The following is a 54678-nucleotide window of genomic DNA, read 5'->3' as shown; positions in this document are numbered from 1 at the left end:
CGCCATGGGCGGCAACCAGATCTACGAGCGGGCCGAGTTCAACACCGACGGCACCAAGCTGACGTTCCGCGCCGCGGACGGCAGCCGCGACCTGTTCCTCGACCACTACGACCTGCCGGAGTCGCAGCTGCTCGGCGTCAACTTCGAGTACGAGGGCTGGATGACGTTCGCGCCGTACGAGGTGCTGCACGACCACCCGTTGCTGGCCGGCACGGGCCTGTCGGTGGGCGACGAGTTCGGCGCGGACGGCCGCAACGGCGCGGCGAGCGCGTGGGAGTTCGACACCCTGCAGGGCTTCGACGGCGAGGTGCCGCCGTCCGCGGTCATCGCGCAGGGCACGAACCCGACCGACCGGGCGGGCGCGGCCATGGTCTGCAAGGAACTCCCGGGCGGCGGCTTCGTGTTCAGCACGTCGTCGCTGACGTTCAACGGCGCGATCCGGGTGGACCCGGCGGTGCAGCAGCTGCTGCGGAACGTCTTCGCCCGGGCGGTGGCCCGGCCGGCACCGGGCGCGTGACCGGTGCGGGGCGGTCCGGCTCGCCGGACCACCCCGGCCGCCCGCTAGGTCGGCGGCGGGCCGACGGTGGCGGCGCGGCGGTAGTCGCGAAGGATCTTGAAGTTCTTCATCCGGGCAGGACGTGCTCGACGCGGGCACGGACCTTGCGGTGAGTCTCGGCGATGCCGGAGGGGCTGCGACGCTGTGATCACCTGCACCACACCGACAGGATCAACCACTGGACCAGACAGCCCGACACCGTGTTACGAGACATCCCTTAGGTCGGCGGCGGGACGACGGCGGCGGTGCGGGTCTTGAGCAGGCTCGCGACCACCGCCGTCGCGAGGATCAGGCCGACCACGCCCAGCGAAAGCGCCGTCGGGATCTTCCAGATCTCCAGCAGCAGCATCTTCGCGCCGACCCAGACCAGGACCAGCGCCAGGCCGAGCTTGAGGTAGACGAAGCGGTGCATGAGGTCGGCGAGCAGGAAGTACAGGGCGCGCAGGCCGAGGATGGCGAACGCGTTCGAGGTGAACACCAGGAACGGTTCCTGCGTCACGGCGAAGATCGCCGGGATCGAGTCGACCGCGAAGACGACGTCGGTCACCTCGATCAGCACCAGCACCGCCAGCAGCGGCGTCGCCACCCAGCGGCCCGCCTCGCGGACGAGGAACTTCTTGCCGTGGTGGACATCCGTCGACGGGACGAGCCGGCGGAACGCGCGCAGGACGACGTTCTGCTCGTAGTCCACCGTCTCCGAGCGGTGCAGCGCCATCCGGATGCCCGTCAGGACGAGGAAAGCGCCGAACACGTACAGGATCCAGGCGAAGCTCGCCAGCAGGGCCGAGCCGGCCGCGATGAACACCGCCCGGAAGACCAGTGCGCCGATGACGCCGTAGAACAGGATGCGGTGCTGGTGTTCGCGGGGCACGGCGAAGTAGCCGAAGATGATCGCGAACACGAAGACGTTGTCGACGGCCAGGGACTTCTCGATCACGTAGCCGGCGAAGTACTGGCCTGCGAGCTCCGCGCCCCAGACCCACCACACGACGGCGCCGAACGCGACGCCCAGCGCGACCCACACACCCGACCAGGTCAGGGCTTCGCGGACGCCGACGACGTGTGCCTTGCGGTGGGCGAAGAGGTCGACGGCCAGCATCAGCAGGATGACGCCCAGCACGGCGGCCCAGGCCCAGAAGGGGACAGTCACAGCACACTCCTCCGGTTCGGTCGCGAACCGGAGGTCTCCCCGACCACCCGAAGGTGGTGCCGGCACCGGGTCTGCGCAGTGGCAGCCGGATTGACGATGCCGGACCGGGCGGGTACTCCCCTCCGTCTCCTCCAGAATGACGAACTGTGCTTCGTCTGTCAAGTGTGGACGGCTATGCTGCCCCCATGGCCGGCTGGACGTTCCTGAGCAACCACGCGCACGTCCTGCTGTGCCTGGCGGAGGACCCGGACCACAAGCTGCACGACATCGCCGAGCGCGTCGGCATCACCGAGCGTGGCGTCCAGCTGATCCTCGCGGACCTGATCGCGGACGGCTACGTCGAGCGCGAGCGCGTCGGCCGGCGCAACCACTACACGATCCACCCGGAAAGCCGCCTGCGTCACCCGCTGGAGGCCCACCACCGGGTGGCGGAGCTGGTCGAGGCCCTGGGCCCGGAACGTCACCGGACGAACGGCCGGCCGCCGGTTGACCACTGATCACCCGCGGGTACACCCTGGTCGGGGAAGGTGATGACGATGGCCGGAACGGAAGAACCGCTCGAGCCCCAGGGACACGCGGCCGGCGTCCCGTACGACTGGCGGCCGCCCACCGCGAGCCGGTTGCGGGCCCGCGTCTGGAACCCCGGCGACCGGCGGCTCTGGACCCCGAAGGCCTTCGGCTGGGGGTACGACCTGAACTTCTACTGGGTCGTCCATCCGCGACGCTACCTGCGTGCGAAGCGGCGCTAAGATTCCGTAAATTCGCGTGAACTCCTCCGCGCCCCGGCGCGAAAACCGGCGTCCGGCCGGAGCGGGCCAGTAGGGTCCGGCGTGCCCGGCGCCGAGGAGGAGCACGTGAACGGGAAGACCACCACGGCGGACACCGTCCGCCTGGGCCTGGTGATCGGCGCGCTCGGCGTCGTGTTCGGGGACATCGGCACCAGCCCGATCTACACGCTGCAGACCGTGTTCAGCCCCAGCGACCCGCACCCGGTCCCGGTGAGCGCGGACAACGTGTTCGGCGTGGTGTCGCTGATCTTCTGGTCGGTGATGATCATCGTGACCGTCACCTACGTGCTGCTGGCCATGCGCGCCGACAACGACGGCGAGGGCGGCATCATGGCCCTCATCACCCAGCTGCGGCGCGTGCGCGAGCCGAGCGGGCGCCGGACCGCGCTGGTGCTGGCCGGGCTCGGCATCTTCGGCGCCGCCCTGTTCTTCGGCGACAGCATGATCACCCCGGCGATCTCGGTGCTGTCGGCGGTCGAGGGCCTCAAGCTCGTCTCGGACGACCTCGACGCCTGGATCGTGCCGATCACCGCCGTGATCATCATCGGCCTGTTCCTGGTGCAGCGGCGCGGCACCGCGGCGGTCGGGCGGGCGTTCGGGCCCGTCATGATCGCCTGGTTCGGGGTGGTCGGCGCGTGCGGGATCGCCGGGATCGCCGGGCACCCGGAAATCCTGAAGGCGCTCTCGCCGACGTACGCGATCGGGTTCATGGCCGGGCACTTCGGCATCGCGTTCTTCGCGCTGGCGGCGATCGTGCTGTCGGTGACCGGCGCCGAAGCGCTGTACGCCGACATGGGTCACTTCGGCCGGCGCGCGATCACCCGGGGCTGGTTGTTCCTGGTCCTGCCCGCCTGCGTGCTCAGCTACCTCGGGCAGGGGGCCCTGATCCTCGAGGACCCGGCGAACGTCAGCAGCCCGTTCTTCCTGCTCGTGCCGAGCTGGGGCCGGCTGCCGATGGTGGTGCTGGCGACGGCGGCGACGGTGATCGCGTCGCAGGCGGTCATCACCGGCGCGTACTCGGTCGCCGCGCAGGCCGCCCAGCTCGGCTACCTGCCCCGGCTGCGGATCGCGCACACGTCGGAGACCGAGCGGGGCCAGATCTACGTCCCGTGGATCAACTGGCTGCTCCTGGTTTCGGTGCTGACGCTGGTCTTCGCGTTCCGCAGCTCGACGGCGCTGGCGTTCGCGTTCGGCATGGCGGTGACCGGCACGATCACCATCACGACGTTGCTGTTCTTCTACGTCGCCCGCACGCGGTGGGGAACGCCGGGCTGGCTGCTCGGCGCCGGCGCGGCCGTCCTGCTGACCGTGGACCTGCTGTTCGTCGCGGCCAACCTGACCAAGCTCGTGCACGGCGCGTGGCTGCCGCTGCTGATCGGCCTCACGGCGTTCACGATCATGACGACGTGGCAGCGCGGCCGCCGGATCGTCACGGCCGAACGCGAACGTCGCGAGGGCCCGCTGCCGGAGTTCATCGAGGAACTGCACGAAACCCCGGTGCAGCGGGTCCCGGGCACGGCGGTGTTCCTCAACCGCGGCGGCCGGACCGCCCCGCTGGCCCTGCGCGCGAACGCCGAGCACAACCACGTCCGGCACGAGCAGGTCGTGATCCTGTCGCTGGAGACCGAGCCGGTACCGCGGGTGCCGGCCGAGGAACGGGTGAGCGTCGCGGACCTCGGGCACGCCCACGACGGCATCGTGTTCGTCACGGCGCGGTACGGCTACATGGAGACCCCGGACGTCCCGGGCGCGCTGGCCCTGCTCGACCCGGCGCAGACCGAAGGCCGCCTGCGGCTGGACGAGGCGTCGTACTTCCTGTCCAAGATCGAGCTCCAGCGCGGCCCCGAGCCGACGATGGCGGCCTGGCGCAAACGCCTGTTCATCGCGACGTCGTACATCACGGCGGACGCGGCGGAGTACTTCGGCCTGCCCCGGGACCGCACGGTGATCATGGGCTCCCACGTCGACGTCTAGAGCAACGGCAACGCCAGCCGGAAGCAGGCGCCTTCGCCGAGGGCCGTCTCCAGTTCGACCTCGCCGCCGTGGGCGCGGGACAAGGACCGCGCGATCGACAGCCCCAGGCCCGCGTCCGCGCCGCCCGTTCGGGTGCGGGATCGGTCGGCCCGGTAGAAGCGGTTGAACACCTTCTCCGCCTGCTCGGCCGTCATACCCGGACCTTCGTCCACCACTTCGAGCACCGCGCGGCCCTCCGCCGTGCCCACGCCGATGCGGACCGGGGTGCCCGGTGGGGTGTGCGCCGCCGCGTTGCCGACCAGGTTGGTGACCACCTGGCGTAGCCGGGCTTCGTCCGCGTCGACCGGGGCCGGGCCCGGTGTTCCGACTCCGCCCGGTCCGGTCAGGGAAACCTCGCGAGAAGGATCGAGCGCCCGGAGGTCGTGGCGGGCGTCGCCGGCCAGGGTGCGCAGGTCCATCGGGGCGCGGTCGAGCTGTTCCTCGGGGGCCTCGTCGAGCTGGGCCAGCAGCAGGAGGTCCTCGGTGAGCGCCGTGAGCCGGGTGGCTTCGCGGTCGATGCGGTGCATCGCTTCGTCCACATCGGACGCTCCGGGCAGCGCCCCCATCCGGTAGAGCTCCGTCGACCCCTTGATGCCGAACAGCGGCGTGCGCAGCTCGTGGCTGACGTCCGCGACGAACGTGCGCATCCGCGCCTCGGACGCCGCCCGGTCGGCGAAGGCCTCCTCCAGCTGCCCGAGCATCGTGTTGAGCGACGCCGCGAGGTGCCCGATCTCCGTGCCGGGCGGTGCGAGGACCGGCACGCGCCGGGTGAGGTCGCCGCCGGCGATCGCGGCCGCCGTGTGCTCGATCCGGCGCAGCGGCCGCAGACCGCGGCCGAGGGCGAACCAGCCGGCCGCGGTCAGCACGACGAGCAACCCCGCGCCGGTGACCAGGCTGCTCACCCGCAGCTGGGCGATCGTGGCGTCGGCGCCGGCGAGCGGGGCGGCCGAAACGACCGTCCCGCCCCAGCGGACGGCCGGCCGCGCGACGGCCCGCCAGCGTTCCGACCCGTCGGCGGCGTCCAGGTCGACGGCCGTCCCGTCGTGGGGGACCGTGCGCAGCGCGTCGAGCGGCGGCAGCGTCGCGCCGGCCACCCGCGAGGAGTGCAGGCCGCCCGCCACTCCGCCACCCGCGTCGAGGTAGACGACGTACGGGGTGCCGAACAGGTCGAGCGCGGGGTCGATCAGGTCCGGCCGCACGACGGGGCTCGCGGCCGGCGGCGGCCCCGCCGCGAGCGAGATGAGCTCGGTCATCGAGCGCAGCTGGCCGTCGAGCCGGTCGAGCTGGAAGCGTTCGAGCTGGTCGGAGACCAGCGCGCTGACGAGGGTCAGGCCGGCCAGCAGGAGGCCCGCGGTGAGCAGCAGCAGCCGGGCCCGCAGCGACAGCCGCCTCACCGCCGGCGCTCCCGCAGCACGTAGCCGACGCCGTGCACGGTGTGGATGAGCTTGGGCTCCTCGGTGTCCACTTTCCGGCGCAGGTAGGAGATGTAGGTGTCGACGATGCTGGCGTCACCGCCGAAGTCGTCGCGCCACACGCGGTCGAGGATCTGCGCCTTGGACACCACCCGGCCGGCGTTCTCCATCAGGTAGCGCAGCAGCCGGAACTCGGTGGCGGACACGCGGACCGGCCGCCCCGCGCGCGTCACCTGATGGCCTTCGGCGTTGAGGGTGAGCGTGCCCACCGCCAGCACGTCGGCCGGGTGCCCCGCGGTCCGGCGGAGGATCGCGCGGATCCGCGCGATCAGCTCCGCCAGGTCGAACGGCTTCGTGACGTAGTCGTCGGCGCCCAGCGAGAGGCCGGTGACCTTGTCGGCCTGCCCGTCCCGCGCGGTGAGGAACAGGACGGGCACCGGCTGGTGCCGCTCGCGCAGCCGCCGGACCACCTCGAAGCCGTCCATGTCCGGCAGCATGACGTCCAGCAGCACCAGGTCCGGCGGCTCCGCGGTGGCCGCGGCGACGGCTTCGCCCGCCGTCGCCGCGGACGTCACCCGGAACCCGGCGAACCGGAGCGCGGCGGAGAGCAGCTCGCGGACGGTGGCTTCGTCGTCGACCACCAGCAGCCGTTCGGCGCTCATCGGTTCCGTGCCCGCGAGGTTTTCCATGCCCGCGAGGATACGGAGATCGCGCTGGCGAGCAGGCTGCCGGCGAACCCGGCGAGTGCGCCGGCGGCGAGCGCGAGCAGCGGGTTCGCGGTGAGCCGCACGTCCAAGACCGGCACCGAGAAGCCGAACGCCGACACCGAGACGTCGGCCGAAACGCGCGAAAGCAGTGTCATGACGACCGCCACGCCACCCGCGACCGCGCTGACGGCCGCCGCCCGGCGCAGCGGGCGACCGCGGCGGAGGACCAGGACGAGGACGGAGGCCAGCAGGAGCGGGCCGGACACCCAGAGCCCGGGCGTGAAGTGCCCGGGCGCCGGCACGCAGGGGAGCGTGGGGTCCACCGTCCACGGCACGCCGAGCCCCAGCAGCGCGGCGCCGGTCACCAGCTGGGGGAGGGCGAGCAGCACCCCGCCGGCGGCCGCGGCACCACCGAACGTCCAGGCGGCGGCCAGGCTCACCACCACGAGCCCGGCCGCCGGCCACCGAACCGCGTGAAAACCCTTCGCGACAGCGGGAAACCGCGTGACGAGCCGGCAAACGCCGACCACCACGAGCGCCCAGACCGCGGCACCCAGCACCGCCGGGCCGACGGCGACAGAGAACCCGGCCTCCAGGTGGCCGGACAACGGAACCCGGGGTCCGGCAGCAACACAGCCTTGCAGTCCGCCGGTGGTTTCCGGCAGCTTTCCCGTTGCCAGAGAAGCGATCGCGGCCACGCCGGCCACAAAGGACACCATCGCCGCGGCGCCGCGGACGAGCAGGCCCTCCTCGCCGCGGCGCAGCAGCAGCCACCCCAGGACCACCGCGCCCGCGAGGGAAACGCCGAGCGGAACCGCCCGCAGGCCGCCGTGCACGGCCACCGGGAGCCCGCCCGCCGGCACCGCCTCGACGTCCACCGTGCCGCCGACGGCCAGCGCGACGACCGCCGTGGTGAACCGGCCGGCACCGAGCAGGGCCAGGCCGGCCGCCGCCACGCCCGCCATGGTCAGCAGCGCGGCGACGGCGGCGACCAAGCCCCGGGACACCTCCCGCATCAGACGTCCCGGCGCCGGAAGACCACGAACGCGGCCGCCAGCACCGCGGCGACGCCGAGGCACATCCCGCCCAGGTTCAGCCAGGGGTGCGGGAAGTCCGGGTCGGGGACCGTCTTGAAGACCGCGGACGCGCCCAGCGTGGGCCAGTAGAAGAAGAGCTCGCGCAGCCACGCCGGGAAGAGGCCGGCGAGGGCGGGCACCAGGAAGACGATCCCGACGAGGGTGGCGAGCGCGCCCGCGGTGGCCCGCATGAGCGTGCCGAGCCCGACCGCGAGCAGTGCGATCGCCGCGAGGTAGAGCCCGCCGCCCGTCACCGCGGAGAGCACCCCGGGATCGCCGAACCCCGCGTGCGGCAGGGACTGCGCGGCCAGGACGGTCTGGCCGAGGAAGAACGCGCCGAACATCAGCACCTGGCCCGCCATCACGGCGACGGCGACGGCCACCACCACCTTGGCCGCCAGCAGCCGGTGCCGCCGCGGCGTGGCGATCAGGGACGTCTGCATCAGCCCGGTCGCGTGCTCGGACGTGACGACCAGGATGCCCAGTACCCCGATGATCAGCTGCGCGACGATGTACGACGTCAGGCTGCGGTTGGTGGGATCCCAGGCCTGCGGGTCCTCGGCGTAGGTCTTCCCGGCGGCGTTCATGGCCAGCGCCGTGATGCCGAGGCCGACCGCGAAGAGGCACGCCAGGGTGTACCAGGTCGAGCGCAGGCTGCGGAGCTTGATCCACTCCGCGCGGACCGAGTGGGCGAAAGTCACGCGCTCGCTCCTTCGTACTCGACGCTGTCCTTGGTCAGCTCCATGAAGGCGTCTTCGAGCGAGACGCGCAGCGGGGTGAGCTCGGCGAGCGGGATCCCGTGGTAGGCGGCGAGCTTGCCGATGTCCGTGCTCGTCATGCCGGAGACGACCAGCGCGGCTTCGGCGCCTTCGCGCACGGTGGCGCCGGCGGTGGTGAGCAGGCGTGTGAAGCCGGGATCGGGCGTCCGGACGAGGACGGTGCCTTCGCCGCGGACGAGCTCGCTCACCGCGGTGTCGGCGACGAGCCGCCCCCGGCCGATGACGACCAGGTGGTCGGCGGTCTGCGCCATCTCGCTCATGAGGTGGCTGGACACCAGCACGGCGCGGCCCTCGCGGGCCAGCGAGCGCATGAAGTCGCGGATCCACCGGATGCCTTCGGGGTCGAGCCCGTTGACCGGCTCGTCGAAGATCAGCACCCGCGGGTCGCCGAGCAGCGCCGCCGCGATGCCGAGGCGCTGGCGCATGCCGAGGGAGAACCCGCCGGCGCGCTTGCCCGCCACGCTGTCCAGCCCGGTCCGGGCGAGCACCTCGCCGACCCGGCGGCGGGGGAGCCCGTTGCTCACCGCGAGGGCCAGCAGGTGGTCCTGCGCCTTCCGGCCACCGTGGACGGCGCCCGCGTCGAGCAGGGCGCCGACCTCGGTCAGCGGCACGGGAAGGTCGCGGTAACGGCGGCCGCCGACGGTGACGGAACCCCGCGTGGGCGCGGCCAGGCCCAGGATCATCTTCATGGTCGTGGACTTGCCGGCCCCGTTCGGGCCGAGGAACCCGGTGACCTGCCCGGGTTCGACGGTGAACGTCAGGTCGTCCACGACGGTGTCGGGGCCGTACCGCTTGGTCAGGCCGCGGATCTCGATGGTCGTCATGGCGGCGAGCCTGGCCCGCCGTCCTGGCCGGTTCCTGGGAGGTTCTGGGAGAACCCTGGGAAATCCGCGGCCGGACGGGGTGCCGGCCGCGGCGTTCTCCGGAAATCGATCCCGCTCAGGCGTCCGCGGGGTGGATGACGATGTCGCCGAGGCGGGTGCGGGCGTGGACCTTGACCGGGTCCGCGGACTCGCCCGCGTGCTCCGGCAGGGAGTTGCGCACCGTTCCCTTCGTGCTGTCCGCGTCCACCGACGCGGTGGCGCCCGCGGCGATGCCGATCTCGATGCCGCCGGCGGCGTTCGTCAGGTCCGCCGGACCGCTCGTCAGGCGCCCGATGCGGATCGGGCAGCGCGCCGCCTCGGCGAAGACGCCGCCGTCGGCGCGGTCGATCGTGAAGCTCCCGCCGGAGCCGCTGAGGTCGACGTCGGAGCGGGCGTGGCCGACCCACACCTGCCCGCTCGAGCCCACGTACCGCAGCGGTCCGCCGACCTCGCCGAGCCGGACGCCCGCCGTGCCGCCGTCGAGTTCGGCGGTCCCGGCGACGTGCTCGACCGCGACGTGGCCGGCCGAGAGGCGGCCGCGCAGGGAGCCGACGTGGCCGAGCTCCAGCCGGCCCGACGCGACGTCCAGCTCGCAGGCGCCGAGCGGGCCGTCGGCGTGCACGTCGGTCCAGGCCGTCTCCAGGACCAGTGCCGACCCGGCCGGCAGCTCGATCGTGATGGCGACCGACCCGGTCCGGGCGCCCGGCTTGTTCGTCTTGACCGTGAGCTCGCCGCCGGCGAAGGCGACTTCGGTCTGCTCGGCCACCTTCACGTCCGACTCGCTCGCGCCGGTGACGGGTTCGACCCGCACCACGGTGTCCGGACGTTCGCTCGCGGTGATCCGGACGCGGGCGCCGGCGGTGGTGACCCGGGCGGTGATCGGCTCGGGCGTGGTGAAGACGGTCATCGTGGTTCCCCTTGCGGTGAGTGGCTTCCGGTGTTGAGACCACCTTCGCGGGGTGACCTGACACCGGGCTGACACCGGCCGGACACCCGCTCAGTCACGGGCGGCGCGGGCACGCAGGTGCGCCCGTTCGCCGTGCTGTCCGAAGAGGATGAGCAGCTCGACGGCCTTCCCGTCGGCACTGCCGAGCCAGTGGGGCAGCGTCGTGTCGAACTCCGCGGCCTCGCCGGTGGGCAGCACCAGATCGTGCTCGCCGAGGACCAGCCGCAGCCGGCCGTGCAGCACGTAGAGCCACTCGTGACCGTCGTGGGTCTGGTGGTCCGGTTCGAGCGGCTCGCCGCTCGGGATGATCATCTTGTACGCCTGCATGCCGCCCGGCCGCCGCGACAGCGGCACGAACGTCATGCCGTGGCGGTGCAACGGGGTGAGGTGGACACGCGGGTCGCCGGTGCGGGGCGCGCCGACGAGGTCGTCGAGCGGGACGCGGTAGGCGCGGGCCAGCGGCAGCAGCAGCTCCAGGCTGGCCCGCCGCTGCCCGCTTTCCAAGCGGGACAGCGTGCTTTCCGACACTCCGGTGGTGCCGGCGACCTCGGCCAGCGTCAGCCCGCGGGCACGGCGCAGGGCCCGCAGCCGCGGGCCGACGGCGTGCAGGACCTCTTCGAAGTCGTCGGTCACCCGGCCATCTTGCCGAAACCGCAAGAAACCGTGCCACCTCGGCACGGCCACGGCACGGTGGGCCCATGACCACCACCGAGTTCTGGGACGCCCACCACGCGACCCCGCGAGCCGATCCCGCCGCGAACGTCAGGCTCACCGAAGTCGTCGCCGACCTGGCGCCCGGCACGGCACTCGACCTGGGAAGCGGCGCCGGCGGCGACACGCTGTGGCTCGCCCGCCGCGGCTGGCGCGTGACCGCGGCCGACATCTCCGGCGTCGCGATCGCCCGCCTGGCCGCCCGGGCCCGCGACCTCGGGCTCGGCGACCGGGTCACCGCCGAGCGGCACGACCTGGCCGCGACGTTCCCCGCGGGCCGCTTCGACCTCGTCTCGGCGCACTACCTGCACACGCCCTTCGCCTTGCCACGCGCCGAGGTCCTGCGGCGAGCCGCGCGGGCCCTGACCCCGGGAGGACGGCTGCTGGTCGTCGACCACGGGTCGGTCGCGCCGTGGTCCTGGAGCCAGGACGCGCGGTTCCCGTCCGCGGGCGAGGTGGCCCGATCGCTGGACCTCGACGCCGGCGAATGGACCGTCGAGCGCGCCGAAGCCCTGTCCCGCCGCGCCACCGGACCCGGCGGGCAGGCCGCCGACGTCGTCGACCACCTGCTGCTGATCCGGCGCGCCCGATGACCCGCCGGGACACCCCGCCGCCGCGGACCGGCCCCGGCGAGAAGGAGGTGCTGCGCGGGTTCCTCGACCAGCTGCGCGCCGCGGTGGCCGCCAAGGCCGAGGGAGTATCGGAACCGCGGGTGCGGACACCCGGCGTGCCGTCGGGCACGTCGCTGCTGGGCTTGGTGCGGCACTTGACCCACGTGGAGCGCTTCACGTTCCTCGGCGAGCGCACGGCCGACTGGCCCGGCACGTTCCGGCCGCGTCCCGAGGAGACGGCCGCCTCGCTCCTGGCCGGCTACCGCGCCGCCGTCGCGGAGGCCAACGCGGTCATCGACGCGTGCACCGACCTGACCAAGCCGGTGGCCCGCCCGGCCGGTTCGCCGCCGTCGATGCGCTGGGCTCTGGTCCACATGATCGAGGAGACCGGCCGCCACGCCGGGCACGCCGACATCCTGCGCGAGCTGATCGACGGCAGCACGGGCCGGTGACCGCCGGCCGCGGGACCGGGCCCGCCCGCGGTGCGGCGGGCCCGGCTTCCGTTCTAGCGGACCGCTTTGCCCGCCGCGAAGTACGCGTTCGACGGCGTCATGAACGACAGCACCACGCCGGTGGCCGCGGCGAGCACGCCGACGTAGGCGACGATCGTGCTCTGGCCGACCAGCAGGGAAATCAGCTGCAGGGCGGTGAGCACCGTGAGGACGATGCGCGCCCAGTTGCGGCCCGCGCGCAGTTTGAACGCGAACAGCAGGTACAGCGCGGCGATGATCACCGCGATCACGACCGCCGTGATCATCGCGAAGTTCACGGCCTGGTCGATCTGCGACTCGGTGAGGCCGGTACCGCTTGTTCTGTTCGAATTGCGCAGCGCGTCGGCGATCGCGTCGTGGTTTCCGAAGATCAGCAGGCCGCCGACGAGCCCGATGACGGTCGAGGCGATGAACGCCCAGAAAGCGCCTTCGACCGTGCTGGGCCGAGCGGGCGCGGCGGCCGGCTGGCCGGTGGCGGACGACTCGGGATAGTTCGGGTAATTCGGTGATTCGGTCATAGAGATCGAATAGCACGCTTCCGGGTCGTCCGCCGATTGAAGCGCCATTTCCGGCGTTCAACCGTGATCTCACTTACCGCGGCCGAGGGCCTCTCGCTTGACGAAACCGATCACCGCGGTCGCGACGAACAGGACCGCGCCGACGATGATCAGCCAGAAGAGCCCCTTGATGACGATGCCGAGGACGGCGAGGACGGCCCAGATCACCAGCAGCCCGACGAGAATACCCATGACAGCTCCCTCCGAGGACGTGCGCGGAGTGATACCCGGTCCGCCCGGCGGCTACACCTGCCCGGCGCCGCGACGCCGTCGCCAGTACGCCCAAGTGACGGCGGCGAGCAGCGGTGCCCAGAGCAGCAGCGGCAGGTAGCAGGCGACGAGCAGGACGTGCCAGCCCGCGCCGGCGAACGTCACGGCCCCGAGGCCGGGGAAGTCGCGGAAGGCGTACGCCCAGATCACCGCCAGCGCCACCGCGCCGGTGGCCGCCGGGACGATCGCCGCGAACGGTGCGACCCGGCGGCCGCCGAGCAGCGGGATCCACCGGGGGACGCGTTCGCCCCACGGCCGGACGAGGCCGAATGTCAGCAGGGCCAGTGCTTCGGACACCACGCTCAGGCCGACGATGTAGGCGGCTTCGCCGAACCCGATCGGGTGGTACGGCCGCAGTCCGAGGTCGGCGCCGGCGGCGAGGAAGAGCCGCCAGATCCCGGACGGCAGCGTGACCAGCGGCACGGCGTGGGCGGCGAGGACGGCCCACCGCGGCGGGCGGCGGCCGTCCCGGACGGCGGAGGAGCCGGTGAGCGGAGCGATCATGGGCCCGAGTCTGGCTCGGCGGGAGCGCCGGAACCTCCCGCCGAGGTATCAGCCGTCCCCTTCCGAAGGGGGAGTGCGGGCGCGCAGGGTCGCTTCCAGCTTGGCGAGCAGGCCGGTGAGTGTCGTGCGCTCGGCCCGTGTCAGCCCGTCGGTCAGGCCCGCCTCGTGGTCGAGCAGCCGGGGGACGGTCGCCTCGATCAGCGTGTGGCCGGTGTCGGTGAGCTTGACCGCGAGCTGCGGCGGCCTCTTCGTGAGCCGCATCGTGCTGGTCACCGGCGGCGAGTCCGGGCTCGGCAAGGCGGTCGCCGGGCGGTTCCGCGCGGCGGGGGACACCGTGGTCGTCACCGGCCGGACGCCGCACGTCAACGGCGGTGCCCACACGACCCGGTGACCCTCCACTGTGGACGGTCGTCAGGTGAGCCGGGCGGTGGACGGCGGTTTCGGGCGCGCTTCCCAGCCGAGGTGGGAAGAAACCCGCGCGGCGGCTTCCGCGGTGACGCGGCCCGCGTCGTCGAGGCGGTCGCCGAGGCGTCCGGCGGGCGCGGAGACGTTCAACGCCGCGACGACCCGGCCGCGGAAGTCCCGGATCGGGGCCGACACCCCGACGAGGCCCTCCTCGAACTCCTCGCGGACGCGGGCGTAGCCGTCCCGGCGGGCTTGCTGGATCTTCGCCCACAGCTCGGGCAGGGTGTGCACTTCGGACAGTGGGTGGTGCGTGTCCGGTGCGGGGAAACGGATGTAGAGATCGTCCGGGGAGGCGTCGAACAGCAGGACGCGCCCCGCCGACGTGCACTGGGCCGGGACGCCGCGGCCCTCCCAGCCGTGCACGCGGAAGGAGTGTCCGGACACCGACAGCAGCGTCAGCACCTCCTGGTCGCGCAAGACGCACAGATGGTTGGTCTCTTCGAGCTCGGCGGACAGGTCCCGCATCACCGGCTCGGCGGCCCGGATGAGGCGGTCCTCGACGGTCCGGGCGACGAGGGAGAACAACCGCCAGCCGAGCCGGTAGCCGAGCGTGTCGGGATCGCGCTCGACGATGCCCTCTTCGGCGAGCGCCTTGAGCGCCCGCGAGACCTGGCTCTTCTCCCGCCCGGTGAGCTGCGAGAGCCGCACGACGCCCAGCTCGCCGGCGCGCTGCGCCTCGGGGGAGGCGAGCGCTTCCAGCAGGTCGAGGTCGCGGCGGAGGCCGTGCCCCCGGTGCCGGGTGTCGTCCGCGAGTGCCATGCCGGAAAGTTAACAGCGGCGGTCCGGGACGGCCGCGGTTGGCGCCAGCGCAACCCGCGTTGCGATCTCCCGCCGTCCCTTGCCCGCGGTTTCCGGGCGCTCCTACCGTCGAACCCGCCGCACCCCACCGACCGGGAGCACCCCATGACCTTCGCGCCCACCGCGCTCATCGGCGAAGCCTTCGTCGGCGAGGGCGCCAACGCCGCCCACACGAACGTCGTCCTGGGCCGCCGGGGCGGGCCGGTGGAAGCCGCCTGGGCCACCGCTCTCGCCACGCCGAGCGCCGGCCACGTGCCGTTCGTGACCGTGCTGCGCCCCTCCGTCCCCGTGCGGCCGCCGACGCTGTTCGTCCCCAAGGCCGCCGCCGGCACGGACCTGCACCGGCGGGCCACCTGGGGTGCCGCGCAAGCCGGGCTCGCCCAGGGCGTCGTCGACGCCGTCGAGGCCGGTGACCTGCCTGCCGAGGAGACCGGCGACCTCCTGCTCATCGCCGCCATCTGGGTCGATCCCGGGGTGGCCGACCTCGACGAGGCCTTCGTCAACCAGCGCGAGGCCGCCGCCCGGGCGATCCGCGCCGCGGTCCGGGGCACCCCGTCGATCGCCGACGTGCTCGAAGCCGCGCGCCGAGGCGCCGCCAACACCTTCTACACACCCGCACCCGAAATGGTGACCCGATGAAGATCACCGCCATCACCCTCGACCGGCTGCGGCTCGAGCTGGACCCGCCGCTGCACGCCGCGTGGGACCCCGATCCGCGCCGCCACTTCGACGCCACGATCGTGCGCGTCCACACCGACGATGGCGTCACCGGCATCGGCTCCGGCGACACCATGGCCGGCTTCGAGGCCGTCGAGCACCTGTTCCTCGGCGAGGACCCGCTCGACATCGTCCGGCACGTCAAGGCCATCGAGACGGCCAACTTCCACGGCGGCCGCTTCTGGCCCCTCGAAGCCGCCCTCTGGGACATTATCGGCCAGGTCGCGGGCCTGCCCGTGGCGACGCTGTTCGGCAACGCCGCCCGCTCGCTGCCCGCGTACGCGTCTTCGGCCGAGCTGAAGGCACCCGAAGAGCGCGTCGAGACGGCCCTGCGCGCCCGGGAGGCCGGGTTCCGCGCGATGAAGATCCGCATCGACCGCGACCACGTGAACGACGGCGTCGCCACCGTGGCCGCCGTCCGCGACGCGCTCGGCCCGAACTTCGAGATCATGGTGGACCTCAACCAGTCCTGGCGGATGGCGGGCGACACGAGCACCGCGTCCGACCTGGCCAAGACCCGGAAGCTGGTGCGCCGGCTGGCCGAGCTGGACGTCTTCTGGGTCGAGGAACCCCTGCCCTACGCCGATCTCGACGGCTTCCGGACGCTCCGGGCGGAGAACCCGGGCGTGCGGATCGCGGCGGGGGAGATGCACCACTCGATGCCAGAGCTGCTGCGCTACCTCGAAGAAGACGTCCTCGACGTCTACCAGACCGACGTCGTGCTCGCCGTCGGCCTGCACCGCGCGCGCACGCTGGCCGAGCTCGCGCAGCTCAAGCACCGCGCGTTCACCCCGCACAGCTGGACCAACGGCATCGGCGTGCTGGCGAACCTGCACGTCGCGGCCGGTGTCGGCGGCGGGCCGTACTTCGAGTTCCCCTGGGACCCGCCCGGCTGGACGCCCGAACGCCGCGACTTCATGCTGGCCGAACCCGTGATGATCACCCCGGCCGGCGAGCTGGAGGTCCCGCGGCGACCCGGCCTGGGCGTCGAACTGGACGAGGAGGCGGTGGACCGGTGGCGGATCTGACCCACCAGGACTGGCTGGCGGCGGCCGGACGGCTGACGCCCGAGACCCGGCCGTTCATCGGCGGCGAGCACGTCGAGTCCACTTCGGACGAAACGTTCCCGAGCGTGTCCCCGCGCGACGGCCGCGAGATCGCCCGCATCCCCGCGGGCAGCGCGGCCGACGTCGACCGCGCGGTGCGCGCCGCCCGGGAGTCCTTCGAGGACGGCCGCTGGCGCGACCTGCCGCCCCGCGACCGCAAGCGGATCCTGCTGCGCTGGGCCGACCTCATCGCGGCGCACACGCCGGAGCTGGCCCTGCTCGACACCCTGGAGATGGGCAAGCCGATCAGCGAGTCGCAGCGCGTCGACGTCGCCAAGACCGCCGAGACGATCGCCTGGTACGCCGAGACGATCGACAAGACCTACGACGAGGTCGCGCCCGCTCCCGGCACCGCGCTCGCGTGGATCACGCGCGAGCCGCTCGGGGTGATCGGCGCGGTCGTGCCGTGGAACTACGCCCTGCTCATCGCGTCCTGGAAGCTCGGCCCGGCCCTGGCCACCGGCAACTCCGTGGTGCTCAAGCCGGCCGAGCAGACGTCGCTGGCGACGCTGCTGCTGGCGCGGCTGGCTACCGAAGCCGGCCTGCCGGACGGCGTGCTCAACGTCGTGCCGGGCCGCGGCGAGGTCGTCGGCCAGGCCCTCGGGCGGCACCCGGACGTCGACAAGATCGCCTTCACCGGCTCGCCCGAGGTCGCGCGGCTGTTCCAGGTCTACGCGGGGGAGTCCAACGGCAAGCAGGTCGCGGTGGAGGCCGGCGGCAAGTCGCCGCAGCTGGTCCTGCCCGACGCCGACCTCTCCGCCGCGGCGTCGGCGGTCGCGTGGGGCATCTTCTACAACGCCGGCCAGACGTGCAACGCGGGCTCGCGGCTGATCGTGCCGGCCGGGCTGAAGGACGAACTGCTCGGTGAGATCGTCAAGATCACCGAGGAGACGTTCCGGCCCGGCGACCCGCTCGACCCGGCGACGGTCCTCGGTCCGCTCGTCGACGACGTCCAGCTCGACCGGGTCCTCGGCTACCTCGACACGGCCCGGGCCGAAGGCGGGAAGGTCGTGCACGGCGGCGGGCACGACGGCCTGACCATGGAACCGACCATTGTGGACGGTGTGCGGCCCGGCACGACCATCGAGCGCGAGGAGGTCTTCGGCCCGGTGCTGGCGGTGCTCACCTACGACGGCTCGCCCGCCGAAGGCCTCCGCCTCGCCAACGGCACCGACTACGGCCTGGTCGCGTCGGTCTGGACCCGCGACGTCACGACCGCCCACCGCGTCGCGCGGCGGCTGCGCGCCGGCACGGTGTGGATCAACACCTTCGACGCGAGCGACGTGATCACCCCGTTCGGCGGCTTCAAGGCGACCGGCGCGGGTCGCGACAAGTCGCTGCACGCCATTGACGCCTACACCGCACTGAAGACCACCTGGCTCGACCTCCCGGAGACTTAGGATGAAGATCGGTTTCATCGGCCTGGGCAACATGGGCCGCCCCATGGCCCGCCACCTGATCCTGGCCGGCCACGACGTCACGGTCCACGACGTCCGCTCCGAAGCGGCGCTGGAGCACCTCGGCCTGGGCGCCCGCTGGGTCGACGACCCGGCCACCTGCGCCGGCGGCGTGGACGTGCTCGTCACGATGCTCCCCACCCCGCGCGTCGTCGAGGACGTCCTGCTGCGCGGTGGCGCGGCCGCGGCCCTGCCGCCGGGCGCGCTCTGGATCGACATGTCCACCTCGACCCCCGCCGCGGCCCGCCGAGTCGCCGAAGAGGTCCTCGACGCCCGCGGCGTCCGGCGGCTCGACGCGCCGGTCAGCGGCATGGCGCGCGGTGCCGAAGCCGGCACACTGCAGATCTTCGTCGGCGGCGACGGCGGCGACTTCCGCGAAGCGCTGCCGCTGCTGGAAGTGCTCGGCGATCCCGAGAAAATCCTGCACGTCGGTGCGGCCGGGCACGGCTACACCGTCAAGCTGATGATCAACCTGCTGTGGTTCTGCCACGTCGTCGCCACGTCCGAGGTCCTCGCGATGGGCGTCAAGGCCGGGGTCGACCTCGGCGTGCTGCGCTCGGCTCTGCTGGCGAGCCCGGCCGCGTCGCACTTCCTCGAGCACGACGTGCTGTCGGTCCTGGTGGACGGCGACTACGACGACTCGTTCGCGATGGTGCTGGCGTGCAAGGACCTCGGGCTCGCGGTCGACCTCGCCCGTGACGCCGGGGTGCCGGCCGAGCTCTCCGCGCTGGTCGAGCAGATCTTCCGCCGCGCGAAGGCGGTGCACGGCGACCTCGCCGGCGAGATGAGCCCCGTCCGGTTGTACGAAACGTGGGCGGGCCGGGACTTCCGCCTGCCCTTCCCCGCCGTCCCGGCCGTCTGAAGGAGACCGCATGCGCCTGTCCGTGGAACCGACCGGCCGCACCGAATACGGCCCCGGCGTCGTGACCGAGCTGCCCGGCTTCGTCGAATCCCTGGGCCACACCCGGGTTTTCGTGGTCACCGACCGCGGCCTGCCGGCCACCGGGATCGTCGGGCGCGTCGAGAAGATCCTGGCCGCGGCCGGGATCGAGCACGCCGTCCACGAGGACGTCGGCCCGAACCCGTCGACGGCGGAGCTCGACCGCGGGGCCGCCGCGTTGCGCGCGTTCGGCGTCGCGGCGGTGCTCGCGCTCGGCGGCGGATCGGCACTGGACGCGGCGAAGGGCGTTTCCTTGCTGGCCGGCAATCCGGGCGCGGCCGCCGCGGACGCGGACCGGCTGTGGGACGCCGGCGACGGCCTGCCCCTGATCGCGGTGCCCACCACGGCCGGCACCGGCGCCGAGACCAACGGCTTCGGCGTCACCGAGGACCGGTGCGCCCGCCGGAAAGTCTACATCGGACACTCGTCGGTGAAGCCGCGGATCGCCGTCCTGGACCCGGAACTGACGCTGGGCCTGCCCGCTCGCGTCACCGCAGCCACCGGTCTGGACGCCTTGGTGCACGGCATCGAGTCCTTGGCTTCGCGCGGGTCGACACCGTTCTCCGCGGCCTACGCGACGCAGGCGGTGAGCCTGGTCGGGCGCTGGCTCCCGGTGGCCTACCGCGACGGCGCCGACCTGGAGGCGCGGTCCGGGCTGATGCTCGGCGCGCACCTGGCCGGGCACGCGCTGACGTTGTCCGGGCTCGGGCTGGTCCACGGGATCGGGCACGCGCTGACCGCGCACACGGGCACTCCGCACGGCGTCGCGCTCGCCGCGGTGCTGGAGGAGGTGATGGCGTTCAGCGCGCCGGCCGCGGCCACGGCGTACGAGACGACGGCCCGCGCGCTGAGCCTGTCGCCGGGTGCGGCGATCGAGGCGGTCCGGGAGATCTCGGGCGCGATCGAGATCAAGCGCCCGCTGCGCGACCTCGGCGTGACCCGCGACGATATCCCGGCGATCGCGGCGGACGCGGTGGCCGACGCGGTCACGAAGAACGCGCCGCGGCTGCCGTCGGAGGCCGAGGTGGCCGAGCTGCTGCGCTCGGTGTACTGACGGTCAGAACCCGCGGAAGACGCCGTCCGCGCCGGTCGAGTGGGTGAAGTCCGCCCAGTCCATGTTGGCCAGGTTGATGTTGTTCTCCACACTCCACAGCTCGGCGGGCACCACCCGGAACGGCTCGAGGTCGCGGTCGTCGCCGTCCCGGCGCGGGAGCACCCAGACGGCGAGAATGGGGCGCTCGGCGTCGGTGAGGGTGGTCTCGTCGGCGAGGAACGAGACGATCGGCCCGTTCGGTTGCTCTGCGCACAACGCTTCCGCGCTCAGGCCTTCGAACGCCCGGTCGTCCACCGGCGTGACGTTGGCCATGAACCCGTCTTCGCTGGGCGTCCGGACCTCCTCGGCCAGTGCGGCCCAGGCGGCGTCGTCGCCGAACCAGGTGCGGACGAGGACCGGGATAGCCGGGAGCGCGGTCATGGGCCCGAGGTTACGCGGCGAGATCGGCCGCCACGGCCAGCACGTGGGGCGCCAGCGCGTCCGCGATCACCCCGTACCCGGCCGACGACGGGTGGAACCGGTCCGCCGAGAACAGTGTGGGATCCGCGGTGAACCGGGCGCCGAGCTCGGGACCGGGAGCCGCGACCGAGCCGCCCGCGCGGATGACCGCGTCGGCCTGGGCCTGCGCGTACTGGCCGCTCGCCGCCGAGACCAGCTGCCGGTAGGCCTCCGGGACCCACGAGACGATCCCCAGGTCGGGTGCCGGGACCACGATGACCCGCGCGCCGGCGCGGACCAGCCGGGCCACGGCGTCGTGCACCTGGCCGGCCGCGACCGCCGGGGGGACGAACCGGGCGAGGTCGTTCGCGCCGATCACGATCAGCGCCAGGTCGACGCCGGTGCGGAGCGCGACGCCGACCTGGCGTTCCAGATCATCGGAGCGGGCTCTCGGCACCCCGAAGCCGTGCAGGTCCACGGTGTGGCCCGCCGCGCGCAGCCGCCGGGCGAGGCGCTGCCCGAGCGTGTCCTCGGCACGTGCGCTGCCGACGCCGGCCGCCAAGGAGTCGCCGAGGACGCAGAATCGGAGAATGCTCATCGCCCGGTACAACGTCCGAACCGCGTCGTTGTTTCCCGGGGTGGGTGCGCTTGACTAGGACCGTGGTCGTGCGGGTGCTGCTCGGGCTGGTGCTGGTCGTCGTCCTGGTCCTGGCGCTGGTCTGGATCTTCCAGCGGCGCCTGATCTACCAGCCGGACACCTCGCCCGTGCCCGCCGCCGGTGTCGTGCTGCCCGGCGCCGAGGAGGTCCGGCTCCGCACCGCCGACGGGCTGGAGCTGGGCGCGTGGTTCGTCCGGCCCGCTCAGGCGGCCAAGGCGACCGTCCTGGTGGCGGGTGGCAACGGCGGCAACCGCGCAGGCCGGGCGCCACTGGCCGCGAAGCTCGCGCAGGCGGGTCTCGCGGTGCTGCTGTTCGACTACCGGGGTTACGGCGGCAATCCCGGGTCTCCCGACGAAATCGGCCTGGCCCTCGACGTCCGCGCGGCCCACCGCTTCCTCGTCGAGGAGCAGCGCGTACCGCCGGAGCGGCTGCTCTTCTTCGGCGAAAGCCTCGGCTGCGCGGTGGTCGCCGAACTCGCCCTCGAGCACCCGCCCGCCGGGCTGCTCCTGCGGTCGCCGTTCACGGATCTCGCGTCGGTCGGCGCCGACGTCTACCCGTTCCTGCCGGTGCGGTTGCTGCTGCGCGACCGGTTCCCGGTCCGCGACGAGGTCGCCCGCCTGCGCGTCCCGACGGTCGTGGTCCTGGGCGGCCGGGACTCGCTCGTCCCGCCGGCGCAGAGCCGGGAGGTGGCCGCGGCGGCGTCGGCGCGGCTGGTCGAGGTCCCGGGCGCCGACCACAACGACCCGGTGCTGCTCGAAGGACCCGACGTCGTCGATGCCGTGCTGTCACTCGTGCCGCGGTGACCCGCCGGCCGTCACCCAGGTCGCGACCTGGGCGCGGTTGGTGAAGCCGAGCTTGGTGAGGATGTGCTGCACGTGGCTTTCCGCCGTCCGCTCGGAGATGTGCAGCAGGGCGGCGATCTGCTTGTTCGTCAGCCCGTCGGCCACGTGCGTGGCGACCTCGCGTTCACGGCGGGTCAGCGGGCCCGGCGTGTCCCCGCGCAGCGCGGCCGCCAGCGCACCGGCCTCCTGGCGGAGGGGAGCCATCCCGAGCCGATCGGCCGTGGCCGACACGGACGCGATGAGCGCGAGGGCTTCGTCGACGTCTCCCGGACGCGCGCGCCGCGCCAGCACCTTGGCCAGCCCGAAGCGGGCCAGCGCGGCGTAAGGCGGCGTGCCGGCCTCGTCGTCGGCCGCGGCGGCGAGCTTGAACTCGCGGACCGCTTCGTCGAACCGGCCGGCGGACGCGGCCGCGAGCCCGAGGAAGTGCCGGACCGAGCCGGCGACGAGGACCGAGCCCGCGCCGCCGGTGACGAACAGCCCGGCGTGCGGACGCAGCAGTGCCGCCGCCCGCTCGACCGCTTCCGGCGGCCCGAACTCCGCGCCCAGCTCGACGGCGACGGCGGCCACGGGCAGCGTCGCGGGCACCGGCGTCCGCTCGGGCACGCGGGCCCGGCGGTAGAGCTCGCCCGCCCGCTCCCGCTCGCCGGCGTGCAGCAGCCACGCGGCGTGCATCAGGCCGACGAACGGCGGGGCGTTCTCGGCGAAGATCCGTTCCATCTCGGGCGTCACCAGGCTGGTCCGGCCGGTGAGCCCGGCGATGGCGGCCAGCACGGTGATCGGCACGCCCTGCAACGACATGTGCGCCCGGTCGGCGACGAGCGCGAAGCTCTGCCGGAGCGCTTCGACGGCGTCGTCGAACTGCCCGCGCGCGATGGCGAGCGTGGCGGAACTGCGCAGGTGGTGCCACCGGGCGAGGGGCCGCCGGAGGCGTTCGGCGAGCAGCCGCAGCGCGCCCAGCTCTTGCTCCGCCTCTCCGAACCGGCCGAGCATGAGCAGCGCGTCGAACCGCCACAACCGGCCCCACAGCACGCCATCGGCGTCGTCGCCCGCTTCGCCGAGGGCGATCATGCGGTGGGCGAGGGCGAGCCGTTCGTGCACGCCCTCGGGCCCGGACCGCACCATCTGCCGGGCGCGCAAGGCCGAGCGGAGCACGTCCGGGTCGCCGAGCCGCTCGGCGATCGCCAGCGCCTCGGCGGACGCCGTTTCGGCTTCGGCACCCCCGAGGAACCCGGCTTCGCCCGCCTGCAGGGCGAGCAGCCGGGCGCGCAGCGGATCGTCCCCGGCCGGGAGCCCGGCGAGTGCTTCCCGCGCGATCTTGGCGCCGTTGAAGCTGCCCCACGGGTCCGACAGGCCTTCCATGGCCAACGCCGTCTCGCCCAGCACGGCCGGGTCATCGGCTTCCCGGGCTGCGTCGGCGGCGGTTTCGAGGACCCGGGATCCGCGCTCGATCTCGCCGCCGCGCAGGAGGGCGATCCCTTCCCGGAGGCGCAGCCGCGCGCGGTCGGCGGGGGAGGCGGGCGCCGCGTCGAGCGCACACCGGTAGAGCTCGGCCGCGCGTTCCCAGGCGAGCTGCGCCAGCGCCTGGTCGCCCGCCCGCTCGGCCCACAGCGCGGCGCTTCCCACGTCGCCGACCGGCAGCGACTCCAGCCAGTGGTGCGCGATCTCCGACGTCCGCGACGGGTCCCGCCGCTCGAGCCACGCCGCCATCCGGGCGTGCGCGGTGAGCCGCGCCGCCGTCGGCAGCCCGGCCGCCGCGGACTCCCGGATCAGGTCGTGCTTGAAGCAGTGCGGGGTCACGATGCCGGCTTCCGCGGCCTCGTCGAGGTCGGTGAGGACGTCGGCCGCGGGCCGGCCGGTGACGTCGGCGAGCGCGGCCGGGTCGACGTCGCGGCCGAGCACGGCCGCGGTCGCGACGAGCTCCCGGCACGGCTCGCCCAGCCGGGCCAGCCGCGCCCGGACGGTGTCCACGACGCCGTCCGGCAGGGCGTCCCCGGCGGTGCCGGCCAGCCGGGCCAGCTCGGTCACGAAGAACGGGTTGCCGCCGGACCGGCGGCTGACCAGCGTCGCGATCTCGGGGGAGACACCGCCGAGCTGCTCGACGACCTCGGCCTCGGTCAGCCCGGCCAGCCGGATCCGGGTCAGGACCGGCTCGCGGGCCAGCGCCGCCAGGGCCGCGGTGAGGGCCGCCCGGCCGGTCGCCTCGGTGTCGCGGTAGGTCACCACGAGCAGGACCGGCGCCCGGTCGAGGTCACGGGCCAGGTGGACGAGCAGGGCGAGCGACGCCGCGTCGGCCCACTGCACGTCGTCGAGCACCGCGAGCAGGCCGTGCGGTGCGGCGGCTTCGCGGAGGCTGTCGGCGAAGGCCTCGAACGCGGTGAACCGCGCCTCCGCCGAGCCACCGGTGTCCCCGGTGGGGAACGGCCGGTCCAGCGAACGGGCCAGCTGCCGGAAGACCCAGTAGGGCGGACTGCCTTCGTCGTCGCTCGCGCGTCCCCAGCCGACCGGGACGCCCGCCCGCTCGGCGTCCCGGGTCAGCTCGCGGGCCAGGCTGGTCTTGCCGATGCCCGGCTCGCCGACGACCAGCACGAGCCGGCCGCGCCCGGCCCGCGCCTCCTCGAGGCGGGCGCGCAGCAGGTCCAGCTCGCCGGTCCGGCCGACGAAGCCCAGCTCCATGAGCGGCAACGATACGGCTCCGGGGCCGCTTCAGCGTGGTTCGCCGGGCCAGCGGAACTTCGGTCCGGCCGGCCAGATCGGGGCGGGGAACCACGAGGCCCGCGCCAGACCGGCGACGAGGAACTTCAGGAACTTCTTCATGCGATCCACGTCCCTCGCGCGCACACGGCGCGGACCCGGAGCAGCGCCCGCGGGTCGGCCAGCGGATCGCCGTCGACGGCCAGCAGGTCGGCGTCGAACCCGGGCGCGACGCGGCCCTTGCGGTGCGCGAGCCCGCAGACGCCCGCCGCGACGGAGGTGATCGCCCGCAGCGTGTCGGCCGGCGACAGGCCGACCTGGCGCAGCATCAGCGGCGCCCACGGCAGCACGCCGTGCGGCTTCACCGGCGCGATCCCGGCGTCGGTGCCGGCGACCATCCGCGCGCCGAGCTCGACGAGCCGCCGGTAGTTCGCGACGACCCCGGGCATGCGCCGGGCGAGCTCCTCGGGCGGAGCGAGGCCTTCGACCGGCACCATGCCGACCGTCGCGCCGACGGCCACGCCCCGGTCCACGACGGCGCGCAGGAGCTCCTCGGGGTGGTCGACGCCGGTGGCGGACCAGAAGCTCACGTGCTCCATGCCGTCCACGCCGGCGGCGAGGGCGTCGGCGATGGCCGAGGTGCCGTGCGCGTGCGCGGTGACGGGCAGCCCGTGCCGGTGCGCCTCGTCGACGGCGGCACGCAGGACGTCCCGGTCGAACTGCGCGCACTCCTGGCGCGTGCCCGGCGTCATCGTCCCGCCGCTGGCCATGATCTTGACGACGTCGGTCCCGCGCTCGACGTGTTCGCGCACCGCCGCCCGCACCCCGGCCTCGCTCGCGTCCGCGACCCCGCCGAGGAAGTGGCAGTGCCCGCCGGGACTGGTGATCGGCGGCCCGGCGGCGACGAGCGTCGGCTGGTCAGCGCGGTCCTTGAGGGCGAGGGAGAGGTAGCCGCGGTCACCGAGGTCCCGCACGGTGGTGACCCCGGCCCGCAGCGACGCCCGCCCGGCTTCGGCCATCGCGGCCAGCGCCTGCGCGTCATCACGAGCGGCGAGCCGGGCGACCGGGTCGACACTGGCGTCGAACGCGAGGTGGACGTGCGTGTCGACCAGCCCGGGCAGCAACGTCGCCCCACCGAGGTCGACGACGTCGGCCCCGTCGGGTGCGGTCCCACCGGACTCGACACCGAGGATCGTGGCGCCATCGAGCACCACCAGCGGCTCGGCGACCAGCGCCGACCCCGCACCATCGAACAACCGAGCCGCGCGGACGGCGGTGAGCCTGCGCCGCTCGGTCACCTGAAGCTGTTTCGTCATGCGGGCCACGATCATCCGATCCGGGGCCGCGCACGTCGGGGCAAGTACGGAGCCGGGGTACGGAGATCCGCGGCCCTGCCGGGCACGCGCCCGAACCAGCGGACGCCGGCCGCGATCCGCACGAGCTGCAGGTGGTGCCGGCCGACTGCGAGCAGTTCGCCGACCGCGGCGGGCTGGGGCCCCTGGGCGAGGCCTTGCACGGAGGCGGCCGCGGCACGGCGAGCGGCCGGTCGTCGACGCGTGCGGGGCCGCCGCGGTGCGACCCGGTGCGCCCCAGGCGCCTTCCGGTGACCTAGAGGGTGGTCCACCCGGTGACGACGACCTGCCCGCCGGCGCTCCGGAAGAAGAACCGGAACGTGCCGGCTGGTTTCGGGGAGACCACGAACCAGCCGTCGTCGTCGACCGGCACCGTCGTGGGCCGGCCCTCGCGGGGGCGGATCTCCAGCTCGCCGGCCCGTGGGGGTGCGATCTGGCCGTGCAGCGCGTCGGGGTCGACTTCGATCCCGATCGTCGTCTCCCGGCCGGCGAAGGTCATCGAGCGCAGGGACAGCGGCTCCGCGCGGGAGCCCGCGGGTTCGGGGGTGGTCGCGGAGTCGTGGGTCAGCATCGCCAGTTCCGCGTCGAGCGTGTGCCACTCGAACGCCGCTCTCGCCGTGTCGAGGAACCAGCCCGGGACGTCCTCGGCCTCCCGCAGCGCCGCGCCCAGTTCGGCCAGCAGGTCCTCGTCGCTCTGCCCGTGCTCCGTCATGCCGTTCACGCTTCCGGGGATTCTGCGAACGGGGCCATGGGCGCGCTGTGGCGGAGCGCGTCGAGACACCGCTTCCGGGTGGGACCGATTCCGCCGATCCGGATGTCGAGCCGTTCCGACACCTCGGTGTAGGACGACGGCGGATCGGCGAACAGCAGGGCGAGCAACCGCCGGCACCGTTCGGGCAGCCCGGCGAACGCTTGCCGGAGGGCGATGTTCCGTTCCTGCCTCAGCAGTTCCGCATCGGCCTCCGGCGTCTTTTCGTCGGGAATCCGGTCGTACTCGCCGACGAGGATCTGCTGTCCGTGGCCGCGCAGGACGCGCAGGCACTCCCGGGCGGTGACCGTGGCCAGCCAGCCGGGCAGCGCCGCCGGATCGCGGAGGTTTCCCAAGCCTTCGACGAGGCGGAGCCAGACGTTGGCGCCGGCCTCCTCGGCGTCCGCGCGGGACAGCCGGTGCCGCCGGCACACCGACCACACCAGCGGCGCGTACCGGTCGACCAGCGCGTCCCACGCGCGCTGGTCGCCGTCCCGCGCCCGCTTCACGAGCGCGACCACCTCGGGATCGTCCCGCATCGCGATGTCCTTCAGGCCGGCCGGTAGAACGTCGCGAGCTTCCCGTCGACGGCGCTCTGCAACGCCTTGGCGGGATCGGGGTCGCTCGCCAGTGCCTTCGCGATCAGCCCGCTGACCCGGGCCGCCGCGAACGACGTCCCGCTGATGCTCGCGTAACCGGCGAAGTCGACGGGGCCGCGGGACATCCGGACGGTGCCCTCGAGGTAGAGCCCGGGCACGTCGACGCCGTCCGCCGTCACGTCGACCCAGTCACGGTCCATGCTGAACGAAGCGTCCGTGGCGCCGACCGCCACCACCTCCGTCATCGCGGCCGGCCAGATCGCCAGCGGCGGGTTCCGCAGGTACCCCCGGTTGCCGGCCGCCGCGACGATCACGAGCTTTTCGTTGCCCCGCTTGACCGCGTCGATCGCGCGCCGCAGGGCGAGCGGCGCCTGCGCGTCCGCGGTCGTCGTCCCGAACGAGAGGTTCAGCACGTCGATCCGCTCGTCCTGGAAGTCGGCGATCTTCTTCGCGGTTTCCCACACCGTGTTCCGCCCGGTGCCGCCGTCGAGGCCGGCCTTGACGATGATGTGCGCGTCCGGGGCGAACTGGTGGACGACGCCGGTCACGAAGGTCGAATGGCCTTGCCAGGCGCCGTAGGTCCCGTCGGCGGCCGGGGTGGATTCGACGTCGGTTTCGACGAGCTCCTTCGTGAAGAACGGGTGCATGTACAACGGGGTGTCCACGACGCCGACGCGGATGTCGCCCTGCACGTTCTCGGCCGCGGCGAGCCGTGGCGGTGCCGCCAGCGGCCGCGGGTCGCCGTAGCTCTTGTGCTGCGGGTACCCGATGAACGTGTCCCGGTTCTTGCCCAGCATCGGGACGCTTCCGGTGGTGGCCCCGAACCAGGTCCGGAGGTCGTAGAGGAGAACGTCCAGGTCGGTGAAATCACGCTCGTTCCGGCGCTCGAGCACTTCGATCTCGTTCCGGTATTCGCGCCGGGCTTCCTCCGCGTAACCCGGCAGGTTCTCGAGATCCTTGATCAGCGCGAGCTGGAGCCGATCGTCGACCTCGGGTTTCGAGCCATTCTTCCGGACTCCGAGTGCTTTCAGTCGGTTTCTCACCGTCGCCAGGCTTTTGATGTCGACGATCAGTTCACTCTGTTCCGCCATGATCCGCCCTCTCCGCAGCGTGGGATGCTCATATCCGACGGAGCAGCCCGCGGCCCGTTTGATTCCAGCATCGGAAAAACAGTTCCGGGTACCGCCAAGGAGGGGCATGCTTTCAGGCATGGAACCGATGGCCGTGCGGGACCAGGCGCTGGCGGCGCTGCGCCACGCCGACGCCGACGCGGGTCGTGCGACCCCGTTCGCCGAACGCGCGGTCCGCCGGGCCACCGCCGAGCACGACGACGCCGCGGCCTCGATCGCCGAACGGGCCTGGGGCCGGGCGGTCCTGCAGTGCGGGGACGTCGAGAGCGCGATTCGGCACCTGCGGCGGTCGATCGTCCTGGCCGACCGGGCCGGGGCCGCGGACCTGGCGGGCGAGACCCGGATCCCGCTGGCGGCCGCGCTGGTGCAGCGGGGCCGGGCCGAGGCGGCGCTGAGCGAGATCGACACCGCGGTCGGCCAGCTTGAGGGCGGCGGCCGCGCGCGGGCCCGGGCGCAGCGCGCGGACCTGCTGCACCAGATCGGCCGGCTCGCCGCGGCGCAGGCGGAGTACGACGTCGCGATCCCGTCGCTGCGCCGCGCCGGGGACGATCTCAACCTGCAGCGCGCGCTGGTGAACCGCGGCATCTTCGACACCGAGCGGCACGCGTTCGCGGCCGCCGAGGAGCACCTCCGCGAGGCCGACGGCCTGGCCAGGAAGCTGGGCCGCGGCTTGGCGGTCGGCATCATCGCCGAGAACCTCGGCTTCCTGGAAACCCTGCGCGGGGACGTGCCCGCGGCGCTGGCCCACCTCGGCCGCGCGGAGCGCATCATCGGCGAGCTCGGCGGGCAGCTGGGGCCGGTGTACTCCGACCAGGCGGAGCTGCTGCTGTCGGTCGGCGCCCGGGTCGAAGCGGCGGACGCGGCCCGCCGGGCGGTGCTCGCGTTCGAACGCGAGCGCCGCCTGCTGCTCGTGCCGGGAGCGCGGCTCCTGCTGGCGCAGGCCGCGTACCTGGGCGAGGACTGGCCGACGGCGCTCGAGCAGGCCCGGCGGGCCTACCGGGAGTTCACCCGGCAGGACCGGCGCGAGTGGGCCGAGCTGGCGCGGCTGGTCGTGCTCAAGGTCCAGCTGGCCTCCGCCGGCCGGCCGCGGGTGCCCGCACACCGGGTCGTGACCATGGTCGAGGTCCTGACGTCCGCCGGCTGGCCGGCCGCGGCGCTGGAAGCCCACCTCGTCGCCGCCCGGCTCCCGGCCGGCCGGCGCGACCCCGTCCGCGGCGACGCCCACCTGCGTGCGGCGGGTGCGGCCACCCGCGGCGGACCGGCGGCCCTGCGCGCTCGCGCGTGGTACGCCCGGGCGGTACTCGCGTGGCACCACGGTGACGGCCCCGCCGCCACCCGCGCGGTCCGGGCCGGCCTGGGCATCCTCGACGAGCACGCCGCCTCGCTCGGCGCGACCGACCTGCGGGCGCGGTCGGCCGCGCACCGGACGGAGCTGAGCGAGCTGGGCCTGCGCGTCGCACTGCGGTCCGGCCGGCCGGGGCAGGTCTTCGAGTGGGCGGAACGCGGCCGGGCGAACCGGCTGGCCACCCGCCCGCTGCGGCCGCCCGAGGATCCGGAGCTCGTCGCGCTGCTCGCGGAGCTGCGGGCCACCCTGCGCGAGGTCGGCGCCCCGGGCGGGATGACGCCGAGGACGAGTGCCCGCCAGGCCGCGCTCGAACGGCGGATCCGTGAGCGCGCCCGGCTCACACCCGGCGTCGCGGACCGCCACCGGGTCCGTCCCGTCAAGCCGTCGGAGCTCGACCTCGGCGACGCCGCGCTGGTGGAGTTCGTGCAGCTCAACGGCTCGTTGCACGCGCTGACCCTGGTCGGCGGCCGGCTGCGGCTGCGGTTCCTCGGCGCGAACGACCGGGTCGCCGGGCTGGTCGCCAGGGTGACGTTCGCCCTGCGCCGGCTGGCCGGCCGCGCCGATCCCGCGCCGGCCCGGGCGGCCGCGCTCGGCCTGCTGGACCACGCCGGCGACGAGCTCGACCGCGTCCTGCTGCGGGCGCTGCCCGAGCTCGGGGACCGCCGGCTGATCCTGGTGCCGACCGGCGCGCTGCACAGCGTGCCGTGGTCGGCGCTGCCCTCGTGCTCGGGGCGTCCGGTGACGGTGTCGCCGTCGGCGACGTTGTGGCGGTCGGCGGCCCGGCACCGCGCCACGGAGCTGGGCACGGTCAGCGTCGCGGCGGGGCCGGGGCTGGCCGGCGCGTACGAAGAGGCGCACGCCGTGGCCGCACTGCACCGGACGACGCCGCTCGTCGGCGAGGCGGCGACCGTGGAGGCGGTCCTGAAGGCGGTCGAGAACTCCGACGTGCTGCACCTCGCCGCCCACGGCCGGCTCGCGGTCGACCAGCCCCTGCTGTCCGACCTGCGGCTCCACGACGGGCCCCTGGTCGTGCACGACCTCGAGCGGCTGGACCGCGCGGCGCGGACCGTGGTGCTGGCCTCGTGCGACAGCGGGCGGTCGGTCGTGTGCACCGGCGACGAGCTCCTCGGGCTCAGCGCGACTTTCGCGGCCCTCGGCACGGCGCAGCTCATCGCTTCGGTGGTGCCGGTGCCCGACGCGGAGACGATGCCGCTGATGACCGCGTTCCACGCCCGGCTCGTGGCCGGCCTGGCCCCGGCGGTCGCCCTCGCCGAAGCGCAGGAGTCGTTGCGGGGCAACGGGATCGGCTCCTTGGTCGCGGCCGTGGGATTCAGCTGTTTCGGCGCGGGTCACTGATCGGCGATCATCTGCTCCGATCGCATGAATTCGCCCGGCCGGCCGAAAGAATGTGTAACGAGGCGAGGAGACGGACGACTAGCGGCGGGAGTGGCCCGGAACTATTTCCGAATACGGCCGGGTCCGGCGCTTTTCGGGGCCGGCCGGTGAACGATTCTCTTCGAGGTGATGCCGCCATGGCGATTGTCGCGGTCCGGATCCACCCGGCGATCGGTATCGCCCGGGTGGGAGACAGTGCGAGTGGCTATTTCTTCGGCCCGGAAAAGAGCGGGGAACCGGGGGTTCCCGGTGACGGCCGGTACCGGGATCTTGACGGCCGGATCAAGCGGCAGGCCGCCCGGTTCCGGTTGTTCGCCTTCCACGACGACGGTCGCGTCGCGGAGCTGACCGCGGCGGACGCCGAGATCGAGTGGACGGTGCGGCTCGCCAACCGCAAGGCCGCGTCGCCGCGGATCGGCCACCGGGGCGGGGACCGCAACGCCGGGCTGCCGCGGGCCGGCCTGGTCATCGACAGCGGCGCGCGCAGCGTCGCGGGGCGGGCCGCCGCCGAGGCCGGGCTCGACGGGACGTTCACTGTGGACGGTCGGCAGCCGGTCGCGGTGCACCTGGGCGACATCTCGACCGACGCGGACGGCCGGCTGGTCGTGAAGGGGGGCCGGGGGAAGTCCGGCTCCCCGTCGAACCACCCGCTCGACGAGTCCGGTGACGTCGACGAGTGGTACGACGACGTCGCGGACGGGCCGGTGTCGGCCACCGTCCGGATCGGCGGAACCGCGTACGACGCCGAGCGGGCGTGGGTGATCGTCGGCCCGCCGACGTTCGCGCCGGCCGTCGGCAACGTGGTGCGGCTGTGGGACGCCTTGGTCCACGCGCTCGCCGACGACGCCGTGAAGACCGCCCGTCCTTCGTACGTGCGCGACATCTACCCGATCCTGCAGGCCGCGAACGACATCGGCGCGGTCAACTCCGCCGCCCGGGGCCGGCACCGCTTCCGTCACCCGGTGACCTCCGCCAAGGTCAAGGCCGACGTCCGGCGGCGGGTCACCACGGCCGGGCCCGGGCACATGCCGAAGCTGAACGACGACGACGGACGATCCGACGAGCTGTTCCTGACGCCCACCCAGCGCGGCATGATCCGGAAGTGGGCGGCCGGCGACGTCGACGACGACTGGCCCGCGGGCGCGGATTCCCCGCCGGTCGCGGCGGCGATCACCCCGGAGGAACTGGACCGGGCCGCGCTCGAGAACTGCGTCGGCGGTGCGCTGGGCCCGGGCATCGAGGCCGGGAAGTTCCTGCTGGACCCCGGCAACTTCGTCGACGAGCTCCGCCAGGGCCCGCACCCTTCGTTCCGGTTGGGACCCGGCGTCGGGCCCGGAGCGGTGACCGCCGGTCTTTCGGTGCCGTGGCAGGGCGACCTCCACCTGTGCCGCAGCTGGTGGGCGGAGGTCCCGGACCAGGTCACGCCCTTCGACGCCCCCCGCGGCTCGCGTCCGGTGGAGTGGATGCGGGGCGCGGAGGAGCTCGAGGACTTCGTGCACGGGCGGTGGGCGGGACTGGGTTTCGTCACGCGGCAAGGAGACGACCTCGTGGAAACCGACCGCGTGCTGTGATGCGGTTCGACGTGGTGGTGGCCGGTGGCGGGCCGGCCGGCGCCGCCACGGCACTGCGGCTCGCGCACGGCGGGGCGAGCGTCGCGATGTACGAGCCGTCGGACTACGCGCGGACGCGGCTGGGGGAGACGCTGGCCGCGGCTGTCGCGCCGATGCTGCGGGAGCTGGGTGCCGGCGACACGCTCGGATCCCTGCCGTCGTACCAGACCGCCAGTGCTTGGGGGACCGGCGAAGTCACGGTCCGGCCGTCCCTGCTGGACCCGTACGGCCCCGGGTGGCACGTCGACCGGGCCCGCTTCGACCGGATGCTCGCCGACGCCGCCGTCGCGGCCGGTGTCATCGTCCTGCGCCACCCGGTGACCGGGGTCGAGCGCGTACCCGGCGGGTTCCGGATCGAGGCGGCCGTGCCCGCGTACGCGTCGTCGATCGTGGACGCGACCGGGCGCGCGGCAAGGCTTTCGTGCCGCCTGGGCGCCCGGCGTGACCGGTTCGACCGGATGGTCTGCGTCGCCCGCGTCGTCGCCCTGCCTCCGGACGCCGATCTCGGGGACACCTTCGTGGAGTCCGCGGAAATCGGGTGGTGGTACGCGTCCCCGGTGCCCGGCCGGCGCCGTGTCGTCGCCTGTTTCACCGAACCGTCGGTCGCCGCCCGGGCCGGGCTCGTGTCGGAGGCGGGCTGGGCCGCGGCACTGGCCGCGACGAAGTACGTGCGCCGGCTGGCCGGGGCGGCTCCCGCCGGTGTGCCGTCGGTGGTCGCTGTGGGCGGGCACCTGCTGCGGCCGTGCGCGGAACCCGGCCGGCTCGCGGTCGGCGACGCCGCATTGGCGGTGGATCCGCTCTCGGGTGGCGGGGTGCCGTTCGCCCTGCGCTCGGCGGAGCGGGCCGCGGCCGTCCTGCTCGGTGGTGACGTCGAGGACTACCGGCGGTTCGTCGAGGACACTGCCGCGGCTTATTACGAGACGTACCAACGGATCTACCGCGCGGAAACGCGGTTCTCGCACGCCCCGTTCTGGCGGGCCCGGCAGCGACCCCTTCGCGATGTATCAGAACTACGGGTCCTCGTACCGATGAGGTGACCAGTTCGGACATCAGTGACCAGTGGAGGAGTGGCGATGTCTGTGGAGGCACAGGAATCCCCGGAGCCGGCTTCGGCCGATCAGGGCGAAAAGGACGGTTGTTCCGGCTGTGGCGGCGGGTGTGAGGAACGGACCCCGCGCGAGTGCCGCGGCCCGCGGCCCGTCCCGTGGCTGCCGTACGACCGGGCGCAGTACTTCTACGAGGGGCGCGTGTTCACGCTGGGGCGCTTCGACCAGGGCGTGCTGCAGCTGCGGGTGACCTACCAGCACATGCTGAGCCTGACCGGCCGGCAGCAGGGTCCGCTGCTCTACACCGTCACCTTGCTGCCGGGCGAAACGGTGGAGCTGTACGAGTTCGACCGCTACCGCCGCGTGCGTGCCGCCGAAGAGCGGCTTTCGGTGCACTCGTCGTTCCGGCAGACCATGAGCGCGCTGTCGCAGACGAGCCGGTTCTCGTCGGCGTCGGCCTACACCGACAGCCTCGTGGACATCCGCACGCACGCCGACACGTCGGTGTCCGCGGGCGGCGGGCTCGCCGGCTTCTTCGGGGCTCCCGAGGTGCGGGGCGAGTTCGGCGTCGCGACGGAGACGACCGTGGCCAGCGGTGCGTCGGCGGCGACGGCCTCTTCGCAGTTCACCCAGAACGCGATCACCGCGTCGCAGTCGACCGAGGCGGAACGCTCCGTCGTGGTGTCGAGCTTCGAAGACGCGGAGACGCAGAGCACGACGCGGCGAACGCTGGTGAACCAGAACCCGTGCCACGCGGTGACCTACTACGTCCGGCGGGTCATGGAGGTGTACAAGGCGTCGACCCGGGTGGAGTCGATCGAGTGGCGGATCGGCGACACGCCGTGGCGGACCGTCGAGGACCGGACCGCCGACGTCGAGCGGACCATGAAGGACCTCGGCGACGCGCTGCCCCGGCCCGATCAGGAGGTCACGGACGCCCGGCCGGTGACGTTGCCGACCGACGGCACGCTCTACGAAGCCGAGCTGGCGCACTGTTCTTCGTGCGACCCGATGCGGGAAGCCCAGCTGCGCGTGGAGACCGAGAAGTTCCGCATCGAGAACCGGCGGGCCTGCGTGGAGGTCGAGCTGCTCACCCGTGACCCGGAGCCGGCGGACAGCGCGGGCGAACCGGGATAACCGCCCTCGGTCGGCGGATCCGCCACGCGCGGGGCGGATCCGCCGAGCCGTTCAGCGCGCGCCGGGACGCCCGGAAGTTCCCGTCCCGGGCCGTCGTCGACACCACCTCCGGCCGCCGGTACGCCCGGCGACCACGTCACCGTCGTCCCGCACCGGCGCATCGCCGAGAAGGACCACCACGCGCCGGACCTCGAAATCCGTTACGGCGACGGCACCACGGTCACCGCCCGGGGCGCCCGCGCCGGCCGGCCTGGGTCGCCGGCTCGGGCGCGAACCTGAGCGTCCTGTTCCGCGAAGGGCCCCGTGGCAAGCCGGTCCCGGCGACCGAACGCGTCGTCAGCGGTTCATCGCACTGACCTCGTCCCGGACCCGCGTGCGCACAGCACCGTCCGAAGAGAGTCGCGTCGGGACGGACGGCTGCGCGCTGCGCACCGGACCGGCGACCGGGTACACCTGGTCCTCGCCGATGAGCGGGACGCCCGGGCACGTCGTGCTGCCGGGCCGGGAGTTCTTGGTCAGGAACACGTTGACCAGGCCGTCGACGCACGGGTTGCCCGCCAGCGCGTACTGGCCGTGGAACGGCGAATCATCCACCGACACCAGCGGGACGCCGGCCGAACGCGCCGCCGCGGACGCCTGCTCGTACCCCGTCTGCGGATCGAATTCCCCCTGCACAACCAGGATGTTCGCCGCCACCGACGCGGGGACGTCCGGCAGCTCGTGCTGGGGTGCGTCCGACCAGAAGCCGCACGTCTCGCCCAGGCCGTAGGCCCAGCCGAACAGCGGGTACCGCGGGCCCTGCCGGTCGCTGAGCCGCTCGTACCAGGACGCCGGGCGCGTCGGCTGGTCACCGCACGCGACGGCGAACCGGGTGCCGGGGCGCTGGGTGTAGTCCGGCGCCGCGGCGGCCACCCGCTCCGGCGTCAGCGACGCGGCCGGGACGCCGAACGCCTTGCGCGACACCGCATCCATCGAGTCCGCCAGCTTCGCCGGGGGAGTGGCGGACGTCCCGTCGAGCGCGGCGGCGCCCTGGAGGAAGACCAGCGCGCCGAGCAGCCATTGGAGCTCGCTGCCGTTGCCGACGAAGATGCCGTCGAAGGTGTCGGGCGAGACGCCGTGAGTGCCGTAGTAGGCACGGACGCGCTCCCACTCCGCCTTGACCTCCGCGGGCGTCCCGCCCAGCTGCTCCCCGAGGTTTCGCGCCAGCCAAGGCACGTAGAAATCGTCGAACTGGCGCTGGTCGATCACCGGGAACGCCTCGAAGTCGGCCTGCAGCCGGCCTTGGAAGTTCACGCTGGAGTCGAGCACGGTCTTGCCGGTGTGCTCGGGGAACAGCGACGCGTACTTGGCACCGAGCCAGGTGCCGTAGGAGTAGCCGAGGTAGTTCAGCTTCTCGTCGCCCAGCAGCGCGCGGATCAGGTCCATGTCGTGCGCGGTCTGCCACGTCGTGATGTACGGCGCGACCGCGTCGCTCTGGCACGCCTCGGCGGTGGCCCGCGGGATCTGCTGGTGTGCTGCGATGCTCGCCGCCGACCGGTCACGCGCGTCGAGGATTCCCTGCGGCAGGCGGCCGGTCGGGACCTGGCACTGGAAACCCTTGTCGTCGGTGCCGGCGTGGCCGGTGCCGCGCGGGTCCATGCCGACGAAGTCGTAGAGCTGGTGCACCGAAGGTTCCAGCGCGGCCAGCGAGCCGGCCAGCGGCGTGCCCTGGCCGCCCGGCCCGCCCGGGTTCAGCAGGAGCGCGCCCTGCCGCTCACCGGTCGCGGCGGCGCGGCTGATCGACACCTGGAGGTCGGTGCCCGCGGCCGGGGTGGCCCAGTCCCGCGGCACGGTGACGAGCGCGCACTGCGTGGGCGCGTCGCCGGTGGCCGGTTTGAAGGGGCAGTCGCCCCACTGGAGCTGCTGGGTCGTGTACGGCGTGAGCGGGTCCGCGGCCGCGGCGGGCACCGCCGCCGCGAAGAGGACGGCCGTCGCGGCCGCCAGTCCTGTCCGGGAAATGCGCACCGGGTGGTCCTTCCGTCGCCGGGTGGGTGCGCCCGAGCCTGGCCCGGCCGCGGCGGGCGGTGATCAGCCCGGAGGACTAGATCGGGGCTCGCGGCTCGGTCCCGGGTATGAGACGGCTCAGCGCGCGCCGGGACGCCCGGACCGTGATCATGGGGTCATGACCCGTCCGGGAATCGGTGTCGTCGGGCGCCGCCTCCTGCAGTTCCTGCTGGACGAGCTGCTCGTCTTCGTGCCGATGCTGCTGCTCGCGATCGCCGTGGTCTGGCTGTTCCACCCGCACGGCCCGGGGCTGCTGACGTTTCTCAAGGTCGTCCTGTACACGATGCTGGTGCTGGACTTCCTGGGCCTGCTGTTCGTCACCGTGTGGTGGCCGCACCGGCACGGCGGGCAGACGCCGGCGATGCGCTGGCTGCGCCTGCGGGTCGTCACGCTGGACGGCGCGCACCCGCCGCTGTCGGTGTTCGTGGTCCGGCAGCTGCTGATGCTGGTCGACGGCTTCGCGTGGGGACTGGTCGGCATCGTCGTGATGCTGGCGACGCGGCGTCGCCAGCGGTTCGGTGACGTCGTCGCGCGCACGGTCGTCGTCCGCGTGCCGAGGTCAGCGGGCCAGCCCGCTTTCCCAGGCCCAGATGGCGATCTCGGTGCGGTTGCGGGCGCCGAGCTTGCGCTTGACCGCGCCGATGTGGGTCTTGACCGTCGGCAGTGAAACCACCAGTGAGCGGCAGATCTCGTCGTTCGTCTCGCCGCGGGCCACGGCCTTCACGACGTCGAGTTCCCGTGGGGTGAGCGGGTTTTCGGGCTCGGGAGCGGTCCGGGGACCGCGACGCGCGTAGTGCGCCAGCAGCCGCGTCGTGATCGCGGGGGAGACGAGGGCTTCACCGTGGGCGGCCGCGTGCACGGCTTCGATGAGCAGGTTCGGCCCGGCGTCCTTGAGCAGGAACCCGCAGGCGCCGGCGCGCAGGGCCGCGTGCACGTTCTCGTCGAGCCCGAACGTCGTGACCATCACGACGTGCAGCGGGTCCGGGACGCCCGTGCCCGCCAGCAGTTCCGTGGCACGCAGCCCGTCGACGCCGGGCATCCGGATGTCCATCAGCGTGACGTCCGGGCGCAGCTCGCGTGCCAGCCGGACCGCCTGGTCGCCGTCGGCGGCCTCGCCGACGACCTCGATGTCCGGCTCGCCTTCGAGGATCAGCCGGAACCCCGCGCGGACCATCGCCTGGTCGTCGGCGATCAGCACTCGCGTCGGCAACCCCGTCTCCCCTCGCCTCAGCCGGGTTCGAGCGGCAGCCGCGCGAGCACGCGCCAGCGCCGGCCTTCCGCCGGTCCGGCCTGCACCGTACCGCCCACCGCCGCGACCCGCTCCGCCATGCCGAGCAGGCCGTAGCCGCCCCGGCGGGCGGGCCGGGCGGCGCCGTCGTTGACCACCTCGACGCGCAGCTCGCCGCGCGGTTCGTGGTGGACGAGCACCCGGACCTCGGCGGCGTCGGGGGCGTGCCGGCGGATGTTGGTGAGGGACTCGGTGAGCAGCCGGTGCGCGGTGGTGACGACCTCGGGGGCGACGGCGAGAGTGGCGAGATCCGGGCTGACGTCGAGGTGGATCCGGTCGTCGTCGGGCACCGCGCGGTCGACGGCGGTGGCGAGGTCGGCGGGCGGCACGAAGAGGTCTTCGTCGCCGGTCCGCAACGCGCCGACGAGCCGCCGCATCGCGGAAAGCGCGGTCGCGCCCGCGGTTTCCAGCTCGGCGAAGGTCGCGGTGTCGCCGCCGCTGCGCTCGGCGACGCGGTGCGCGGCCTGGACGCGCACGACGATGCCGGTGATCTGGTGGGCGACGAGGTCGTGCAGCTCGCGCGCGAGCCGGAGCCGTTCCGCGGACCGCAGTTCCAGGACGTCCACGCGGTGGCGGACGTCGGCGTCGCGCAGGACCAGCCCGCCGGCCAGCGCGCCGCCCCAGACCACCGCGGCTCCGGCGGCGTAGAGCGCGGCGGGGGAGCCGGTGCCGTAGCGCAGGATCGGGGCGAGGGTGGCCGCGCAGCCGCCGAGCACGGCCTGGACGGCGGCCGCCCGAGGCGGCAGCCGGTGGCAGCAGGCGCCGACCACGAGCGCGATCGCGAGGGCTTCGGCCGCGCCGGGCTGCGGTGGGAGCCGTGCGCCCGTCGTCGCGAGCACGGCCGCGACCGCCGAGCCCAGCAGCGAAAGCCCGGATACGGCGGTGGCCAGCGCGGCCACCCGGTCGGGGAACCGGCGGCGCAGTACGGCCAGCAGCGCCACGACCGGCCCGACGCCCGGCGCGAACTCGGCGGCGACGGTGACCAGCTGGCCCTGACCGGGCAGGGCCCGGGCCGCGAAGACCAGGTCGAGCACCACCAGCACGCCGAGGACCGCCGCCTCGGCCACCAGCGGGCCGCGGCGGCCGGTCCACGGGATGCCCGGGTGGCCGGCGAAGGTCATCCGCCGATCGTGCCCCACCCGGCGTCCGTCCGCCGCGTTCGCGCCGGGAGTTCGTACCTGGGTATGAGACGGTGGGGAATTCTCGTACCGCCGGTTGATCGCTTCCGCCGCGGATCCCGCCAGGCTCGGAGCATGAACCGATTTCTGATGCGGGAGGCCGAAGTGGAGGCCGTGCCGCGGTCCGGGAAGATCGAAGGCCTGCCGGGCTGGTACTTCGTGCTCGTCGGCCTGCTGGTGGCGAGCAACGACTTCAGCCTGCAGTTCAGCGACCGGTACTCGTGGGTGGTGTACCTGCCGCTCGCGCTGGTCGCGGTCCACCTGACGCTGTGGTTCACGCTGCTGTCCCGGCGCCGCAAGTACCTGCGCGCGGTCTGGCGCAGCAAGCAGGCCCTGGTCCTCGTCGCGGTGCTCTTCGCGCTGCGGCTGGGGCTGCAGCTCGGGCTGACGAAGCTGACCGACAGCGCGGCGCCGCTGCACAGCTACACGCACCTGATCCTCGGCCTCGTCATGCTGGTCGTGACCACCGCCGGGGCGTGGTTCGACCAGTGGCTGATCCTGCGTGTGGTGAACCGGGACGCCTGAGCGGTCAGCTCGTCCCGCGCACGACGAGCCGGTGCGGGGCGACGATCGACCGCGGCGGCCCGGGCTCGGCGGCCAGGCAGTCCAGGGCGAGCTCGGCGATGCGGTCCTTGTCCGGTGACACCGTCGTCAGGGCCGGGACGCTGAACCGGCCGTCCTCGATGTCGTCGAACCCCACCAGCGCCAGGTCGTCCGGCACGCTCAGGCCGCGGTCGGCGGCGGCGCGCAACGCGCCCAGCGCGAGCTCGTCGGTGAAGCAGAAGACGGCGTCGGGCGGCTCGGCGCGGTCCAGCAGCTCCAGCATCGCGCGGTGGCCGTCGGCCCGGTGCAGGCGCCGGACCGGGACCTCCAGCCGGGGCAGGTCCGCCAGCGCGTCGCGGTACCCGGCGAGACGCTGGCGGGCGGTCGCGTTCAGGGACGCCGGCTGGATGCCCAGCGCGGCGACGCGGCGGCGTCCGGTCGCCAGCAGGTGCCCGGTGGCCTCGCACGCGGCGGCGACGTTGTCGATCGCGACGTGGTCGACCCCGGCCGGGCCGTCGTGCTCGCCGAGCAGCACCAGCGGCACGGTGTCGGTGCGCGCGGCCAGCTCCGCGGGGGCCACCGCCCACGGGCTGAACAGGACGCCGTCGACGAGCTGGCTGCGTCGGCCGTGCAGCAGCTCCTTCTCCCGCTCGGCGTCGCCGTCGGTCTGGTCGATGAGGACGGTCAGGCCGCGGCGGCCGGCGATGCGGACCGTCCGCGCGGCGAGCTCGGCGAAGTACGGCGAATCGATCTCCGGGACGACCAGGGCCACCAGCCCGGTCCGGCCCTGCCGCAGCGTCCGGGCGGCCATGTTCGGCCGGTAGCCGAGCTCGTCGATGCTCGCCTGCACCCGCTCGCGGGTCGCCGGGGCCACGTAGCGGAAGCCGTTGACCACGTTGGACACCGTCCGCACCGACACCCCGGCGTGCTCGGCCACGTCCCGCAACTTCGGGTTCACGACGGCACCCTACCTCTTGCAACGTGGCATGCCACGTTGCAAACTGAAGACGCCACGCCGTCGTGACGCCTCGGAGGCTCAAATGACCACGGATCCGATCGCCCCGCTGCCCGCCGCCGAAGTCGAGTCCCTGACCGGCCGGCTGTACGAGGACGGCATCATCGGCCTGCCGCGGGCGTTCCCGCGCGAGTGGGTGCGCCGGCTCGGCGAAGACATCGACACGGCGTTCGCCGAGGCTCGCGCCCGGCCGGACGGCGCCGTCGGCCGCGGCCCGAACCGCTACTACGTCGAGATCCACCCCGAACAGCTGCGCGGCTTCGCCGACCTGGCCGCGCACCCGTGGATCACCGCGGTCGCCGAGGCCGTGCTGGGACCGGACTACCGGATCGTCGAGATCGGGTTCGACGTCCCGCTCGCCGGCGCGGTCGACCAGCCGTGGCACCGCGACTTCCCGATGCCCGACGAAACGGCCCGCCACCGCAGGCTGAACTCCCTGGCCGTCAACGTGACCGCCGTCGACACCGAGCCGGACATGGGCCCGTTCGAGATCGCGCCCGGCACCCACTGGGACGACGGCGCCGCGTTCGACCACGGCATGTTCCCGCCGCGCTCGGCCTACCCGCGCTACCGATCGCTGGCGGCGCGGAAGTTCCCGCGGATGGGGGACATCTCGATCCGCTCCGCGCTGACCGTCCACCGCGGCACCGCGAACCACTCCGCGAAGTCCCGGCCGGTGCTCGTGCTGGGCCTCGACGCGCCGGGCGCGGGCAACGACGAACGCCACGACACCGCTGTGACGCACGACTTCTGGGCGTCACTCCCGGAATCCGTGCGCGCCCACCTGCGCTGCCCGGTCGTCGACACGCTGGAGCCGATCACCCAGAAGCACACCATCGAGGGACTGGTGATGGGCGAATCCTGAACCGGATGTTTGCCGATCCCGGTGCGCGGCAACACTCCGGCATGGCTGATGCAGGGATCACCGAAGTGTCGGGCCGGGCCGGGATCGTCGCGGGACTGCGGCGGGTGCTGCTGGCGTTCGGAGTCGGCGGCGCGTTCGCGTGCCTCGCCTGGATGGCGCTGTGGCTCGCGATGCACGTGTGAGCGGCTAGAACTCGTCCGACTTGGTCAGCTCGTGCTCGAGCGAGTCCGCCCGCGCGACGACCGCCTTGAGCGGGCGCTCGAACTCGTGCTCGATGCTGAGGTCCTCCAGCGGCACGGTGTGCTTGAGCAGCGCGACCCCGTCGACCACCGCGGCCCCGCCGACGGCCGACGACCCGGCCAGCTCGAGCAGGCGCCGCAGGTCCAGCTTGTCGGCCCAGCCGACGGGCGAGGAGATCTCGACCCACGCGCCGCCGTGCAGTTCCTCCACGTGGTGCACCGTCACCTGCTGCGTCCGGCCGTCCGGACCCTCCAGGCGGAACCGGAGCCAGTCTTCGGTGTCCTCCAGGACCTCGTACCGCGTCCGGACAAAGTTGATCACATCGGTCCAGGTGGTCACCCGCTCCGCCTCTCCCTCGGGCCTGCTGCGCGGTCGCAGCATCTCACGAGCCCCCGCGTCAGATGATTCCGGCTTCGATCAGCTGCGGCCAGATTTCACTCTGGTCGGCGACGGTCACGCCGTGCTTCTCTGCCTTCGTGAGTTTGGCGGCCCCGACGTCGGCACCGGTGATGAGCAGGTCCGTGCTCGCCGAGACCGACGACGCGATGGTCGCGCCGGCCTTCTCGCACAATCTCTGGAACGTCGGCCGCGGAACCTTCTCGCCCGAGCGTGGGTCGCTGATCGAGCCGGTGACGACCACCGTCTTGCCGGCCAGGGGAGCGCCGGCCGCGACCACCGGCGGGAGGTCCTCCTCGCGCACGTCCAGCGACACGCCGCGCTCCCGCAGCCGTTCGAGCTCGGGCTGGAGCCGCGTGAGGTGCTCGATCAGCGACGCGGCGACCTTCGGCCCGATGTCCTCGACGGCGACCAGCCCCTCCACCCCGGCCTCGACGACGTCCTCGAGGGAACCGAACCCCGCCCGGCACAGGCGCGCGGCGGTGCCTTCGGACGCCATCGGGATCGCGAGCCCGATCAGCGCCCGGCGCAGCCCGACCGCCCGGCTCCCGTCGATCGACTCGATCATCCGCGCCGCCGAGACCTCGCCGATGCGGTCGAACTCCAGCAGCCGTTCCTTGGTCAGCGCGTAGAAGTCCGACGGGTGCTCGAGGTCGCCGGACTCGGCCAGCCGTTCGATCCAGACGCCGCCGATGGCCTCGATGTCCGCCGCGGCCCGTGACGCCCAGTGGATCAGCCGCCGCACGGTCTGGGCGGGACAGGCGACGTTGGTGCAGAACAGCTCCCGGCTGTTGCCCTGCTCGGTCAGCGGCTGCCCGCACGACGGGCACGCGCTCGGAGGCACGATCTCCCGCTCCGCGCCGGTGCGCTTCGACGCGTCGAGCACGCCGGCCACGAACGGGATGACGTCCCCGGCGCGGCGCACCAGGACGGTGTCGCCGATCTTGATGCCGCGGGCCTTGATCACCTCCTGGTTGGCCAGCGTCGCGCGGGTGACGGTGGTGCCCCCGACGAACACCGGTTCCAGCCAGGCGACCGGGGCGATCTTGCCGGTCTTGCCGACGTCCCAGATGACATCGGCCAGGACGGTGGTCTTCTCCTCGGCGGCGAACTTGAAGGCGAGCGCCCCGCGCGGCGAGCTCGACCGGGTGCCGGCGGCGGCGTAGGCGGTGCGGTCGGCGAGCCGCAGCACGGCGCCGTCGAGGTCGTAGTCCAGTTCGTTGCGCTGCTGTTCGATCTCGCCGATCACGGCCTGCGCGGCTGCAGCGTCGGCGCAGCGGCGCATGTCGGCCGCGGTGAAGCCGAGCGTCTGCAGTGCGCGGCCGAGGTCGGTCTCGGCGCTGTCGGGATCGGTGTCGAGGTCGAAGGCGAAGAACCGCAGCCGCCGTTCGGCGACGGTGGCCGGGTCCTTGGCCCGCAGCGTGCCGGCGGCGGCGTTGCGCGGGTTGATCAGCGGCTTGTCCGGGTGCGCGACGTTGTAGGCGGCGAAGGTGGACCGCAGCATGACGGCCTCGCCCCGCACCTCGACCCGCCCCGGCGCCTCGACCCGGTCCGGGATCCCGTCGGTCAGGGCCCGGACCAGCGGGGTGACGTCGTCGCCGGTCGTCCCGTCCCCGCGGGTGACGGCCCGGCGCAGCCGCCCGTCCTCGTAGACGACGGCGAGCGACAGGCCGTCCAGCTTGGGCATGACGACGACCGGCTGGCCGGGGAAGCGGTCGAAGAAGGCCTCGACCTGCTCCGGTTTCGTGGCTTTCTCCAGGGAGAGCATGGGCCGCGAGTGCCGGATCGGGGCGTGCAGGACCGCCGGGGCGCCCACCTGGTCGAGGGGGTTCGGGTCCGGGGTCAGGTCCGGGTTCGCCGCGATGAGCCCGCGCAGCTCGTCTTCGACCGCGTCGTACTCCGCGTCCGCCACCAACGGCGAACCCCGGTAGTACGCGTCGCGGAGGACCACGATGCGGTCGGCCAGTTCCTGTATGCGCTCCCGAGCTTCCACGGGGAGGACGTTACCGGTCGGGTACGACAGTTTCCCGTGGTCATCCCCGGTCCGGCCTCAGCCGTCGCCGAAGCGCTCGCCGATCTCCCCGACCTCCGGCAGGCCGACCAGCTCCGCGAAGTCCGTCAACCCTGGCAACTCACGAACAGCCTCGACCGGCGTCCCATCCGCCGCGATCCGGCCCAGCACCGCGCGCATCGCCTCGGTCGCCGCCAGCAGCGTCGAGATCGGGCAGATCACCAGCCGGAACCCGAGCTCGCGCAACCGGTCGCGCCCCACCGGCGGGGTCTTCCCGCCCTCCGCCCAGTTGAACAGCAGCGGCACGTCGCGGAACGTCTCGGCCACCCGTTCGATCTCGGCTTCGGACTGCAGCGCCTCCACGAACAGCATGTCCGCGCCCGCGTCCCGGTAGCGGCGGGCCCGGTCGATCGCCGCGTCGAGGCCTTCGACCGCACGGGCGTCCGTGCGGGCGATCAGCAGGAAGTCGGGGTCCGACCGGGCGGCCACCGCGGCCCGCACCCGGTCGACCATGGTCGGTGCCGGGACCACGCGCTTGCCTTCGAGGTGCCCGCAGCGCTTCGGCGCGACCTGGTCCTCCAGGTGGATCGCCGCGACGCCGGCGGCTTCGTACTCGCGGACCGTGCGGATGACGTTGAGCGCGTTGCCGTAGCCGGTGTCCGCGTCGGCGATGACCGGGACCTCCACCACCGAGCGGATGCGGCTCGCCGCCTGGACCATCTCGGTCATCGTCAGGAGCCCGACGTCGGGACGGCCGAGCAGCGACGCCGTCGTGCCGAAGCCGGTCATGTAGACCGCCGGGAACCCGGCCGCCTCGACCAGCCGGGCGCTCAGCGCGTCGTAGGCTCCCGGCGCGACGACGAGGTCGTCCCCGGCCAGCAGCTCCCGCAGCCGCGCTGGACCGGGCACGCGCGGTCCGAGCAGATCGGCCACGTCGATCACCTCCTCGCGGGGGCGTTCCCGAGCTGTCCCGGAGCCAAACCCACCCGCTCGAACACGATCTTCTCGTACGGACCGGCCGTGCCCGTCTCGTAGAGGACGCCGAGCGTGGCCGGGCCGGCCTGCACGAGGTCGGAGTAGGCCGCCGGCCCGGTGGTCAGCGTGCGGCCCGCGCGCCAGGTGTGCCCGCGGTCGGTGCTCAGCCGCAGCTGCATCACGGCGCGCGTGGCGGGGTCGGCCGGGCCCGAGTAGACCAGCAGCCACGGGATCGTCGTCTGCAGGACGCTGCCCTCGACCTTCGTCCCGGACAGCGACGGCTGCACCTGGTACGGCCGGACCAGCGTCTTCCCGCCGTCGACGCTGTAGCCGTCGACGCGGTGCTCGGCGGCGGAGCCTTGGTTGCGGCTGGAGAAGTAGAGGGTGCCGTCGGGCAGCTCGGTCGCGGTCGTCTCGTTCGCGGCGACGACGCCGTCGGTGCGGTCGTCGGTGAAGCCGATGTGCCAGGTGCGGCCGTCGTCGTCGCTGTAGAGGTCGTGGCCGCCGTAGTACTTCGCCTCGGTGCCGACGTCGGGGGAGCCGGCCGGCGGGGAGCTGGAATGGTTGGCGGGCACGACGATCCGGCCCGCGTGCGGGCCGTGCCGCAGGACCGTCGCGTGCCCGGGGCCGGTGGCGTACCACCGCCAGCCGGGCAGCTTCGCGTCGGCGGTGATGTCCCGGGCGGGGGACCAGGTGCGGCCGTCGTCGCGGCTGCGCAGGACGAAGACGCGGCGGGTGTCCAGCGCGGACGCCTGCCCGGACATGATCTGCTTCTCCGAGACCGGTCCGTTGTGGACGGTCAGCAGGACCAGGTCGCCGTCGCGCGCGAGGACCGGCGTCGGGTTGCCGGCGGTGGCGTCGCCGTTGCTGTCCACCACCGACAGCGGCCCCCAGGTGCAGCCGCCGTCACGGGAGGTGCGCGCCACGGTCTGGATGGCCCCGGAGTCCCCGGCCGAGTCCCGCCGCCCTTCGGCGAACGCGACCAGTGCCCCGTTGGCGGCGCGGACCACCGCGGGGATGCGGAAGGTGTCGTAGCCCTCGGTCCCGGAGGTGAAGGCCACGGACGACGCGCATCCGTGCGCCGGGTTCGCCGTGGCGGCGGGGGCGAAGGACAGCGCGGTCGTGGCCGCCGCCAGAAGGATCGTGCTGAGCCTGCGAATCGGGGACACCGGTTCGACCTCCTCGTCGAGGTAGGACATGGGATGTCTGACGTCCTATGTCTGGACAACCTAAGGAGGCCGCTGCGGTTCGTCAAGGACCACGCCGGGTGCCCGGCCGGGCCCGTGGGTGCGCGCCGTCGCCGGGTCACCTACCAATGGGGCTGGATCACCGGCGCCAGGCCTGGTATGCCTCTGCGCGTGACCATGGACCTGCACAGCGTCAACCCCTGGGAAGTGTCCTTTCTCCGCGAAGAAGTCGGCGGCTACTTCGCCCACGGTGTCGAGCTCGCACCCGGCGCCACCGTCCTCGACGTCGGGGCCAACATCGGCGTCTTCTCCGCGGCGGTCTACGAACGGCTCGGCGGTGACGTGCGGATCTATGCCTTCGAACCGTTGCCGCCGCTCTACGAGAAGCTGGAAAGCAACGGCCGGGACTTCTTCGCCGGGCGGCTGAAAGCGCTGCCCTTCGGGCTCGCGGCCGGTGAGGACGAGCTCGACTTCAGCTACTTCCCGGGCGCGACGATCTTCTCGTCGTCGTTGCGGGACGAGGGCAACATCGAGGCGGAGCGCAAGCGCGTCACCGCCAGCATCGTCGAGATGATCCGCCAGGGCGGCATGGGCCCGGCCGCCCGCCGCGTGCCGGCGCCGGTCCTGCGCGGGCTGGTCGGGCGGCAGCTGAAGGTGATGCGCGACCTCGAGACGCACCGCGTGCGCGTCCGGCCGCTGTCTCCGGTGCTCGACGAGGAAGGGATCGACCGCATCGACCTGCTCAAGGTCGACGTCGAGGGCGCCGAGCTCGAAGTGCTGCGGGGGATCGACGAGCGGCACTGGCCGCTGGTCCGGCAGGCCGTCGTCGAAGTCGAACGGTGGGCCGAAAACCGTGACCGCGTCCGCGAAGTCTTCGCCACGCGCGGGTTCGCCGTCAAGACGGTGCAGGACGCGGTCCAGCAGGCGGCCGACATCGGGATGGTGTTCGCGCTCCGCTGACCCTTGCCTTGACGCGCGCGTCAGTGTTTAGCGTCGTGCCGCGTGAAGTTCGGAATCAGCTACAGCACCCCCCACTTCGGCGTCGACCCCGCCACGCTCACGCGATTCGCGCAGGAGGCCGAAGACTTCGGCTTCGAATCGCTGTACGTGCCGGAGCACGTCGCCCTGTATCCCGGCGCCAGGATCGGGCCGATGGAGCTGGACCCGGCGCTGCCCTACGGCGACCCGCTCGAGTGCCTGACGTTCGTCGCCGCCCGCACGCGGCGCATCCTGCTCGGCACCGGCGTCCTGCTGCTGCCCTACCACCACCCGGTGGTGCTCGCCAAGCGGCTGGCGACGGTCGACCTGCTGTCCGGCGGACGCCTGCGGCTGCTCACCGTCGGCGTCGGCGCGCTGCCCGGTGAAGCCGCGGCGGCCGGCGTCGACTTCGCCACCCGCGGCCGCCGGGCCGACGAGGCGATCGACGTCCTGCGGCTGCTCTGGGCCGGCGGCGCGGACGGCGTCAGCCACGCGGGGGAGTTCTTCACCCTCGACGCCGTGTGCAGCTTCCCGAAGCCGGTCGGCGGCGCCCTGCCGATCCACGTCGGGGGGTCGAGCGTGGCCGCCGCGCGGCGGGCCGGGCGACGCGGGGACGGCTTCTTCCCCGGCGGCCTGCTCACCCCGGACGAGCGCCGCCGCCAGTTCGAGCTCGCCCGGGCCACGGCGAGCGAAGCCGGCCGGGACCCGGATGCCTTGCAGCACACGCGATGGGGCTCGATCGGAATGTCCGAAGAGGACGCCGAAACGCTCGCGCGGCAGGGTGTCACCCGCGTCGTCGTGAGCCCCACGACCGCCGACCCGGTCGGCCAACGCGAGGAGATGGCGGCCTTCGCCGAGCGGTTCGCCCTCGTTCGTCCGGTTGGGCCAGCCGAGTGACAGCGAAGGAGTCGTAAATTTTCTGATCGGTGTCTGGTTCTTGCGTGACGGCGCTCACTTGTTGCAGACTCGGGTGGCTCAGGCTCCCCGTCCCCCGCCGTCTCGAAGAAGAGAAGACGCCATGACTCGTACGCGCCTGTCCCGGCTCGTCGCCGGATTCCTCGCCGTGGGGCTGTCCGTCGCCGGGCTCTCCCTCGCCTCGGCGGCGAGCGGCCCACCCGGCTCACCCGGCTCACCCGAAGCGGCGGCGGCCGCGGCGGACGTGCCCCTGACCAGGACGGTGTCGGCGAGCAGCGCGCTGCCCGGCTATCCCGTCGCCAACGCCGCCGACGGGAACCAGGCCACGTACTGGGAGTCCGCGAACAACGCCTTCCCGCAGTGGATCCAGGCCGACCTGGGCTCCGCGAAGTCCCTCTCGCGGATCGTGCTCAAGCTGCCCACCGGCTGGGAGGCCCGCACCCAGACCCTCGCCGTGCGCGGCAGCACCGACGGCACCACGTTCACCGACCTCGTCGCGTCGAGCGGGTACGCCTTCGCGCCGGGCGCCAACACCGTCACGATCCCGGTGACGGCGTCGACCCGGTACGTCCGGCTGAACGTCACCGCCAACACCCAGTGGCCCGCCGCGCAGCTCTCGGAGTTCGAGCTGTACGGCCCCGACACCGGCGACACGCAGGCCCCGACCGCGCCGGCGAACCTGACGCTCACCGAGCCGTCCTCCGGCCAGGTCGCGCTGACGTGGTCGGCCTCGACCGACGACGTCGGCGTCACCGGCTACACCGTCTACCGCGACGGAACGGCCATCACCACGGTCACCGGCACGTCGTTCGCCGAAGCCCGGCCTGCCGGCACGCGCGTCGAGTACTTCGTGCGGGCCAAGGATGCCGCCGGGCACGAGTCCGCGGACAGCAACCACGTCGTGCGCCAGGGCACCCAGGCCGGCCAGAACCTCGCCGCGGGCAAGCCGATCGAGGCGTCCTCGACCGTCTTCTCCTTCGTCGCCGCCAACGCGAACGACAACAGCACCGCCACGTATTGGGAAGCCTCGGGCCAGTCGAGCACGCTGACCGTGAAGCTCGGCGCGAATGCCGACCTCGACCAGGTCGTCGTCAAGCTCAACCCGGACTCGGCCTGGGCCACGCGGACGCAGAACTTCGAGGTCCTCGGCCGTGACCAGGGCGCCACGGCATTCACCTCCCTCAAGGCCCGCGCCGACTACCGGTTCGACCCGGCCGCGAGCCAGAACTCCGTGACCATCCCGGTCAGCGGGCGGGCTGCCGACGTCCGGCTGCAGTTCTCCGCCAACTCCGGCGCGCCCGGCGCGCAGGTCGCGGAGTTCCAGGTGCTCGGCACGCCGGCGCCGAACCCGGACCTGGTCGTCACCGGCACGACCTGGACCCCGGCCAGCCCGACGGAGACCAGCCAGGTCGCGGTCTCCGCGACCGTCAAGAACGCGGGCACCGCGACCGCGGCGGCCACGACCGTCAACGTCAGCCTGGGCGGCACCGTCGTCGGTAGCGCGGCCGTCGGTTCCCTCGCGGCGGGCGCGTCCACGACGGTGACCGTCAACGCGGGCACCCGGCCGCAGGGCACCTACAGCGTCTCCGCGACGGTCGACCCGGCCGGCACGATCGTCGAGCAGGACGACACCAACAACACGTTCACCTCGCCGACTCAGCTCGTGATCGCGCAGGCGCCGGGCCCGGACCTCGAGGTCACCGGCATCACGTCGAACCCGCCGAACCCGGCGGCCGGCACGGCGGTCTCGTTCACCGTCGCGGTGCACAACCGCGGCACGAGCGCCGCGGGCACCTCGGTGACCCGGCTGACCGCCGGCGCCACCACGCTGACCGGTGCCACCGCCGCGATCGCGGCCGGTGCGACGGCGAACGTCGCGATCTCCGGCACGTGGACCGCCACCACCGGCGGCGCGACCCTCACCGCGACGGCCGACTCGGCGAACACCGTCGCGGAGACCAACGAGTCCAACAACGACCTCTCGCGGGCGATCGTGGTGGGCCGCGGCGCGGCCGTGCCGTACACCGAGTACGAAGCGGAATCCGCGCAGTACCAAGGACAACTGCTCCAGACCGACGCGCTGCGGACGTTCGGCCACACGAACTTCGCGACCGAGTCGTCCGGCCGCCAGTCCGTCCGGCTGGCGAGCCAGGGCCAGTACGTGGAGGTCACGTCGACAAACCAGGCCAACTCGATCGTGGTCCGCAACTCCGTCCCCGATGCGGCCGCGGGCGGCGGGCAGGACTACACGCTCAGCCTGTACGTCAACGGCACCTTCGCGCAGAAGCTGACGCTGTCCTCGACGCACAGCTGGCTCTACGGCACCACCGACGACCCCGAAGGGCTGACGAACCGGCCCGGCGGCGACGCGCGGCGGCTGTTCGACGAGTCGCACGCGCTGCTGGCGCAGTCCTACCCGCCGGGCACGAAGTTCAAGCTGCAGCGGGACAACGGTGACAACGCGGCGTACTACGTCATCGATCTGGTCGACCTGGAACAGGTGGCGCCGGCGCTGCCGAAGCCGGCCGAATGCACGTCGATCACCGAGTACGGCGCCGTGCCGAACGACGGCGTCGACGACGCCCCGGCGATCCAGCGCGCGGTCACCGACGACCAGAACGGCAAGATCGCCTGCGTCTGGATCCCGGAAGGACAGTGGCGGCAGGAGGCGAAGATCCTCACCGACGACCCGACCGTGCCCAACGGCGGCGGCCAGTACAACCAGGTCGGCATCTCCAACGCGACGATCCGCGGCGCCGGCATGTGGCGCTCGCAGCTGTACTCGCTGATCCAGCCGCAGGACGCGGGCACCATCAACCACCCGCACGAAGGCAACTTCGGGTTCGACATCGACAAGAACGTCCAGCTCTCCGACATCGCGATCTTCGGCTCCGGCCGGATCCGCGGCGGGGACGGGAACGCCGAGGGCGGCGTCGGGCTCAACGGCCGGTTCGGCACCGGCACGAAGATCTCCAACGTCTGGATCGAGCACGCCAACGTCGGCGTGTGGGTCGGCCGCGACTACAGCAACAAGCCCGAGCTGTGGGGCCCGGCCGACGGCCTGGACTTCAGCGGGATGCGGATCCGCGACACCTACGCCGACGGCATCAACTTCACCAACGGCACGCGCAACTCGCGGGTGTTCAACTCGTCCTTCCGCACCACCGGGGACGACTCGCTCGCGGTGTGGGCGAACCAGTACGTGAAGGACCCGTCCGTCGACATCGGGCACGACAACGTGTTCACCAACAACACGGTCCAGCTTCCCTGGCGCGCCAACGGGATCGCGGTCTACGGCGGGTACGGCAACCGGATCGAGAACAACCTCGTCTACGACACGATGAACTACCCGGGCATCATGCTGGCGACCGACCACGACCCGCTGCCGTTCTCCGGGCAGACGACGATCGCCAACAACGCCCTCTACCGCTGCGGCGGCGTGTTCTGGGGCGAGCAGCAGCAGTTCGGCGCGATCACGTTCTTCGCGCAGGGCAAGGACATCCCGGGCGTGACGCTGCGGGACACCGAGATCCACGACTCGACCTACGACGGCATCCAGTTCAAGACCGGGGGAGGAGTGGTGACGGCGGCGGTCACGAACGTCAAGATCGACCAGTCCAGGAACGGGGCCGGCATCCTCGCGATGAGCGGTGCCCGCGGCAGCGCGACGCTGACCAACGTGACGATCTCCGGCTCGGCGAAGGGAGACGTCGTCATCGAACCGGGGTCGCAGTTCGTGATCAACGGAGCACCCGTCCCGGCGGTGGTCGCCGCGGGCCGGCGCAGGGCCGGGTAGGGGACCGGGTGCCGGGGGTGTCCCCGGCACCCGGCCGGTCAGGCGGCCGCGGGCTGCGCTTCCAGCAGCTCGCGGCGCCGGGCGTCCTTGACCCACCACTTGCGGACGCCGGGCTTGCGGCTTTCGTACTTGAGCTGCCAGACCGTGCTGCGGCACACCCATTCCTTCACTTTCGCGCCGAGCCGGCCCCGCAGGTGGAGGCGGATCGCGGTGTCGTCACGGTGGGAGAACTGGAAGATCCCCGAGCGCCGCCCCAGGCTCAGGCACTGGCCGGCGAAGCCGACCTCGACCGGCTCGGGCCGCTCGCCCGCGAGCCGGCTGAGCACCGTCTCGGCGGCCTGCGGGCCGAGCTGGACCGCCGACTGGCAGCCCATCCGGTAGGGCAGGTCCGACGGCGCCGCCGCGTCGCCGGCCGCCACGATCCGGTCGTCGTCCACGCTGGTCAGCGTCTCGTCCGTGCGCAGGCGGCCCAGGTCGTCGGTGCTCAACCCGCTGCGCGCGGCCAGGTCCGGCACGCCGAAACCGGCGGTCCAGACAGTCACCGGGCTGGGCAGTTCACGACCGTCGGCGAGCCGGACGGCATCGCGGGTCACCTCGCTCACCACGGCGTCGGCGAGGACGGTCACGCCCAGCTTCGCCAGCCGTCCGGCGACCACGCGCCGGCCGCTCGGATGCAGGTACGGCCCGAGCTCGCCGCCGCAGACCAGCGTCACCGCGCGGCCCGCTTCCGCCAGTTCGGCCGCGGTCTCGATCCCGGCGGGGCCGGCGCCGATGACCGTCACCGCGGCCGCGCCGTCGAGGACCGGCCGCAGCTGCCGCGCCTCCTCGAGAGTCGTGACGGGGTAGGCGAACGCGGGCACGCCCGCGCCGGCGCTGCCCACGGCGTAGACCAGGTAGTCGTAGCCGAGGGCGCCGCCGTCGGCGAGCGTCACGGTGCGCGCGGCCGCGTCGATCCGCGTCACGCTGTCCACGACCAGCCGGACGCGCTCGGCGAGGACGTCGCGGTAGGCCACGACCGCGTCGCCGGAGCCGGCGGCGAGCTGGTGCAGACGGATCCGCTCGACGAAGTGCGGGCGCGGGTTGACCAGGGTGACGGCGACGTCCTCGCGGCGGGTCAGGCGGTTGGCGGCCATGACGCCGGCGTATCCGCCGCCGATCACGACGACCTCGGTGGGCTCGGTCATGGTGTCTCCTTCGATGCCGGGTTCGGCATCAAGACACCGCGCGGTCGATCCCTGTGACAGCTGTGGTTCAGCTCACGCCCCGGTGGGGGTCGTCCGGGTCCACTGCACGGCCGCGTGCCAGGCGGCGATCAGCGCCTCGTCGTCGGCGAAGCTCGGGCAGGTCCCGACCGGGACCCACGCCTGCTCGACCGGTTCGCCGTCCTCGACGCGCAAAACGGTCACCCCGGCGTATTCCAGTACTTCGCGGCCGTGCCCGGCGGGGACCGAGACCGCGCGGGTGCCCAGCTGCAGCCGCACCTGTCGTTCGCCCGTCATCGACCCCCGCTCTCCCTGTGATGCTCCACGGTGGTGTCGCGCACCGGCCGCGATTTGTAACAGCCCGGCGCCCCCGCCTGCGGTGAACGGCAGGAATCGCCCGGTCAATGGCCGACGGGCGACGAGCGGATGCGTCCGTTCGTGCTAATTGACGTGTAGAAGCGCCTCGGCCTGGTCATCCCCGATCCGGGGGAAACCTTTCTGGGGGAGGTGCCGAAGACATGACGCGGGAAAGTTTCGAGTTCGAGGCGGATCCGGCGCAGGTCAGGCTGGTGCGGTCGTGGGCGCGCGAGCAGCTGACCGCGGGCGACGTGCCGGACGACGTCGCGGAGGACGTCGTGCTGATCACCGGCGAGCTCGCCACGAACGCCGTCCGGCACGCCGCCGGGCCGCTGCGAGCTCTGCTGATCTGCGCCGACGCCGCGGTCTGGATCGGGGTGGAGGACGCCGGCGGGTCGGCGTGGTTCGACCCGGTCGTGCCCGACACGGCCCCGGCGGGCACCGGGCTGACCCTGGTCGCCGCCTGTTCGGGCCGGCGCGGGCACTTCCACCGCCGCGACGGCGGCAAGACCGTCTGGGCCGAGATCCCGCTCGCGGGCTGACCTCAGCCGGTCTGCTCGCGGATCCAGCCGGCGACCACGTCGACCCGGGCGATCGTCTCCGCGCCCGGCTGGGGGCACGGTGGCCCGGTGTTCACGATGGCCACCAGGCGTCCGGTGCGGTCGCCGTCGTCCGAGACGAAGAACGGGCCGCCCGAGTCCTCCGGGCAGGGGCCGTTGTCCACGGT

Annotated in this window: 56 protein-coding genes (2 of these 56 only partly in view); 25 read left to right on the top strand and 31 right to left on the bottom strand. The window is 73.3% G+C overall.

Annotated features, from left to right (window positions below; all coding sequences use genetic code 11):
• A protein-coding gene (locus ACZ7PG_RS01630) for a N,N-dimethylformamidase beta subunit family domain-containing protein (RefSeq protein ID WP_470237150.1) crosses the window boundary here: on the top strand, positions 1–517 show its 3' end. 1616 nt of this gene lie to the left of the window's left edge; only the last 517 of its 2133 coding nucleotides appear in the window; its start codon lies off the left edge, out of view; the stop codon is at positions 515–517.
• A gap of 256 nt (positions 518–773) precedes the next feature.
• On the opposite strand, the gene ACZ7PG_RS01625 is transcribed toward ACZ7PG_RS01630, so the two are convergent.
• Positions 774–1706, bottom strand: a complete 933-nt coding sequence (locus ACZ7PG_RS01625; RefSeq protein WP_470237149.1) for a TerC family protein — start codon at positions 1704–1706, stop codon at positions 774–776.
• A gap of 185 nt (positions 1707–1891) precedes the next feature.
• Between ACZ7PG_RS01625 and ACZ7PG_RS01620 the strand changes: the two genes are divergently transcribed.
• The 3 genes from ACZ7PG_RS01620 (at position 1892) to ACZ7PG_RS01610 (ending at position 4468) form a co-directional block, all read left to right on the top strand.
• Positions 1892–2203 (top strand): helix-turn-helix transcriptional regulator, encoded by a 312-nt coding sequence (locus ACZ7PG_RS01620; RefSeq protein ID WP_470237148.1) that lies wholly within the window; start codon positions 1892–1894, stop codon positions 2201–2203.
• Between the two features lie 39 nt (positions 2204–2242).
• On the top strand, positions 2243–2455 hold the full coding sequence (locus ACZ7PG_RS01615; protein WP_470237147.1) for a DUF5808 domain-containing protein: 213 nt from the start codon (positions 2243–2245) through the stop codon (positions 2453–2455).
• A gap of 105 nt (positions 2456–2560) precedes the next feature.
• The gene (locus ACZ7PG_RS01610) at positions 2561–4468 is read left to right on the top strand and encodes a potassium transporter Kup (protein ID WP_470237146.1); all 1908 of its coding nucleotides are present in this window, start codon (positions 2561–2563) and stop codon (positions 4466–4468) included.
• Here the strand turns inward: ACZ7PG_RS01610 and ACZ7PG_RS01605 are convergent.
• From ACZ7PG_RS01605 to ACZ7PG_RS01575, 7 genes are all read right to left on the bottom strand, one after another.
• Positions 4465–5901 carry a sensor histidine kinase gene (locus ACZ7PG_RS01605; protein WP_470237145.1) on the bottom strand — a complete coding sequence of 479 codons (1437 nt, stop codon included), beginning with the start codon at positions 5899–5901 and terminating at the stop codon, positions 4465–4467. The genes ACZ7PG_RS01610 and ACZ7PG_RS01605 overlap by 4 nt on opposite strands.
• Positions 5898–6608, bottom strand: coding sequence for a response regulator transcription factor (locus tag ACZ7PG_RS01600; RefSeq protein WP_470237144.1), 711 nt, complete (start codon positions 6606–6608; stop codon positions 5898–5900). Before ACZ7PG_RS01600 ends, ACZ7PG_RS01605 begins: the two co-directional genes overlap by 4 nt.
• A complete protein-coding gene (locus ACZ7PG_RS01595) occupies positions 6578–7642 on the bottom strand; it encodes a streptophobe family protein (protein WP_470237143.1) in 1065 nt (354 codons plus the stop codon). The genes ACZ7PG_RS01600 and ACZ7PG_RS01595 overlap by 31 nt, the downstream gene beginning before the upstream one ends.
• A complete protein-coding gene (locus ACZ7PG_RS01590; protein WP_470237142.1) occupies positions 7642–8403 on the bottom strand; it encodes an ABC transporter permease in 762 nt (253 codons plus the stop codon). The genes ACZ7PG_RS01595 and ACZ7PG_RS01590 overlap by 1 nt, the downstream gene beginning before the upstream one ends.
• Entirely contained in the window at positions 8400–9305 is a 906-nt protein-coding gene (locus tag ACZ7PG_RS01585; protein ID WP_470237141.1) for an ABC transporter ATP-binding protein, read from the bottom strand. Before ACZ7PG_RS01585 ends, ACZ7PG_RS01590 begins: the two co-directional genes overlap by 4 nt.
• Positions 9306–9420: 115 nt before the next feature.
• Positions 9421–10251 carry a DUF4097 family beta strand repeat-containing protein gene (locus ACZ7PG_RS01580; protein ID WP_470237140.1) on the bottom strand — a complete coding sequence of 277 codons (831 nt, stop codon included), beginning with the start codon at positions 10249–10251 and terminating at the stop codon, positions 9421–9423.
• Between the two features lie 90 nt (positions 10252–10341).
• Positions 10342–10923, bottom strand: coding sequence for a helix-turn-helix domain-containing protein (locus ACZ7PG_RS01575; RefSeq protein ID WP_470237139.1), 582 nt, complete (start codon positions 10921–10923; stop codon positions 10342–10344).
• A 65-nt stretch (positions 10924–10988) separates the two neighbouring features.
• Here ACZ7PG_RS01575 and ACZ7PG_RS01570 point away from each other — a divergent pair, with 65 nt between their 5' ends.
• Both ACZ7PG_RS01570 and ACZ7PG_RS01565 read left to right on the top strand, forming a co-directional pair.
• On the top strand, positions 10989–11594 hold the full coding sequence (locus ACZ7PG_RS01570; RefSeq protein ID WP_470237138.1) for an SAM-dependent methyltransferase: 606 nt from the start codon (positions 10989–10991) through the stop codon (positions 11592–11594).
• Positions 11591–12064, top strand: a complete 474-nt coding sequence (locus ACZ7PG_RS01565; RefSeq protein ID WP_470237137.1) for a DinB family protein — start codon at positions 11591–11593, stop codon at positions 12062–12064. Before ACZ7PG_RS01570 ends, ACZ7PG_RS01565 begins: the two co-directional genes overlap by 4 nt.
• A gap of 53 nt (positions 12065–12117) precedes the next feature.
• Here the strand turns inward: ACZ7PG_RS01565 and ACZ7PG_RS01560 are convergent, their stop codons facing one another.
• The 4 genes from ACZ7PG_RS01560 to ACZ7PG_RS01545 all read right to left on the bottom strand — a co-directional run bounded on the left by ACZ7PG_RS01560 (position 12118) and on the right by ACZ7PG_RS01545 (position 13695).
• The gene (locus tag ACZ7PG_RS01560; RefSeq protein ID WP_470237136.1) at positions 12118–12621 is read right to left on the bottom strand and encodes a hypothetical protein; all 504 of its coding nucleotides are present in this window, start codon (positions 12619–12621) and stop codon (positions 12118–12120) included.
• Positions 12622–12690: 69 nt separating this feature from the next.
• Complete coding sequence (locus tag ACZ7PG_RS01555; protein WP_470237135.1) at positions 12691–12852, bottom strand: hypothetical protein; 162 nt, start codon at positions 12850–12852, stop codon at positions 12691–12693.
• A 51-nt stretch (positions 12853–12903) separates the two neighbouring features.
• Positions 12904–13434 carry a hypothetical protein gene (locus tag ACZ7PG_RS01550; protein ID WP_470237134.1) on the bottom strand — a complete coding sequence of 177 codons (531 nt, stop codon included), beginning with the start codon at positions 13432–13434 and terminating at the stop codon, positions 12904–12906.
• Between the two features lie 48 nt (positions 13435–13482).
• The gene (locus ACZ7PG_RS01545) at positions 13483–13695 is read right to left on the bottom strand and encodes a hypothetical protein (RefSeq protein ID WP_470237133.1); all 213 of its coding nucleotides are present in this window, start codon (positions 13693–13695) and stop codon (positions 13483–13485) included.
• Here ACZ7PG_RS01545 and ACZ7PG_RS01540 point away from each other — a divergent pair.
• The gene (locus tag ACZ7PG_RS01540) at positions 13685–13825 is read left to right on the top strand and encodes a hypothetical protein (protein ID WP_470237132.1); all 141 of its coding nucleotides are present in this window, start codon (positions 13685–13687) and stop codon (positions 13823–13825) included. The genes ACZ7PG_RS01545 and ACZ7PG_RS01540 overlap by 11 nt on opposite strands.
• A 20-nt stretch (positions 13826–13845) precedes the next feature.
• Here ACZ7PG_RS01540 and ACZ7PG_RS01535 read toward each other — a convergent pair whose 3' ends face one another.
• Positions 13846–14658: an IclR family transcriptional regulator gene (locus tag ACZ7PG_RS01535; protein WP_470237131.1), complete on the bottom strand. Its 813-nt coding sequence runs from the start codon at positions 14656–14658 to the stop codon at positions 13846–13848.
• A 144-nt stretch (positions 14659–14802) separates the two neighbouring features.
• Here ACZ7PG_RS01535 and fae point away from each other — a divergent pair, with 144 nt between their 5' ends.
• From fae to ACZ7PG_RS01510, 5 genes are read left to right on the top strand one after another with little or no spacing between them, the layout of a single operon-like run.
• Positions 14803–15336: a formaldehyde-activating enzyme gene (gene fae, locus ACZ7PG_RS01530; protein WP_470237130.1), complete on the top strand. Its 534-nt coding sequence runs from the start codon at positions 14803–14805 to the stop codon at positions 15334–15336.
• The gene (locus tag ACZ7PG_RS01525; RefSeq protein ID WP_470237129.1) at positions 15333–16442 is read left to right on the top strand and encodes a mandelate racemase/muconate lactonizing enzyme family protein; all 1110 of its coding nucleotides are present in this window, start codon (positions 15333–15335) and stop codon (positions 16440–16442) included. The genes fae and ACZ7PG_RS01525 overlap by 4 nt, the downstream gene beginning before the upstream one ends.
• A complete protein-coding gene (locus tag ACZ7PG_RS01520; RefSeq protein WP_470237128.1) occupies positions 16430–17920 on the top strand; it encodes an aldehyde dehydrogenase family protein in 1491 nt (496 codons plus the stop codon). Before ACZ7PG_RS01525 ends, ACZ7PG_RS01520 begins: the two co-directional genes overlap by 13 nt.
• A gap of 1 nt (position 17921) precedes the next feature.
• Positions 17922–18839 carry an NAD(P)-dependent oxidoreductase gene (locus tag ACZ7PG_RS01515; protein WP_470237127.1) on the top strand — a complete coding sequence of 306 codons (918 nt, stop codon included), beginning with the start codon at positions 17922–17924 and terminating at the stop codon, positions 18837–18839.
• A 10-nt stretch (positions 18840–18849) separates the two neighbouring features.
• Complete coding sequence (locus tag ACZ7PG_RS01510) at positions 18850–19971, top strand: iron-containing alcohol dehydrogenase family protein (protein ID WP_470237126.1); 1122 nt, start codon at positions 18850–18852, stop codon at positions 19969–19971.
• 3 nt (positions 19972–19974) lie between these two features.
• Here the strand turns inward: ACZ7PG_RS01510 and ACZ7PG_RS01505 are convergent, their stop codons facing one another.
• Both ACZ7PG_RS01505 and ACZ7PG_RS01500 read right to left on the bottom strand, forming a co-directional pair.
• A complete protein-coding gene (locus ACZ7PG_RS01505) occupies positions 19975–20391 on the bottom strand; it encodes a DUF6924 domain-containing protein (protein WP_470237125.1) in 417 nt (138 codons plus the stop codon).
• A 10-nt stretch (positions 20392–20401) separates the two neighbouring features.
• On the bottom strand, positions 20402–21007 hold the full coding sequence (locus ACZ7PG_RS01500) for an SGNH/GDSL hydrolase family protein (protein ID WP_470237124.1): 606 nt from the start codon (positions 21005–21007) through the stop codon (positions 20402–20404).
• A gap of 50 nt (positions 21008–21057) precedes the next feature.
• Between ACZ7PG_RS01500 and ACZ7PG_RS01495 the strand changes: the two genes are divergently transcribed.
• On the top strand, positions 21058–21870 hold the full coding sequence (locus ACZ7PG_RS01495; RefSeq protein WP_470237123.1) for an alpha/beta hydrolase: 813 nt from the start codon (positions 21058–21060) through the stop codon (positions 21868–21870).
• On the opposite strand, the gene ACZ7PG_RS01490 is transcribed toward ACZ7PG_RS01495, so the two are convergent.
• The 5 genes from ACZ7PG_RS01490 to ACZ7PG_RS01470 form a co-directional block, all read right to left on the bottom strand.
• A complete protein-coding gene (locus ACZ7PG_RS01490; protein WP_470237122.1) occupies positions 21853–24582 on the bottom strand; it encodes an ATP-binding protein in 2730 nt (909 codons plus the stop codon). The genes ACZ7PG_RS01495 and ACZ7PG_RS01490 overlap by 18 nt on opposite strands.
• Before the next feature lie 137 nt (positions 24583–24719).
• A complete protein-coding gene (locus ACZ7PG_RS01485; RefSeq protein ID WP_470237121.1) occupies positions 24720–25916 on the bottom strand; it encodes a metal-dependent hydrolase family protein in 1197 nt (398 codons plus the stop codon).
• Positions 25917–26208: 292 nt separating this feature from the next.
• Entirely contained in the window at positions 26209–26664 is a 456-nt protein-coding gene (locus ACZ7PG_RS01480; RefSeq protein WP_470237120.1) for a hypothetical protein, read from the bottom strand.
• A gap of 5 nt (positions 26665–26669) precedes the next feature.
• Complete coding sequence (locus tag ACZ7PG_RS01475; RefSeq protein WP_470237119.1) at positions 26670–27239, bottom strand: RNA polymerase sigma factor; 570 nt, start codon at positions 27237–27239, stop codon at positions 26670–26672.
• Between the two features lie 11 nt (positions 27240–27250).
• Entirely contained in the window at positions 27251–28342 is a 1092-nt protein-coding gene (locus ACZ7PG_RS01470) for a S8 family peptidase (protein WP_470237118.1), read from the bottom strand.
• A gap of 166 nt (positions 28343–28508) precedes the next feature.
• Here ACZ7PG_RS01470 and ACZ7PG_RS01465 point away from each other — a divergent pair, with 166 nt between their 5' ends.
• From ACZ7PG_RS01465 to ACZ7PG_RS01450, 4 genes are all read left to right on the top strand, one after another.
• Positions 28509–31130, top strand: a complete 2622-nt coding sequence (locus ACZ7PG_RS01465) for a CHAT domain-containing protein (RefSeq protein ID WP_470237117.1) — start codon at positions 28509–28511, stop codon at positions 31128–31130.
• Positions 31131–31306: 176 nt separating this feature from the next.
• Positions 31307–32740, top strand: coding sequence for a LodA/GoxA family CTQ-dependent oxidase (locus ACZ7PG_RS01460; RefSeq protein ID WP_470237116.1), 1434 nt, complete (start codon positions 31307–31309; stop codon positions 32738–32740).
• The gene (locus tag ACZ7PG_RS01455; protein WP_470237115.1) at positions 32740–33816 is read left to right on the top strand and encodes an NAD(P)/FAD-dependent oxidoreductase; all 1077 of its coding nucleotides are present in this window, start codon (positions 32740–32742) and stop codon (positions 33814–33816) included. Before ACZ7PG_RS01460 ends, ACZ7PG_RS01455 begins: the two co-directional genes overlap by 1 nt.
• Positions 33817–33852: 36 nt before the next feature.
• Positions 33853–34962, top strand: a complete 1110-nt coding sequence (locus ACZ7PG_RS01450) for a hypothetical protein (RefSeq protein ID WP_470237114.1) — start codon at positions 33853–33855, stop codon at positions 34960–34962.
• A gap of 336 nt (positions 34963–35298) precedes the next feature.
• Here the strand turns inward: ACZ7PG_RS01450 and ACZ7PG_RS01445 are convergent, their stop codons facing one another.
• Positions 35299–36966, bottom strand: a complete 1668-nt coding sequence (locus ACZ7PG_RS01445; protein WP_470237113.1) for an alpha/beta fold hydrolase — start codon at positions 36964–36966, stop codon at positions 35299–35301.
• Positions 36967–37123: 157 nt separating this feature from the next.
• Between ACZ7PG_RS01445 and ACZ7PG_RS01440 the strand changes: the two genes are divergently transcribed.
• Positions 37124–37672: an RDD family protein gene (locus ACZ7PG_RS01440; RefSeq protein ID WP_470237112.1), complete on the top strand. Its 549-nt coding sequence runs from the start codon at positions 37124–37126 to the stop codon at positions 37670–37672.
• Here the strand turns inward: ACZ7PG_RS01440 and ACZ7PG_RS01435 are convergent.
• Both ACZ7PG_RS01435 and ACZ7PG_RS01430 read right to left on the bottom strand, forming a co-directional pair.
• Positions 37565–38203 (bottom strand): response regulator, encoded by a 639-nt coding sequence (locus tag ACZ7PG_RS01435; protein WP_470238978.1) that lies wholly within the window; start codon positions 38201–38203, stop codon positions 37565–37567. The two genes, ACZ7PG_RS01440 and ACZ7PG_RS01435, sit on opposite strands and share 108 nt — an antisense overlap.
• A gap of 29 nt (positions 38204–38232) precedes the next feature.
• Complete coding sequence (locus tag ACZ7PG_RS01430; protein WP_470237111.1) at positions 38233–39414, bottom strand: sensor histidine kinase; 1182 nt, start codon at positions 39412–39414, stop codon at positions 38233–38235.
• 132 nt (positions 39415–39546) lie between these two features.
• Between ACZ7PG_RS01430 and ACZ7PG_RS01425 the strand changes: the two genes are divergently transcribed.
• Entirely contained in the window at positions 39547–39996 is a 450-nt protein-coding gene (locus ACZ7PG_RS01425; RefSeq protein WP_470237110.1) for a hypothetical protein, read from the top strand.
• 4 nt (positions 39997–40000) lie between these two features.
• On the opposite strand, the gene ACZ7PG_RS01420 is transcribed toward ACZ7PG_RS01425, so the two are convergent.
• The gene (locus ACZ7PG_RS01420) at positions 40001–40972 is read right to left on the bottom strand and encodes a LacI family DNA-binding transcriptional regulator (protein ID WP_470237109.1); all 972 of its coding nucleotides are present in this window, start codon (positions 40970–40972) and stop codon (positions 40001–40003) included.
• An 82-nt stretch (positions 40973–41054) separates the two neighbouring features.
• Here ACZ7PG_RS01420 and ACZ7PG_RS01415 point away from each other — a divergent pair, with 82 nt between their 5' ends.
• On the top strand, positions 41055–41894 hold the full coding sequence (locus ACZ7PG_RS01415; RefSeq protein WP_470237108.1) for a phytanoyl-CoA dioxygenase family protein: 840 nt from the start codon (positions 41055–41057) through the stop codon (positions 41892–41894).
• A 41-nt stretch (positions 41895–41935) separates the two neighbouring features.
• Positions 41936–42076, top strand: coding sequence for a hypothetical protein (locus ACZ7PG_RS01410; RefSeq protein ID WP_470237107.1), 141 nt, complete (start codon positions 41936–41938; stop codon positions 42074–42076).
• 4 nt (positions 42077–42080) lie between these two features.
• On the opposite strand, the gene ACZ7PG_RS01405 is transcribed toward ACZ7PG_RS01410, so the two are convergent.
• The 4 genes from ACZ7PG_RS01405 to ACZ7PG_RS01390 are packed head-to-tail and all read right to left on the bottom strand — an operon-like array spanning position 42081 to position 46715.
• Positions 42081–42473, bottom strand: a complete 393-nt coding sequence (locus ACZ7PG_RS01405) for a hypothetical protein (protein WP_470237106.1) — start codon at positions 42471–42473, stop codon at positions 42081–42083.
• Positions 42474–42531: 58 nt separating this feature from the next.
• Positions 42532–44523, bottom strand: coding sequence for an NAD-dependent DNA ligase LigA (gene ligA, locus ACZ7PG_RS01400; protein ID WP_470237105.1), 1992 nt, complete (start codon positions 44521–44523; stop codon positions 42532–42534).
• 57 nt (positions 44524–44580) lie between these two features.
• Complete coding sequence (locus tag ACZ7PG_RS01395; RefSeq protein WP_470237104.1) at positions 44581–45474, bottom strand: isocitrate lyase/PEP mutase family protein; 894 nt, start codon at positions 45472–45474, stop codon at positions 44581–44583.
• A 5-nt stretch (positions 45475–45479) separates the two neighbouring features.
• Entirely contained in the window at positions 45480–46715 is a 1236-nt protein-coding gene (locus ACZ7PG_RS01390) for a sialidase family protein (RefSeq protein WP_470237103.1), read from the bottom strand.
• A gap of 165 nt (positions 46716–46880) precedes the next feature.
• On the opposite strand from ACZ7PG_RS01390, the gene ACZ7PG_RS01385 reads away from it, so the two are divergent.
• From ACZ7PG_RS01385 to ACZ7PG_RS01375, 3 genes are all read left to right on the top strand, one after another.
• Positions 46881–47663 (top strand): FkbM family methyltransferase, encoded by a 783-nt coding sequence (locus ACZ7PG_RS01385; protein WP_470238977.1) that lies wholly within the window; start codon positions 46881–46883, stop codon positions 47661–47663.
• A gap of 42 nt (positions 47664–47705) precedes the next feature.
• Complete coding sequence (locus ACZ7PG_RS01380; RefSeq protein WP_470237102.1) at positions 47706–48578, top strand: TIGR03619 family F420-dependent LLM class oxidoreductase; 873 nt, start codon at positions 47706–47708, stop codon at positions 48576–48578.
• Positions 48579–48699: 121 nt separating this feature from the next.
• Positions 48700–52392 carry a CARDB domain-containing protein gene (locus ACZ7PG_RS01375; RefSeq protein WP_470237101.1) on the top strand — a complete coding sequence of 1231 codons (3693 nt, stop codon included), beginning with the start codon at positions 48700–48702 and terminating at the stop codon, positions 52390–52392.
• Positions 52393–52430: 38 nt separating this feature from the next.
• Here the strand turns inward: ACZ7PG_RS01375 and ACZ7PG_RS01370 are convergent, their stop codons facing one another.
• Both ACZ7PG_RS01370 and ACZ7PG_RS01365 read right to left on the bottom strand, forming a co-directional pair.
• Positions 52431–53576 carry an NAD(P)/FAD-dependent oxidoreductase gene (locus tag ACZ7PG_RS01370; protein ID WP_470237100.1) on the bottom strand — a complete coding sequence of 382 codons (1146 nt, stop codon included), beginning with the start codon at positions 53574–53576 and terminating at the stop codon, positions 52431–52433.
• Between the two features lie 72 nt (positions 53577–53648).
• A complete protein-coding gene (locus ACZ7PG_RS01365) occupies positions 53649–53891 on the bottom strand; it encodes a hypothetical protein (RefSeq protein WP_470237099.1) in 243 nt (80 codons plus the stop codon).
• A 221-nt stretch (positions 53892–54112) separates the two neighbouring features.
• Here ACZ7PG_RS01365 and ACZ7PG_RS01360 point away from each other — a divergent pair, with 221 nt between their 5' ends.
• On the top strand, positions 54113–54493 hold the full coding sequence (locus ACZ7PG_RS01360; protein ID WP_470237098.1) for an ATP-binding protein: 381 nt from the start codon (positions 54113–54115) through the stop codon (positions 54491–54493).
• A 2-nt stretch (positions 54494–54495) separates the two neighbouring features.
• On the opposite strand, the gene ACZ7PG_RS01355 is transcribed toward ACZ7PG_RS01360, so the two are convergent.
• Positions 54496–54678, bottom strand: partial view of a S1 family peptidase gene (locus ACZ7PG_RS01355; RefSeq protein WP_470237097.1) — the 3' portion only. The gene runs 705 nt beyond the window's last position; only the last 183 of its 888 coding nucleotides appear in the window; the start codon falls outside the window, past its right edge — the gene reads right to left on this strand; the stop codon is at positions 54496–54498.

Source organism: Amycolatopsis sp. NPDC114504 (assembly GCF_055633595.1).
Note: the sequence above shows the minus strand (reverse complement) of the source record. Positions and strands in the feature narration are given on the sequence as shown.

Coding starts and splice junctions, on each gene's coding strand:
- ACZ7PG_RS01565 (WP_470237137.1), top strand. CDS start 11,591: ATGACCCGCCGGGACACCCCGCCGCCGCGGACCGGCCCCGGCGAGAAG.
- ACZ7PG_RS01460 (WP_470237116.1), top strand. CDS start 31,307: ATGGCGATTGTCGCGGTCCGGATCCACCCGGCGATCGGTATCGCCCGG.
- ACZ7PG_RS01390 (WP_470237103.1), bottom strand. CDS start 46,715: ATGTCCTACCTCGACGAGGAGGTCGAACCGGTGTCCCCGATTCGCAGG.
- ACZ7PG_RS01585 (WP_470237141.1), bottom strand. CDS start 9,305: ATGACGACCATCGAGATCCGCGGCCTGACCAAGCGGTACGGCCCCGAC.
- ACZ7PG_RS01375 (WP_470237101.1), top strand. CDS start 48,700: ATGACTCGTACGCGCCTGTCCCGGCTCGTCGCCGGATTCCTCGCCGTG.
- ACZ7PG_RS01440 (WP_470237112.1), top strand. CDS start 37,124: ATGACCCGTCCGGGAATCGGTGTCGTCGGGCGCCGCCTCCTGCAGTTC.
- ACZ7PG_RS01555 (WP_470237135.1), bottom strand. CDS start 12,852: ATGGGTATTCTCGTCGGGCTGCTGGTGATCTGGGCCGTCCTCGCCGTC.
- ACZ7PG_RS01615 (WP_470237147.1), top strand. CDS start 2,243: ATGGCCGGAACGGAAGAACCGCTCGAGCCCCAGGGACACGCGGCCGGC.
- ACZ7PG_RS01525 (WP_470237129.1), top strand. CDS start 15,333: ATGAAGATCACCGCCATCACCCTCGACCGGCTGCGGCTCGAGCTGGAC.
- ACZ7PG_RS01550 (WP_470237134.1), bottom strand. CDS start 13,434: ATGATCGCTCCGCTCACCGGCTCCTCCGCCGTCCGGGACGGCCGCCGC.
- ACZ7PG_RS01475 (WP_470237119.1), bottom strand. CDS start 27,239: ATGCGGGACGATCCCGAGGTGGTCGCGCTCGTGAAGCGGGCGCGGGAC.
- ACZ7PG_RS01505 (WP_470237125.1), bottom strand. CDS start 20,391: ATGACCGCGCTCCCGGCTATCCCGGTCCTCGTCCGCACCTGGTTCGGC.
- ACZ7PG_RS01570 (WP_470237138.1), top strand. CDS start 10,989: ATGACCACCACCGAGTTCTGGGACGCCCACCACGCGACCCCGCGAGCC.
- ACZ7PG_RS01600 (WP_470237144.1), bottom strand. CDS start 6,608: ATGGAAAACCTCGCGGGCACGGAACCGATGAGCGCCGAACGGCTGCTG.
- fae (WP_470237130.1), top strand. CDS start 14,803: ATGACCTTCGCGCCCACCGCGCTCATCGGCGAAGCCTTCGTCGGCGAG.
- ACZ7PG_RS01580 (WP_470237140.1), bottom strand. CDS start 10,251: ATGACCGTCTTCACCACGCCCGAGCCGATCACCGCCCGGGTCACCACC.
- ACZ7PG_RS01480 (WP_470237120.1), bottom strand. CDS start 26,664: ATGACGGAGCACGGGCAGAGCGACGAGGACCTGCTGGCCGAACTGGGC.
- ACZ7PG_RS01620 (WP_470237148.1), top strand. CDS start 1,892: ATGGCCGGCTGGACGTTCCTGAGCAACCACGCGCACGTCCTGCTGTGC.
- ACZ7PG_RS01465 (WP_470237117.1), top strand. CDS start 28,509: ATGGAACCGATGGCCGTGCGGGACCAGGCGCTGGCGGCGCTGCGCCAC.
- ACZ7PG_RS01535 (WP_470237131.1), bottom strand. CDS start 14,658: ATGGCACTCGCGGACGACACCCGGCACCGGGGGCACGGCCTCCGCCGC.
- ACZ7PG_RS01385 (WP_470238977.1), top strand. CDS start 46,881: ATGGACCTGCACAGCGTCAACCCCTGGGAAGTGTCCTTTCTCCGCGAA.
- ACZ7PG_RS01560 (WP_470237136.1), bottom strand. CDS start 12,621: ATGACCGAATCACCGAATTACCCGAACTATCCCGAGTCGTCCGCCACC.
- ACZ7PG_RS01485 (WP_470237121.1), bottom strand. CDS start 25,916: ATGACGAAACAGCTTCAGGTGACCGAGCGGCGCAGGCTCACCGCCGTC.
- ACZ7PG_RS01425 (WP_470237110.1), top strand. CDS start 39,547: ATGAACCGATTTCTGATGCGGGAGGCCGAAGTGGAGGCCGTGCCGCGG.
- ACZ7PG_RS01360 (WP_470237098.1), top strand. CDS start 54,113: ATGACGCGGGAAAGTTTCGAGTTCGAGGCGGATCCGGCGCAGGTCAGG.
- ACZ7PG_RS01450 (WP_470237114.1), top strand. CDS start 33,853: ATGTCTGTGGAGGCACAGGAATCCCCGGAGCCGGCTTCGGCCGATCAG.
- ACZ7PG_RS01415 (WP_470237108.1), top strand. CDS start 41,055: ATGACCACGGATCCGATCGCCCCGCTGCCCGCCGCCGAAGTCGAGTCC.
- ACZ7PG_RS01515 (WP_470237127.1), top strand. CDS start 17,922: ATGAAGATCGGTTTCATCGGCCTGGGCAACATGGGCCGCCCCATGGCC.
- ACZ7PG_RS01410 (WP_470237107.1), top strand. CDS start 41,936: ATGGCTGATGCAGGGATCACCGAAGTGTCGGGCCGGGCCGGGATCGTC.
- ACZ7PG_RS01430 (WP_470237111.1), bottom strand. CDS start 39,414: ATGACCTTCGCCGGCCACCCGGGCATCCCGTGGACCGGCCGCCGCGGC.
- ACZ7PG_RS01545 (WP_470237133.1), bottom strand. CDS start 13,695: ATGCGGCTCACGAAGAGGCCGCCGCAGCTCGCGGTCAAGCTCACCGAC.
- ACZ7PG_RS01365 (WP_470237099.1), bottom strand. CDS start 53,891: ATGACGGGCGAACGACAGGTGCGGCTGCAGCTGGGCACCCGCGCGGTC.
- ACZ7PG_RS01500 (WP_470237124.1), bottom strand. CDS start 21,007: ATGAGCATTCTCCGATTCTGCGTCCTCGGCGACTCCTTGGCGGCCGGC.
- ACZ7PG_RS01455 (WP_470237115.1), top strand. CDS start 32,740: ATGCGGTTCGACGTGGTGGTGGCCGGTGGCGGGCCGGCCGGCGCCGCC.
- ACZ7PG_RS01595 (WP_470237143.1), bottom strand. CDS start 7,642: ATGCGGGAGGTGTCCCGGGGCTTGGTCGCCGCCGTCGCCGCGCTGCTG.
- ACZ7PG_RS01370 (WP_470237100.1), bottom strand. CDS start 53,576: ATGACCGAGCCCACCGAGGTCGTCGTGATCGGCGGCGGATACGCCGGC.
- ACZ7PG_RS01490 (WP_470237122.1), bottom strand. CDS start 24,582: ATGGAGCTGGGCTTCGTCGGCCGGACCGGCGAGCTGGACCTGCTGCGC.
- ACZ7PG_RS01510 (WP_470237126.1), top strand. CDS start 18,850: ATGCGCCTGTCCGTGGAACCGACCGGCCGCACCGAATACGGCCCCGGC.